Below are 42116 nucleotides of genomic sequence, written 5' to 3'. Positions count from 1 at the left end.
AAATACTTTATTGGTGATCCATCAACGTTTCTAAGCTGCCTGTGCGGCAGTGAACAATATTTAGGCGTTAAGTTAGCAACCGTTGAATTTCTAAGCTGCCTGTGCGGCAGTGAACGCTTAAAATACTTTATTGGTGATCCATCAACGTTTCTAAGCTGCCTGTGCGGCAGTGAACGTAGATTGATTGTTTCTGGTTCGCGCTCAACTTTTCTAAGCTGCCTGTGCGGCAGTGAACCCGCATCATACAACAACACGTCATGGGTTAATTTTCTAAGCTGCCTGTGCGGCAGTGAACTGAAGCGTAATTAGTATAAGTGATTGCTTATAAAAGCTAAACCACAAATCCTCGCTAAAAACCCTTTTTTAAACTGATATTTTAAGTTGTTGTTTTATATGGTTTGAATAAGTGCCAAATAAAAAAGGGTATTTGTGATTACACTCTAAACGAATTATACGCATTATGTATATAATTCGTTTTTTTATTGTTGGTGATTGCTATGTGCGCTAAGTCTTTCACACCGAGTGAGCTAAAAACGATTATTCATTCTAAACGTGCCAATCTTTATTATTTGCAGCATTGTCGCGTGTTAGTGAATGGTGGGCGGGTTGAATATGTCACCGACGAAGGTAAGCAATCTTTATATTGGAATATCCCCATAGCAAACACGACCGCCATAATGCTCGGAACAGGCACATCGATTACTCAAGCCGCAATGCGCGAATTAGCAAAAGCAGGGGTGCTGGTGGGTTTTTGCGGTGGTGGCGGGACACCCTTATTTTCAGCTAATGAAGTAGAGCCTGATGTTAGTTGGTTAACACCACAATCAGAATATCGACCAACAGAATATCTTCAATGGTGGGTCAGTTTTTGGTTTGATGACGCTAAACGCTTAGAAGCCGCGATACTTTTTCAACGGGTACGATTACAGCAAATAAAGAAAGTGTGGTTATCAGCAACCATGCAGCGTGATAATCATTTCATTATTGAAGAAGACAAACTGAACCATATTTTATCGGCGTTTGAAAATAAACTCAGTCATTGCCAGAACAGCACTGATTTATTGTTATTAGAAGCTGTCATGACCAAAGCTTTATATAAACTTGCGGTTAATACTGTGAAATATGGTGAATTTACCCGTTCGTCGCGGGGTAATAGTACCGATATTGCTAATCGCTTTTTAGATCATGGTAATTATTTAGCCTATGGCTTAGGGGCAACCGCGTGTTGGGTTATCGGATTACCTCATGGATTAGCTGTTCTACACGGTAAAACCCGTCGTGGCGGATTAGTGTTTGATGTTGCCGATTTAATTAAAGATGCGATAGTGCTACCGAATGCGTTTATTGCCGCAATGGCCGGGGATGATGAGCAAGAATTTCGGCAACGATGCCTAAATGGATTTAGAAAAGCCAATGCATTAGATGTGATGATCGATGCCATTAAAGACACAGCACAAGCGGTTGCAAAATTATAAATGAATATTCTTCTTATCTCTCAATGTAATAAAAAAGCCCTTGATGAAACCCGTAAAGTGCTGGATCAATTTGCAGAACGTAAAGGTGATCGCACATGGCAAACGCCGATTACCTTAGAAGGGTTAAAAACATTACGTCAGTTGTTAAAGCAAACCGCTAGGCGGAATACTGCGGTGGCTTGCCATTGGATTCGAGGCGCAAATAATACCGAACTAATGTGGATTGTCGGTAATAAACGTCGTTTTAATGAACAGGGTACAGTACCCACAAATACCACTGAGCGTAATATTCTGCGTTCGGAAGATGAAAATGGCTGGCAAAGTAACTATGCCGTTGCATTAATGGCATCGCTTGCGGGTTTATTTCATGATGTAGGTAAAGCTAACAGCTTATTTCAACATAAACTAACGGGCAAAGGGCGTATTGCTGAGCCATTACGGCATGAATGGCTATCGTTGTTGGTTTTTCAAGCATTTGCAAAGAATAAAACCGATGATCAATGGTTAACAGAATTAGCCGATTTATCACCGGAAAAAATTAGCAAGATTGTTAATGATGTGCAATATACCCCAGCGTTGTCACCGTTTATTGGCTTAACCGAATTAGCAAAAACGATTGGATGGTTAATTGTTTCTCATCATCGTTTACCGACTTATCAATTGTCAGGATATGATCCGGCTATTGCTGAATCATCTTATTGGTTAGAACAAAAACTGTGCCCAGAGTGGAATGCAAAAAATCATAAAAACCCTGAGTTAATCGCAAAAATAGCGGATAACTTTATTTTCCCTCATGGCATCCCACTGCAAAGTCAAACATGGCAAAACAAAGCCCAACAATTGGCGAAACGGGCATTAGCACATCCTAATTTACGTAATTTTGGGCGGTGTGAGAACGCATTTCCACTGCACATGGCACGATTATGTTTAATGCTTGCTGATCACTGTTATTCCTCAAGTCAGCCTGTTATTGCTTGGCAAGATCCTCTCTACAAAGCTTATGCAAATACCGATCGTAAAACGGGGAAATTAAAACAAAAATTAGATGAGCATAATATCGGAGTAGCGCAGTTAGCCTATCGATTAAGCTTAGGCTTACCAAAATTACGCTTGAGTTTACCTGCGATTACTCGGCATTCGTTATTTAAAAAACGTACTACAATCAATAAATTCCGCTGGCAAGATAAAGCCTATGATCTGGCGTGTTCTGTGCGTGATATTTCTGAGATTCACGGATTCTTTGGGGTCAATATGGCGTCAACGGGGTGTGGTAAAACCTTTGCCAATGCGCGAATTATGTATGGCTTAGCCAATCAACAACAAGGCTGTCGATTTAGCATTGCTTTGGGACTACGTACATTAACCCTACAAACAGGGGATGCACTAAAAGAACGTTTAAAACTGGATAGCGATGATTTAGCGGTATTAGTTGGATCGCAAGCGGTTAAAGATCTTCATGAAAGTAAGCTCACAACCCAGCAAGAAGCAAAAGAGCAACAAACAGGCAGTGAGTCGGAAACACTATTTTCAGAGCATATGTATGTCAGTTATGACGGTAGTCTTGATGATGGTCATCTTAGTCAGTGGCTCAAGCAAAAACCAACTATTCATAAATTGGTCAGTGCGCCGATTACGGTGAGTACCATTGATTATTTAATGCCAGCCACAGAAGGTACGCGTGGCGGACAGCAAATTGCACCTATGTTGCGATTATTTACAGGGGATCTGATTCTTGATGAGCCTGATGATTTTGGCTTAGAAGATTTACCCGCATTATGCCGTTTAGTGCATTGGGCTGGTATGTTAGGTTCACGGGTATTATTGTCATCAGCGACGTTAGCACCGTCATTAATTACTGCGTTATTTAAAGCCTATTCTCATGGTCGTCAGCAATATAACCATAGCCACGGCATTACCGAAACAACAGTACAATGTGGCTGGTTTGATGAATTTAATATGCAATCAGCTTGTATTGATGATGCTGATTTCAAACAACAACACACGCAGTTTATTACCCAACGCGCAAAAACGTTAAGCCGTAAATCATTACCCTTACGTCAAGCTGAGTTAATGCCTTTAGATGCGGAAAAATTAACGCAAACCGATGCGGTTAATTATCTATCAAGCCATATTCAGCAGGCGATTTACACCTTAGATGAACGCCATCGTCAAGTTGCACCAAACGGTAAAACTATCTCGATTGGCTTAGTGAGAATGGCAAATATTGAACCCTTAATTGCGGTGGGTGAGTCGTTATTATCAATGCCGACACCAGATAATACCTGTATTCATTATTGTTTTTATCATAGCCAACATCCAATGGCAGTCAGAGCGCATATAGAGCAACAGTTAGACGCGGTGTTAATGCGCGATCCTAATGATCCACAAGCGATATTAGAGTTACCTCAAATCAAAACGGCATTAGAACAACAGCCTCAACAACATCATATCTTTGTGGTGGTCGCCACTGCAGTGGCAGAAGTTGGGCGCGATCATGATTATGATTGGGCTGTGGTTGAACCCAGTTCAATGCGGTCGATTATTCAGCTGGCAGGGCGTATTCAGCGTCATCGTCAATGTGTGCCTAATTCGCCAAATATTATGATATTAAGCAAAAATATTAAAGCGTTATTAGGTGCAGATGTTGCTTATTATAAGCCAGGATTTGAACAGCCAAAAAATGACATAAATAAAGGCCATTTGCAGTTAAATCAGCATGATCTGACTCAGCTATTAATGGCTGATGATTATCAAGTTATCTCTGCTTATCCACGATTTATGGAACCGACAACATTAAAGCCACCATTTAGTTTAATTGAGTTAGAACACTACGCACTGATTTATACCTTATTTAAAGACAGCGCTAAAAAGGTCGAATATTGGTGGTTACAACCTTATTTACACTTATTCGGCGAATATCAGAGCCAAACACGGTTTAGACAATTTCGACCGCAAACAGAATACCATTTCTTTATCGATAATGAAGATCAAGCACTGAGCATTAAAGTGCGTGATGAATATAGCGGTGATTTTGTAAATAAAACCGAGCTGTTTCACCTTACGGCGATAGACAATATCGCGAATGGAAATCAAGCGTGGTTTGATTGTCAATACAGCGCAGTGTATGACAAGTTAAGTGACATCTTTGATAAAGACAGTGAGCAGATCAGTGAATTGTTTGGTGGTATTAATCTTAATGATTCGAATAAAACACCCCGATTTTATTACCATCCGTGGCTAGGTATTTTTGAGGGGAAGTTCTAGAAACTGTAAATATTATTTTAATAAATGCGTGATAAAACATATTGTAATAATATTTGACTTGATGCCTATGAGGTTAGGTTTATATTTGGCGTAAGAAATTCGGCTCTGGAGTGGTTATGCAAACCGAAATCAGCACATTAATTCAAGCGTATATTGAACAACGACGTCAAACGAAACTTGATGAAATTGAAAAGAAAAAGAACGTCAAAAATGGGGTGTCGGAAAGTGAATTAGCGATCTTGAACGAACAGATTCAAACAGCCTATCTAGATTTTAATGTACAAACATGGCTGACAAGTGCCGCAGTGAGAGCGAAACAAATTAGCTTGGCAACCCATGCGGTGAAGTTTACTCATGGTAGTGCGAAAGGCAGTAATATTTTAGTATTAGCTTCTAGCGCTGATGTGGCATACCTTGATTCTTCAGCAATAGTGGCACCTGCTGTGGATGCTGTGGGTAATGCTGCTGCATTAGATGTGGCAAAGTTACTTCAACTTGATGATGGTGATGCCACACTTGCTGTTTATTTGTCGCAAGGGGACGATCATGTTTTACGACCTCTAGCAAGCTGTGATGAACAATGCCAATTGTGGGCTGATGGGTTACGTCAAGCATTAGAAGTGAAAACACCCAGTAGTCATACCTTAGCCAAACAAATTTATTTCCCTATTGGTGATAATCAATATCATCTTATTAGCCCGTTATATTCATCAGCCTTAGCTCATGAGTTATTTCATCAGGTACAACATTCCCGTTTTAGTGACGAGATGAAAGCCGCTAGAGATGCGCGTAAGAAAAATCAACCGAGTGATATGGATGTGGTGCGTTACCCTGATTTAGCAGTCACTATTAGCGGTGGCTCAAAACCACAGAATATCTCGCAATTAAATTCAAAACGTTACGGTAAAACCTATTTATTCCCTTGCACTGCACCTGATTGGCAAAGCCAATACCAGCCTCCGATGTTTGGGGTTAATTGGTTTGATAGCCGCGAAGTTGGACGTAATACTTATTATCTAATTAAGTTATTGGCTGAGTTTTTAGTCAAAGTGAAACCATTAGATAGCAATATCCGCATTCGTCAACGCCGTGATCAATTAGCAGATCAAATCCTTGATAGTATTTTAACCTTGGCGGTTAGCCATCAAACCAATATGAGTGGCTGGAGCGAAACCAGTGAATTGTCTCAAGCGCAACAATGCTGGTTAGATCCACAAGCGGGTCATCTTTATAACGGTGATTGGCAAACTGAGGTTAGTCGTGATTTTGGTTTATGGCTCAATAATCGTTTAGAAAAGGCCAGTCAGCAGCAATTAATGTTAGGCAGTGAAGCATTGCAGCATTGGCAAGCATTATGTCATGACGCTATTCGTGAGGCAGGACGATGAGTTTATTTATTATTAAAAATATGCACATTGAAGGTGCAAATCCGATTGCAGGTTTCACTTATGGTTTTCCTGCTATTACTCAATTTTTAGGGTTTGTGCATGCTTTATCCCGCAAAATTGAGCCACAACATGGGATCAGCTTTGATGGTTGTGCAGTGATGTGCCACCAACATCAAGTGCATGCTTATCGAGGCAGTGATTGGGATGATTATGGTTTTGCATTAACCCGTAATCCGTTAGCGAAGGACGGTAAAACAGCGCCTATTGTTGAAGAAGGGAAAATGAACCTTTGTGTGTCGTTATTAATTGAATGCAAAGGTTTCAGTGGTGGTAACAGCGACCAAGAACAACTTATCAGTGACGCCATAAAAACGCTGGCATTAAGTCAACGTTGTGCTGGTGGACGTATTACCCATATTGAAGCGTGTCAATTTAAACCAATGCCGAATGAGGCCAGTGGTTGTCGTAAACTTTTACGACCATTGTTACCAGGGTTTATTTTATGTGATCGTAGCGATTATCTACAGCAACATAATGAAAGTAATGATCAAAATATAATCATGAATTGGCTCGATTTTAGTGCCTTGCGTTATCGTTATGAAACGCTTACTGAAAGTAATAACCCAGATGTAGAACAAGGGCAGTGGAAGCGTGTCAATAAGCCTCAAAGTGGTTATTTAGTACCACTGATGATCGGTTATAAACAAATCAGCGAGGTATTTGCTGCCGGAGAGGTGGCGAATGTTCGTGATAACACAACCCCATTTGCATTTACTGAAGCGGTTTACAGTGTCGGTGAGTGGATAGGCAGTCCGAGTCGGGTTGAATCTATTAATCAAATCTTATGGCGTTATCAATATAGTTCACCGTATTACTTATGCCGCGCCCAACAATCTATTCATTCTATTGAAAGTAATGAAGATGTCGACTTTTCTTATTAAATAGCCAAGGATGTATACAATGACAACGAAGTTAACCACACCATCAGTATTAGCTTTTGAAGGCAAATTGGCTTGCTCAGATGCCGTAATGGCAGCGGGTAATTGGAATGAAATAGCCACTAGCGCCAATTGGCAGCCTATCGTCGTTAATGAGAAATCAGTACGCGGTACGATCTCTAATCGTATGAAAGGGCCTAAAGCGAATGATCCGGCTAAATTAGATGCTGAAATTCAAAAGGCAAATTTACAAACGGTAGATAATGCTGCGTTACCGTTTGATTGCGATACGCTTAAATTAACCTTTACGTTGCGTGTGCTTGGCGATTTAAATGTGCCTTCTACGTGTAATAGCCCTGATTACCAAGCGGCATTAAGTCAATTGATTAAAGGCTATGTTACTGAGCATGGGTTTAAAGAATTAGCAACACGTTATGCTACTAATCTCGTTAATGGTCGTTTTTTATGGCGTAACCGCGTTGGGGCAGAAAATGTAATGGTGACAGTACAGCACCATGACCAACAGTGGACGTTTGACAGTTTAGATTACAGCCTACGTCAATTTACTGTTGCAAAAGGTGATTTAGCGGCATTATCAGCGGTGATTGAGCAAGGTTTATTAGGCGAAAAAGCAACCTTATTAACCGTGACTGCTTTTGTACAATTAGGTCATGGTCAAACAGTATTCCCATCTCAAGAATTAGTCATGAATACGGGCTCTGGTGATAAGAGTAAGTATCTGTATCAACTAAATGGTCAAGCGGCAATGCACTCTCAAAAAATTGGTAATGCATTACGCACCATTGATACATGGCATCCTGAAACAGAAGAAGTTGGACCGATTGCCGTTGAACCTTATGGCTCGGTCACTAATCGCGGTAAAGCGTACCGTCAGCCTAAAGAAAAAACAGATTTCTATAACTTATTAGATAACTGGTTATTAAAAGATAAAGCGCCTGAATTAGAGCAACAACATTATGTGATGGCGATGTTGGTGCGCGGCGGTGTATTTGGAGAATAGCGATTATGTTGTATTATATTGATATTCAAGTGCTGCCAGATTTAGAAACCTCTGCGCCCGTATTAATGAATAACTTATTTGCAAAATTACATCGCCAATTAGCCACGGCAGGTAATGGTGTTGTGGGGATCAGTTTTCCTGATTCGTATAAAACATTAGGTGATACGCTACGTTTACATGGTTCTCAAGCTGCACTTGAACAAATGATGGCGAATACTTGGCTGAAAGGGCTAAGAGATTACACGCATGTAACGACTATTACAGAAATTCCGAGTGACATCAAAGGCTATCAGACTGTCAAACGCGTGCAGACTAAAAGTGCCAATAATAAGCGTAAGCGTTCAATTGCTAAAGGTTGGATCAGTGCTGATGAAGCGATTCATGTGATTCCAGATACAGCCGAGCGTAAGTTAACGTTGCCTTATGTTCAAATTCAGAGCTTATCTAATCAGAATGTTATGCGAGTATTTATTGAACATAGCAAGGTAGTTAGTGATGCAACGGACGGTGTATTTAGTAGCTATGGATTAAGTGCCACCGCAACGATCCCTGTATTTTAAGTGCTGTTTTAATCGTAATAGCAATAATGGGTTAGATGAGTATTCATTTAACCCTTTTTTTTAGTCTTTATTAGTTTTATTTAAAATCAATAACTTACAAGTGTAAAATAAAAAAGGGGTAAAAGAGGTTTTTTGGGTTTTATTTAAACTAAACAATCGCTTATTATAGCTAAGCTTCAGTTCACTGCCGCACAGGCAGCTTAGAAATGCACGAAGTTAACTAACATCTTAGTCATAAAGTTCACTGCCGCACAGGCAGCTTAGAAAAATAGGCCCTGGCAAAACCGAGGATAATAGACGTTCACTGCCGCACAGGCAGCTTAGAAACCCTTAAATCAACGACTAATTGTGTGCCGTATTGTTCACTGCCGCACAGGCAGCTTAGAAATGCTCCATACTCCAATGCAGCGCGAGGGTCATAGTTCACTGCCGCACAGGCAGCTTAGAAATTCATGGCACTTTGGTATAACGCCATTATAAAGTTCACTGCCGCACAGGCAGCTTAGAAATATCCAAAGCAAATCCTTTTATTGGTCGCTCAGTTCACTGCCGCACAGGCAGCTTAGAAAAACACCACTAAACGGTTTACCAATGTCTAAACGTTCACTGCCGCACAGGCAGCTTAGAAAGAAACATCACTAGTCGCCTGAAGCAGATCACCGTTCACTGCCGCACAGGCAGCTTAGAAAAGGATACGTTATCTCTCTCGGTATGTGTTAATGTTCACTGCCGCACAGGCAGCTTAGAAAATTCATCCACGCTTTGAAATTTATATCTTGGCGTTCACTGCCGCACAGGCAGCTTAGAAATATGATATTCCCCCAACATCAAAAGCCGCTATGTTCACTGCCGCACAGGCAGCTTAGAAACTCAACAATCAAGTCATTATCATCGTTATTAGGTTCACTGCCGCACAGGCAGCTTAGAAAACACCAGATTCTAAGGCGGCCACTGATGCAGAGTTCACTGCCGCACAGGCAGCTTAGAAAAAAGCTGGTCTCGTCGATCAAGTAATTGCAACGTTCACTGCCGCACAGGCAGCTTAGAAAGTTAATGTGATCAACCTCAAGCCCATCAATAAGTTCACTGCCGCACAGGCAGCTTAGAAATGTTCAGGACATAGAATTTAACTTTGTTCTATGTTCACTGCCGCACAGGCAGCTTAGAAAAAGCTGGCGGAAATAATTTAGTGCAGACTGTCGTTCACTGCCGCACAGGCAGCTTAGAAAGTACCATCAGATACAACTAGAACACCCGGTAAGTTCACTGCCGCACAGGCAGCTTAGAAATGACTTTAATATTAGCAACACCCAAAATCCGGGTTCACTGCCGCACAGGCAGCTTAGAAAATGATAGAACTTGAGGCCCCGCGACCATCAAGGTTCACTGCCGCACAGGCAGCTTAGAAAGTGATAATGATCCGCATCGACAACAAGATCAGGTTCACTGCCGCACAGGCAGCTTAGAAAACAGATTACAAGCTGTTAATATGTGTTGTGCTGTTCACTGCCGCACAGGCAGCTTAGAAAATCACTTTGAGTCAGTGCAACACAGGAATCATGTTCACTGCCGCACAGGCAGCTTAGAAACAGCATTTTGGGACATCGTGCGATCTTGAGAGGTTCACTGCCGCACAGGCAGCTTAGAAAAGATATAGATACATAATATTTTTATGATCTATGTTCACTGCCGCACAGGCAGCTTAGAAATGATAATAGGTATTGATCTATCATCTATTGATGTTCACTGCCGCACAGGCAGCTTAGAAACGGAGCTTATTGATAGATCACTAACCGAAAGCGTTCACTGCCGCACAGGCAGCTTAGAAAGTTCCTATCACAATGGATATGCTTATGAATTCGTTCACTGCCGCACAGGCAGCTTAGAAACCCTGTCGCTTGTGAGCCAGCTATTACAGCTTGTTCACTGCCGCACAGGCAGCTTAATAACATTCAATGCGCTTGGCTTTGAGCTTGTAAATGTTAACTACCGTACTGGTAGACTATTAAATAGGAAGGGCACAACGATAATGATAGATTGAATAGGGATGTTTGAAGCGGTTAGATTTACATCAAAAGGTTAACCATAAAGTCCACCATTCGCTGGACTTTATGTTGTTAGTTACATGCTGTTTACTGATTATTCTCATGTTCAAATTCGATCCACGCTTTTTCTAATTCAATGAGACTGGCTGTGATTTTAGCTTTGTCTTGTTTTTGAATGATTAATTGTCGAACGTGCTCTTGCTGTATAAAAATATGCTGACGTTTATTGTCTACAAAGTAGTTTCTTAATCCTTTTGCCTGATCCATATACTGATGTCCAATATAAAACGGTGTATATTAAAATAGTACATTTATTATGGTTATTCTCAAGTGTTTGATAGGCTGAATGGATAGTTTATGGGTTTATTTGCTTATGGCGTATCAAGTTTGAAACAGGTTATGCCATTATATAAAGGGGAAGGGATGTGACAAATTATGCTAATTTTATAGATTGGGTCGGCTAGAGAAGAAATACCCGCCATTAAAGCTTAATAACGGGTATAGATATCGCTATCGAATAACGTTTTTGAAGTGCTTCTTACGTGTAAATAAGAAGTCTACATCTGGCGGGAAGTCTTTATTGTTTTTAGCATGTGTCATCATGTCAAAGACTTTAAATTCCGCTAAGACAGCAAAAGGGTAAGGGACAAATTCACCTTCGCCATTTGCTTGTAAAGTAGGATCGTAATACTTACCATCTTTAAAAATAATCGCTTGGTCAATGATTGTTGCTTCATTACAGCGATAACCTAAAACATAGCGATCACCACGACAGTAAATCACATTCATATAACTGTTATAGAATGTTTCATCTTCAGTGGTTGTACAGGTCGCTAATACCTCAGGATCCATTGCCTCTACCGTTACAATACGGACTTTCTCGGCAATAAAATTGCGTTCTTCTAGTTGTTGGTGAATAGCTTCAAGACTTAATTGAGTCACTTTTAATACCGCAGAAATCAATAAAAACGGCCGAATTATACGCCCGTTTGTTCTGAATGTCTTCGAAAAAACAGTATTGAGTACGGAATAATTGTGTGTTCTAGGGCGCGCAATCCTTTCTAATTTGAGAATAGATTGTAATTATTGATAACGAATTGATTATCAGTTGTATTTGTTGACAAAAAATTTACGAATGCAAAGAATGTAAATTTAATGCAAATGGTAATGGTTATCACTTATATTCCTGTTTGCGGTCTGGCTGCAGTGGCACAGATGCCAAGCAATCAAATCACCTTAAAGGTGGGTAGGTTCAGATACTGAGTATCTTCAAAAGCTAGCTGTTGTTAGTTTCTCAAGATGCAGTAATGAAGAACACCCATCTACATTGGTTTTATTCTCAAAGATACGGTAATTGGAGATAACGGAATATGTTTTCTAAAAGTCAGCTAACACTATTGATTGGTGCAGTATTATCAGCGCCGATTGCTCATGCAGAAATCACAGATACCGATGAGCATATGGTGGTCACCGGGCGTGATTATGGCTATAAGGCTGACACGAATTCGACTGCAATGCGAATGGAGATGACTCAGCTAGAAACTCCAGGACAAGTTGCCGTTATCGATGAGAAGTTAATTGATGAGCAACGTGCAAGTACCTTAGGTGAAGTTTTACAGAATGACGCAAGTATTTCAGCGGGTGGCACCAGTCGTAACCGTGAGCGTTTTTCTTTACGTGGTTTTGAACTCGGCAGTAGTAGTGGTTTCTTACGTGATGGCCACCAGCATTGGTCGCATTACCGCCAACCGGTTGAGTTATTAGAGCGTGTTGAAGTGATGAAAGGCCCTGCAGGTTTGCTTTATGGGCAATCAGCACCCGGTGGCTTGGTTAACATGGTATCTAAAAAGCCCACTTACGACACGCAAATGAATTTCAGCCAAGATGTGGGTTCCAATAATCATACCCGTAGTGTGTTAGATGTCAGTGGTTCGCTAAATGCTGATCAAACATTACGTGGACGCGTGGTATTAGCGAAAGAAGACTACGACTCATGGCGTAAGTTCAGTGATGGTTCAACGCCATCAACAGATCGCTTTGTTGGCGGTATGTTCCTTGATTATGATGTTAACGATAACGTGACGGTGTCACTGCATTATGATCGTACTCAAGATAAGGGCAGTGTGGATTCAGGCGCTTATATTGTCGATGGTAAGCCAGTTATGGGCCGTGATCATGTGTGGGACGCACAATGGTCTGAAATTGATAATGATGTACAGAATGTTGGCTTTGATGTTAAAGCGCAATTGAATGATACATGGGCATTGAATACTGGTTTTAATTACCAAGATTTTGTTCGTAACGATAAAGAAAGTTACCCTAGTTTTAGTAATTTTGAAGAAAATGGCACCATTAAACAAGGTGGTAGTGATCGCCATGATGAATGGGCATTTAAAACCGCTTACACCGATTTTGTGGGTGAGTTTGATACGCTAGGCATGCAACATCAGCTATTAGTTGGTGCGAACTGGTTAGGTTATAGCTACGACCGTTTCCAGCGTTCATTTGATTCAGTCGATGTTAAGCCAGGTCAAACAACACCTACACCAGTATATTCAAATAAAGACCCAAAAGTGTCTAATTCTTCATATGATGCATGGGGTTTCTATGCGCAAGATATGATCACCTTGAATGATAACTGGCAAGTGCTGGCTGGCATCCGTTTTGATCGCCAAGTGAAGAGTGGCATTGCTGAAGAAGCAGTATCACCTAAATTAGCGGCAATTTATCACCCTGCAGAGAATGGCTCTATTTACTTAGCTTATTCTGAAAGTTTTGAGCCTCAAGGTGTGGTGTCTTCTGATTACACCAATGCGGGAGATAACCTTGATCCGTTACGTGGTAAGCAATATGAGCTTGGCACCAAGTGGGAATTATTAAATAAACGTTTATTTGCAACAGCGGCAGTATTTAATATTACGCAAGAAAATTCAAAGATTGCTGTTGGACCTGATAATAATCAAACACTAACTCAAGCGGGTGAACGGGTACATAATGGTGTCGAGTTTGCGTTACAAGGTAACATTACTGATAAACTAAGCATGAATGCTTCTGCTATGTACCTTGATGCGGAATACACTAAAGATCAGAATTATGAAGGTAATCGTCCTGTTGATGTGCCTGAGTTTGCAGCAAGTGTGTGGTCAACCTATAACGTAACACCTGCGACGGATGTAAACCTAGGCGTTATCTACGAAGGCTCACGTTTTGGTGATGCGGCGAATACCTTTAAGAAAGATGGTTATACCCGTGTTGATGTGGGTGTCGCTCATACTTATAAATATGACGATAAATTGGATATCATTGGTCGTGTAAATGTAGAGAATTTATTTGATACTGATTATATGGCGGGTGGCGGTTCAACCAGCAAAGACTATGTGGGCGCAACAGGTGTAACCCTGGGTGAAGGGCGTAACTTTATGGCAACCATTGAGTTTAAGTATTAATAAGTAAGTTGAATATTTAAGGGGGAGTCTTAACTTCCCCTTGTTGCGATCTGAATGTGGTGGTCTATAAACTGTTAATCATAATAGTTATTGTTTATAGTTCGCCAACTTTGCGGTGCTTTTTATTTTTAACACCACTTTTTTGTTTTTTGGTTATTACAGATAACGATTGATTGAATATTATGAATTTTATTAAAACGAGCCTGGCTATTGTTATTCTCAGTATTACTTCTGGAGCGCATGCTTCTAGTCTTGATAATGCACGTTCGATTGAAAATAGTACTAATACTGCATCAGCAGTGAGTCAGAATAAAATAGACAAAAGTGCAGATTCAGTCTTAGCAATGAAAGCCAGTATGGAACAGCTGCAAGAAGAAGTGAAAAACTTAACGGTTTATCATGATCACCTTGCGCGATTGGTAAAAAATCAAGCGCAAGAAGTGACGTCTATTGATCAACAAATCACTGACATTAAGCAAACCCGTCAAGGTGTGGTGCCATTGATGTACCAAATGATTGATGGCTTGAAGACCATTGTTGAGCACGATAAGCCGATTAAACGTCAAGCGCGTTTGGTGCGAGTGGGTAAACTTGAAACCATGATGTCACAAGCCGATATTAGCGATGCTGAAAAATTCCGTCGTATTTTAGAAGCTTATCAAATTGAAATGGATTACGGCACCAAGCTTGCTGCTTATCAAGCAAAAATAACCCTTGCTGATAACAAAACCCTCGAAGTGAATGTGTTGCATTTAGGTCGCATTGCTTTGGTTGCCCGTAGTTTAAATGGTAGCCATTACTGGAGCTGGAATACAGCCGCGAAACAATGGCAGCCTGTTGACGCAAGTGAGGGGACAAATATCGATAAAGCATTTGCGATTGCTGATAACCAAGCTGCACCAAGTTTAATTACCTTACCTGTTTCAGGTGTATCAACTAGCGTAGAGAGTAAATAACATGAAATTAAAAACGTTAGTTGCCGCATTATGTATCGCAAGTTTGCCATTGACCGCAAATGCAGAATCTGTAGTAAAGCAAGCACAACAAGAGCATAGCCAACAGGCTCAGCATAATGTTCAACGTGAAGCGGGCTTTAATAGCACTCATCATAATATTAAAGCGCAATACAATGCGTTATTAGCTGAACGTAATAAATTAAAGGCTGCTACAGAAGTATTAAGTACAACTTTTAGTGCTAATGAACAACGTTTAGCGACGTTAGAACAACAATTACGGCTAGAAAGTGGCAGCTTAGGCGAGTTATTTGGTGTGGTACGTCAAACCGCCAAAGAAGTACAAGCTGAACAACAACATGCTGTAACCGCGATTGATAACAGCCAAGATAACGCCGTTGTGAATGAGATTGTTGCTGCGAAAGTCTTGCCATCAATGGTGCAATTGCAAGGTTTATGGCAAGCAATGACTGATCAGATCGTTGCGAGCGGACAAATTGCGAAAGTCACCGTGCCATACATTAACGGTGATGGTGAGCAAAGTGATATTCAGGCATTGCGTTTAGGCAGTATTGGCTTAGTGGGTGATAACGGCTATCTCAATTGGGATGGCAGCCAACACGTGGCAATGGCGTATTTACAGCAACCTGAACATGCACCGACATTGGCTGATTACGATCAACTAATATCAACAGGTAATGACATGCTGGTGGTCGATCCTTCACGTGGGGTGATGCTAGAGCAATTAGCACAGGCACCGACATTAATGGATCGTCTGCAAGCAGGTGGTGCGGTTGGCAAAATCATTCTATTACTACTGGCTATTGGTGCTGGTATTGCGATTTTCCGTGGTGTGAAATTAGCCATTATTCGTCAACAAATCAAAGCACAGCTAAAGCAACCTTCTAAGCCGGGCAATAATCCACTGGGTCATATTCTAGCGGTTTATAACAAAGAGCAAAGCCGCAGCGTTGAAGCGTTAGAATTGCGTTTATTAGAAACGATTGTTGATGAACAACAAGGGCTAGAAAAAGGCCTGTCAATGCTGAAACTGTTTGCTGCATTAGCGCCGATGTTAGGTTTGCTAGGTACAGTAACAGGTATGATTGAAACCTTCCAAGTGATCACTCAGTTTGGTAATGGCGATCCAAAAGTCATGGCGGGCGGTATCTCAATGGCATTGGTAACTACCGTTCTTGGCTTAGTGGCGGCAATGCCATTGCTATTGGCGCATAACATTTTAAGTTCGCAAGCTGAAAATATTCGTATGACCCTTGAAAAACAAGGTATTAGCTTAGTGGCGGAACAAGCCGAGAAAAATGACCAAAGCGGTATCAAAAATTCTGGCATGACAACTGAACAGGCCGCCTAATGGATAGCAGCGTATTACAAACGTGGTGGTTATCACTGTCGCATTTTATGGCACAAGGCGGTGTGATTTTATGGTGGTTAGCCGCTGTGGTTGCGGTGTTGTGGTTATTGGTGTTTGAACGGGTTATTTACCTTGTGTTTTACTTTCCACAACAACAGCAACAATGGATAACATTATGGGCAACACGTGCTGATCATCAATCTTGGTATGCTCATGCAATTCGAGATGGCTGGTTGAGTGATGCTAAAATAGCATTAAACAAAAACCTTAATTTTATTAAAGTGTTAGTCGCTATTTGTCCCATGTTAGGTTTACTTGGCACGGTTACGGGTATGATTTCAGTGTTTGATGTAATGGCAACCCAAGGCAGTAGCCAGCCTCGATTAATGGCGTCAGGAATTTCACTGGCGACATTACCAACTATGGCGGGCATGGTGGCAGCACTAGCGGGGATGTTTATTCATGCTCGATTGGCAAAAGCGTGTCAAATGCGTGAGTTAAAATTAGAAAAATCATTAAGGAGTCAGCAATGAGACTCAGTCGTCGCTCGTCAGTGCGTGAAGATGCACAAATAGATTTAACCTCGATGTTAGATATCGTTTTCATCATGTTGATTTTCTTTATTGTTACTAGTTCTTTTGTGCGTGAATCAGGGATTGAAGTGAATCGCCCGCAAGCAAGCCATGTGGTTAGCCAAAAAGATGCGGGTATTTTTGTCGCTATTACCGCAGCAAATGATATTTATATTGATAAGCGAGTTGTTGATGCCGAACGTGTGCAAGCAACACTTGAGCACATGTTAACAGAACAACCTGATGCCGCATTAGTGATTCAAGCTGATGAACATGCTTATAACGGTACGGTCGTTAAGGTGATGGATGCTGCAAAAGGTGCAGGGGTGAAGAATATTGCTTTGGCGGCGGAGAAAAACTAATGATGCGCATATTAATGGCGTTGCCATTGGCGCTCGCGGTGGCTTTAGGTCTGTTTACGCTGATGGCATGGATGGTCGATAACGGTAATCATCAACCTCAAGATAATGCACCGCCGTTAGCGTTTAATATGGTGATGGTTGAACACGAACAAGCGCCACAGCGTCGTCAGCGTGTTGCTCCACCACCGCCAGAAACGCCAACGCCACCACCTGAAGCGCAACCGTCGCAGTCACAAGCGGCAACATCAACGACGATGCCAATGGCGTCAATTCCTAGCTTAGGTTTAGATACGTCTATTCATGGTTTAGCGGTTAACGCGCCTAAATTTACTGATTTCAGTAGTGCAGCAGCAATAGGTGACGGATTAGGTAAATCTCAACAAGCGATGCCTCTTTATCGCGTTGAGCCGCGTTATCCATCTCGAGCTTTACGTCAAGGTAAAGAAGGGTATGTGGTGCTTAAATTCACCATTGATACTCAAGGTCGACCAATCGATATTGCTGTTATGGATGCCAAGCCTCGTCGTTTATTTGATAAGGAAGCCATTCGTGCATTACGTAAGTGGAAGTACCAACCACAAGTCGTTAATGGCACGGCTATGGCACAACAAGGGCAGACAGTACGTCTTGAATTTAGGTTGAATCAATAATGAAAAAGATTGCTTTTATTGTCGCGTTAACCTTATCGGCCTCACTGCCATTATCAAATGCTTATGCAAGTGGTGGTCAGTTATCACAAGCGACAGCCAACAAGGTACAACGCGCTAATGACTTACAATTAAATGATAAGCTTACTCAAGCCATTGGACTGTTAGTTGAAATGAACCCACGTTCTGCCTACGATAAAGCGTATGTGCAACGAATGCTGGGGGTGTTTTATTGGCAGCAAGGGAAACAGTCACAAGCTATTTCTTTGTTAACAAAAGCAGTAAACAGTGGTTTGTTGCATGATGATCAAGCATGGACGACTGAACGCATGTTGGCTGATGTTTTGTTATCAGAAGCTAAATATAGCCAGGCGCTACCGCATTATTATAAGTTGACTAAAAATATTCCTGCTAAGCAAAAAGGGGATGAATTGTGGCTTCGGATTGCTCAAGCGCATTACCAGCAAGCACAATGGCAGCAAGTTTTAACAGCGATGAAGCATTATGATGGTTATCGTCTTAAAGACGCAATGTCACCGTTATCGATTAAGCTTGGGGCACAGTTACAACTTAAACAGTGGCAAGGTGCTTCGGCAACATTGAATCGTTTAATCGCACTTGAACCAAATAAGTTAATTTGGTGGCAGCAATTAGCCAGTATTCAAATGCGAACAGGTAAAAATGCTGATGCATTAGCGACATTAAAGTTAGCAAAATACCAAGGGGTGGCACTGAGTCAGCAAGATCTTAAAGTATTAGCGCAATTATATGCTCAGCGTGGTATTCCAGAACGTGCAGCGGAACAAATAGCCGCATTGAAAGATGCCAATAGTGATAAGACGTTATTAATTGAACAAGCTAATTACTGGCAAATGGCACGTGAATGGAATAAAGCTATCGCATTGTGGGCAGTAGTAGCGAATAAAGATAACCATTATCGCTGGCAGTTATCACAATTGCTATTGCAAGAAGGACATTATCAACGAGCACTAACTGAGCTTAATCGTGTTAAACGTAAAGATAAACGCGCTGACGTTGAATTAGCAAAGGTACGTATTTATTACAAATTGAATAAATTCGATCAAGCCATTATTCATGCTAAGCAAGCAAATAACATTCAGGCATCGTCTGCCGCCAAAAGTTGGATTAAATATTTAGGCCAGATGCGAAAGATGGATGTAAGCGCTTAATAGCTAGTGCAATAAACTAATAAGGTATTATTTTATAAAAGCGAGTTATTAAGCTCGCTTTTTTTATATAGAACAGAAGCTTCTTTCTCATAAATAGCATTAACTCTTCAATAAATATACACGCAAAGCATAGTTATTTAGTGCTACTATTTATATAGGTATATAGGTATATAGGTATATAGGTATATAGGTATATAGGTATATAGTATACTTGTGCGCATAAAAATCGTCATCGGCTGACATTTCGTTGTGTTATTATTTTAGGTTAGATAAATGAAGCGTTCTTCTTCTATTTTTAATAAAGAATTAAATTATAATATATTGGTTTTTTTAATTGCTATATATTTTGGGATTGTCTTAAATATTCCACTATGGCAAAAGTTTTATGAAATACTATCAAAACTAGAAATCGTGAGTGTGGGTTTTATAATATCACTGCCTATCTTTCTTATTGCTGCGCTTAACATTATTTTTCAACTTTTAGCGTGGCCTTATATTGGGCGTTTATTGTTTAGTGTTCTTACCTTTATTTCAGCTATAATAGCTTATGCATCCTATCATTATGGGATTATTTTTGATTATGGAATGATGGAGAATATATTTGAAACCAATAGTGGTGAGGCACTTTCTTATCTAAGTTTATCTGGTTTTATAACTATTTTCATTCTTGGTATTATTCCTTGTTTATTTATTATAGCTATAAAGGTAAAGAAGCAATCTTTTATTAAAACATTTGTAATATATAAAATAATATCCATTGTTGCATCTATTATTGTTATTGTATTAATTGCTGCCTTCTTCTACAAAGACTATGCGTCTGTAGGGCGTAATAATAAATATCTTAATCGAGTAATTAACCCGTCATATGTTTATACTGGTATTAAATATATTGATCGAACTTATTTAACTAAACCTATCCCTTATCAACACATTGGCACTGATGCTAAGTTGGTAACGGCAACAACATCTAATGGTAAACCGACGTTGTTTGTGTTTGTTCTTGGTGAAACCGCACGCTCTCAAAATTATCAAGCAAATGGCTATGAGCGCCCAACGAATCGATATACTCAGCCTGATAATATGATTTCATTTAAAAATGTATCATCTTGTGGCACCGCTACAGCAGTCTCTGTTCCTTGTATGTTCTCTGCAATGAATCGCAGTAACTATAAAAAAGCGATTGCCTATAACCAAGATACATTTATTGACATTCTGCATCGCGCTGGCATTTCGATGTTGTGGAAAGAAAACGATGGCGGAGATAAAGGCGCAGGTGATCATATTCAAAAAATAACCTTGAACCATAGTGCTGAAGATCCGTTATGTGATGGTGAATCATGTCTTGATATGGCGTTATTGAATAATTTTGATCAAGACATCGCGAATATGAAGGGTAGCAAGTTTATTACGCTACATATTATGGGAAGTCATGGGCCAACGTATTATAAGCGTTACCCCAAAGACCGTGCATTTTTTAAACCTGATTGTCAGCGGGCTGATATTGAAAATTGTACTAAAGAACAAATAGTAAATAGTTATGACAATACAATTTTGTATACCGATTATATGATCAGTCAATTGATCCAAAAGTTAAAAGATTACAGTGATAAATATAATACAGCATTATTTTATATTTCAGATCATGGTGAATCACTAGGTGAGGGCGGTTTATATTTACATAGTACACCTTATAGTTTAGCGCCTAAATACCAAACAACAGTGCCAATGATGATGTGGTTCTCTAAAGGTTTTTCTCAAGATCGTGGGTTAAATCTCACTTGTCTTAAGAATCTGGCGACTAACGCGAAACAAGGAGATTATTCACAAGATAATGTCTTTAGTTCCATGTTAGGTATTATGAATGTGAAGACGTCTGTTTATAAACCGAAGCAAGATATTTTCCGTCAATGTCGTACTAATTAGACAGTTTATATGGATCAACGTTAAATATTACCCCTAATGATCTTTTATTAGGGGTTTATTTTTTTATAGCCTTTATTATCCTCGCACCTCGCACCTCGCACCTCGCACCTCGCACCTCGCACCTCGCACCTCGCACCTCTATTTCGTAACGCGTTTCTAACCAACGTAAACAATGTAAATTGAATGCCAATAAGAACGATTATCAATTAAATTATCATTATTCCAGTTACTCTTATGCATGATGTTAGTGATGGTGTTAAAAAATAAAGCCGTGCAACTATGGGCGCGACGTTTACATATTTATATTTCAATGGCACTACTGCTGGTGGTGTTATTTTTTGCTATCACAGGCATTACATTAAATCGACCGCATCTTTTTGTTAGCCAATCACCAAATGTGGTTGAGCAACAACTTGTAATTCCCAATAAGTTATTAGCGTCAGAAAAAGGGCCTTTTGCACCAAATCGTTCTGCATTAATAGCATATCTTGCCAAGCATGGTGAGGTTCGTGGAACACCGTCAGCTATAGATATTTTTACAGATATCGATGGTGATGAGTTAGTCGAAGGTGAAATTTCACTGGATTATAAAGGCCCTGGTTATAACGCCACGGTATTTATTGATATGACAACCGCACAAGCCACTATTGAAAGTACCCATTATGGTGTGATTGCAGTGCTTAATGATCTCCATAAAGGGCGTAATAGTGGTGAGGTTTGGCGCTGGTTTATTGATATTACTGCAGTATTAATGGTGTTGTTTGTTTTAACTGGCGTGTGCTTGTTGATCCCAAAAAAGAAAACTTTTCGTACTTCATTGAAATGGATGGGGTTGGGCTCTGTGGTGAGTTTACTGATTTATATTGTTGCTGTGCCATAAGCCAGTATTTGATTGTCGATTTTATTGAAGGTTCATTATGACCGTGTTTCACATCATCAAAAAACCATTATTGGTCGCGTTATTGTTAACACCATTGGCCAGTGCAATAGCTAAACCCGTACCGGAAGCAGCACAACTAGAAGTGAATTTTGCGCTACCGGCTATTGATACCACCATGTATGCCCGTCCTTATGTTGCGGTTTGGATCGAAGATCAACAGCGTAAACCCGTACGTACAGTGCAGTTATGGGTCGGTAAAGATGAGTGGTTAAAAGATTTACGCAGCTGGTGGCGAAAAGTCGGTCGTTATGATCGTGAGTTAGTTGATGCGGTAACGTCAGCCACCCGTCCTGCTGGTGAATATAAATTTGTCTGGGATGGTTTAAATGATAAAGGCCAACGTGTTGAACAAGGTAATTACATTTTCTACGTTGAAGTTGTGCGTGAACATGGTGGTCGCAACTATTTACGACAAAAAATTGAGCTAGGCGAAAACGCGTTTAGCCATGTTATTGCACCGACAGAAGAAACAGGTGCTATTCAACTTAATTATAAACTTTGAGTAATAGTAACGTTATGAAAAATAATAAAATAAAAGCGTTTTCTCTGGCATGTGCGGTGATTGCAGGCTTAACGGTATCAGCAACAGCAAATGCACACCCTCGTTGGATATTACCTTCACATTTTACCGTATCAAAAGAGGGGGGGGATTGGTTATCTTTTGATGTTACCGCTTCACATGGCACGTTTGTTTATGATAAGCCAGCAAGTACAGAAACAGCTGAAGTGATCATGCCTGATGGGCGTAATGAGCGTCCTAATTTTACTATTCGTGGTAAACGTCGTGCTATTTTTGATTTTTATTTTGAAGAGCAAGGCACACATAAAATTCAAGTAAATCAGACGCCAGTATATTTTACTCAATACAAAGCGGGTCGTCGTGACACTGTGAAATGGATCGCAGCTAACAAAGTTGAGCGTGATGCTGTATTACCACCAAAATCACGTGACGTTGTCACTCAAGTGGGTTACACCCGTGCTGAAACATACGTAACCGTAGGTAAGCCAAGCACTAAGGCAATGGAGATTACTGGCAAATATTTAGAGTTGCTTCCGATCACTCACCCAGCCGATATTATTGAGGGTGAGCCAGTGACATTCCAATTTTACTTTAATGGTAAACCACAAGCAGGCGTTGTAGCGGAAGTAACCCGTGAAGGAACGTTATACCGTAATCATCAACAACAGATTGATGTTATCAGTGATAAAGACGGTAAGGTGACTTTCACACCTGAAATTGCGGGTCGCTATATTATGAAAGCTAACTACCGCGGTGAAGTTGCTAATAACCCAATGGTAGATACTGCTAACGTTAACGTGCATATCACTTTTGAAGCATCGCTACACTAACTATTTATCAATGTGCTGTTTCTGATCTAGATACAGCACGTTACCTTTACCCACAATGTGTAACCTACACCCACTACATGGGCAGGTTTGAGGTTGTTATGAAAAAGCAGTTACCGATGATCACGTTATCAATCTTAACGTTAGGATTATTTTCAAGTGCCGCTCATGCACATTTTCCATTAATGAGTTGTTGGTTTGAAAGCGATAAAGTGGCATGTGAAACCGGCTACAGTGATGGCAGTAAAGCAGTTGATTACAACGTTAATATGTATGATTACGATGATAATTTGATTGCTAAAGTAAACACCGATAAACGTTCTATTGCTGAATTTTCTAAACCTGAAACTGATTTCTATTTAGTGTTTGATTCCGGGCATGAAAGTCCAGTAGAAGTCGATGTTGTTGAGATTAAAGAAAAATGATCCGTCAAGCCGTATCTTCAGATAATGGCAGTAAGGAAGGGAAATGGGTTGGCGGTATTATCGTTTCTATTCTGTTACTTGCCACGGTGTTGTTACCGTATCACCAAAATAAAACAAAAATACAACCATTGGATGCTCATCAAATTGCGGTCACTGAGTTAAGTTCAGAAGAACTCGCGATGGTAGCTGAGTTGCGTTTGGCACATGAAGAAATTCGGAATTTACATCAAGATAGCCGTGAATTTGAACATCAGAATCATTGGCCAAATATGGCTGAGTTATCTGAATTATGGTTAGCGCCATTTATTGAAGATAAAAGTTGGGAGCGTAAAGGCCGTCATCAGTGGCAGCATATTAATGACGCAATTTATCAAGGTTTGCGCCGTGACAATCAGGGGGCATCTTCCGTTATTCTTAATAGCAGTCGCCCTGAACCTGATATTTGGTTGGCTCTTTCTAAACAGACAACACCACTGTTCACTAACAATGATGGTGCTTTTGAACCGCAACAATTGATTGATCAAGGTTGGACACAGATTGTGTTTAATCACGACAGTAATAAACAAGCGTTAGCGCATTAACCTCTTTTGTTTTACTTATCGTGTATTGCTTGCGGTGTATTCATTTCTTAACATTGAAGTAAAAATATTATGAAAATAGTCATTAAAACAGCATTAACAGCTGTTGCATTATTCGCAAGCTTTTCGAGTATTGCCGCTGAAAAATTAACTATCGGTATCACATTGCAGCCTTATTATAGTTACGTTAAAGCGGTCGTTGGCGATAAGGCCGATATTCTTCCTCTAGTTGATGCAGGTTTTAATCCGCATAACTATTTACCACAACCTAATGATTTACGTCGTTTAAAACAAATGGATGTAATTGTTGTAAATGGTATTGGTCACGATGACTTTGCTCTGAAAGTGATTGATGCGGCTCAACGTGATGATTTAGTGGTTATTAAAGCTAACAATGATGTGCCATTATTACCCGCAATGGGGCAATCTGTTGGTGATGGTGCTGTAAACCCACATACGTTTGTTGGTTTATCTACCACTATTCAAAAAGTTTATACGCTGGCAAATAAGTTAGCTGAACTTGATCCTGAAAATGCACGTGAATACCGTAAAAATGCCCGTGATTATGCAAAAACGTTTCGATTAATGAAGCGAAAGGCGATGTTAACACTAGGTGATTTAGATACATCAGGAATGAAAGTTGCGACAACGCATAATGCTTACGGTTATTTATTACAAGAATTTGGTGTTGATGTCGCGGCAGTGATTGAACCAGCACATGGTGTTGAACCTAGTGCGAGTCAACTGCAAGAAACCATCGAAAAAATAAAGCAATCAGGTATTGATGTATTGTTTTATGAATTAAATATGCCTAATCGTTACGTCGACACCATAGAAAAAGCAACGGGAGTGAAGTTATACCGTTTTTCACATATGACGCACGGTGAATATGAAGCGAATAAAGTAGAAATTGAGATGCAGCAAAACTTAACCACATTAGTTGAAGCAATGCAATTTGCTGTTAGTAAGGATCAAGCATGAGTTTTGGTCCTCGCATTGAGATTGCAAACCTTGAGCTGCAATACGGTGAAAACCATATTTTATCTAACATCAACCATAGTTTTGAAGCAGGGCAATGCCATGTTGTGATGGGGCCTAATGGTGGTGGGAAAACATCGTTATTACGGTCAATTTTAGGTTTAACACCGTTCAAAGGCAACGTTGATATTTTATGGAATGATGCTGCCAATAATGGTAAACCCGGCTCCGTTGGTTATGTGCCGCAAAAAGCGATGTTTGAACAAAGTTTACCGTTAACAGTGATGGATTTTATTTTATTAAATTTAACCCGTTCTCCTTTGTTTTGGCGTAAACGTCAACAAGATAAGTTGTTTGCATTAAGCCAACTAGAACGTGTCGGTATGGCCAATCGTGCTGATCGACGCATGGGGCAATTATCTGGTGGTGAACAGCAACGGGTTTTGTTTGCTCAAGCGTTATTGGATGATCCTGATTTATTAGTGCTTGATGAACCGACAACGGGCATGGATGAGCAAGGAGTTCGTTATTTAGAATCATTAATTCATGAATTTGTTGCGCAAGGAAAAACTGTATTAGCGGTTCATCATGATGTAACCGCAGTTCGACGCCTTGATGCGCAAGTACATGTGGTTAATCGTATCGTTGTTGATTCTGGTCATCACTCTGAAGTGCTGGTTCCTGAAAAAATTGAACGGTTATTTAATCATTACAGTCATGCGCCGATTGTGGCAAATCAACACGAGGTTGCGTAATGGAGTTATTACGTCATTGGGCACAATTAGGTGTTGATGCGGGTTTTCTAAGTGACAGTTTTTCATATGCGTTCATGGTTAATGCGATCGTTGCTGCGCTGTTATTAGGGCCGTTATTAGGTGGCTTAGGGACATTAGTGATCGCTAAACGGTTGGCTTTTTTCTCTGAAGCGGTCGGTCATGCGGCATTAACAGGCATTGCGCTTGGGGTGTTGTTGGGCGAGCCACCTGAAAATCCGTTTATTGGGTTATTCAGTTTTTGCATGATTTTTGCGTTATTACTCCACTTTGTCCGTAATCGAACCAATGTACCTTATGACACGCTGGTTGGCGTGTTTTTAGCGTTGGCGTTAGCGGTTGGTGCGGCATTACTGATGTATGTGGCGCGAAAAATTAATATCCATATGTTAGAAAATGTATTGTTTGGTTCAATTCTAACCGTAACCGATCAAGATTTGTGGGTATTAGCAATAAGTTGTGGGTTGATTATATTGTTATTAATACCCACTTTTAATCGAATATTGCTAACTTGTATTAGCCCTGATATTGCCCGTGTTCGTGGTTATAAAACGAATTTCTATGACTATCTGTTTGTTATTATGATAACGCTTGTCACCATTGCATCCGTTAAAATTGTGGGCGCAGTATTAGTCGGTGCCTTGTTGCTTATTCCTGGTGCAACAGCACGTTTATTGACTAAAAATATGGGTAGCTTTGTTTTGTTGTCATCGTTATTAGCGACCATAAGTTGTGTGATTGGTACTATTTTACCGATGGAGCTTAAATTACCTATTCCATCAGGAGCGGCAATTATTATTGTTGCTGCTACGTTCTTTTTAATCGCCACCTGTTACCGCATTGTTCGTAAAGGGTAGTCGCTGTATTTTGTTTAAGGAATCATCATGAGTCATCTCCAGCTTCACCCAATACGTTCACTGATTCAATCGGTTTGTGCTGTTGCTATTATTGTGAGCGGCAGCAGTTATAGTCATTCAGCAAAAGCAGAGGATATTTTAACTGCAACGCCCGTCACTTATATGTTGGCATCTGAACTGACCCATGACACAGGTATAACGACAAAATATCTGCCTCCTAAACGTTACGGTGTGTCACGATTACCGAATTGGTTTGCTTCAAAAGGTGACATTGTAACGCAAGAGGCCAGTAAAAACGCACAAGCAGTCGTGACATTAGGCGCTGTTTGGCCGCAAGACCCACTTTATATCTATGCCCGCCAAGGCAATATTAATATTATTGAAATTGATGCATCACAGGCGATTTCACCACAAGGGCAAGGTATTGCTGCATTGCGTTTAGATGACGGTTTAGTATCAATGTATTCGTGGTTAAATCCGACCAACTTAAGTCGAATGGCTGCTATTGTAAGTGATGATTTACAGCGTTTATGGCCGAATAAAGCGCAACAAATTGAACAAAATCAACAGCTATTGATGAGGGATGTTCGTAAGTTGATTAATGCTCAACAACAAGTGCTAATGGATGCAGGAATTGATTCAGTGATATTACTGTCAACAGAACTTGAAGATTTTGCTTCAGGAAATCAGCTATTTGTTGTTGATAGGCTAACGACGCCAGAATTAGAATGGACAGAGAAAGATAAGCAAAAATTGAAAGCGTTATTAGCAGAAGATGATAGCTTATGGTTATTAAGCACGAAAAAATTAACGGAATCGCAACAAGCACTATTACCTAAAGGTGTGAATGTGATGGTGATTGATAGTGTTGATCGCTGGGGGCATGTAGGCATTAATCATGATGAGCCGCTTAAACGCTGGCAAATTAGATTGTAATGGTTATTCGTTTCTAATTGATGATGCATATTGTTGCCCAGTATATTACTGGGCTTTTTATTGGTTTAAATGTAGATCTAAACATTGCTTAAAACTTAAATAATAATGATAGCATGCCCAACATTATGAGTAGGCTGCCTGAAATTAAGTCGTTATATTTACCCACGATGTTGCCAATAGTACTGTGACCAATATGATTACCCGCATAAGTGAGCATCATGCCGGTAATAAAAGTAAGTGTAACGACTAATGTAATATCTAAATGCGTAATACTGCCTAAAATACCAACACCGATATTATTGATAGATAATAATAAGCCTAACATTACCGCGCCTTTAAAGTTGAGCACAGTATGTTGTTTTTGCTGTTGTTGTTTTTTTAGAAGATCGCTGCCAATAAACCATCCCCCCATTAGAATAAAGATCACTGAACCAAGCTCATGCGATACATAATTAGGAATAAGTTGAGTTACTAATTTTCCGCCTAACATTGAAATAAAAGTAATGAGTGCGGTTATAAATGCAATAATAGCATTGGCTGTTAATGGGATTTTTTCATTCTTTACACCATAACTAAGGCCAATAACGAAATTATCGAGATTTGATGAAAGGGAAAATATCAAAGCGAGTAAAAAAGACACGATAGTTCATCTCGTAAAAATGTTTTTATAAACTGAAATGAAGCTTAACGCGATGTATTTGTGTGAATAGTAATTTTTCAGATATGAGCGAGTATTGCATTTATTAGAAATGAAAACTTTATTAGGTGTAAAATAAGCAGTCAAATAAACTGACTGCTTATTTTCTTTATATTATTTAATATTAATTACCATTATGAGCATGAGGAGAAGAATATTTCCATAATGGATTCCAGTATTGATTTAATAACTCATTAACAAAATCACCTTCCATGAGGTTGTTAAACTCAGATAGATTGCCAGGGTATAGGTTATCAGAACCAATGATGCAGACTTCGTCATCGACGATCATAATCTTTGCATGGTTACCTGGAGCACAGTCAACACGATCATAAAAGAATCCACTTGCATTGATCGTTGCATAAAATGGGTGACCAATAATACCATGGTGGGGTGGCTCTTCTGATAATGGTGGCTGTTTTAATGTCGCGGTACGACCTTCAGGTGGTAATTGGGGCCATTTGTATGTTTTACCTTCAATGAAGCCACCTTCTGGCACCTTATCTGTAAATGTGAATGGTGCAACAAAAAGTCGAGTTAGTGCATTTGCTCGTTTACCATCACTGTCATCTAATAACTTATCTGTCACGACATCATGTGTCATATAGTACTTAAGTAGACCAAAGGTTCTAATTGCCCCTGAACCAAAAGAATATTGGTCACCTGCAGCACCAGCCCCTGCATCAAGTGCAGAAACAACAACTTGTACTTGTAAGTTTTCGTTTTTAAGTAATGCTTCAATAATCCATTGAGCGACAGAGTGATCTTTCCAATTTTTTTTCCATGCGCTGATGATATCTTGTTGCGACATCCGAACAATTTTTTTCGCATTTAATATCAGACATTTTTTCATCAGTTCAGATCCGATCTTAAAGTCAGTACTACGATTTAAGCCTGTCCAGTACTTGCCAACGGTAAGAATGCGGCTTGCACTTTTGTATTTATCAAGACTTTCATAACTATTGTATATAATGCGATCTTCAAAAACTGGTGCTTTAAGATCAGATACTGAACGTAAATCAAAGTCTTTAATTGCAAATACGGGAGGTAAAAGCTCCAATTGTGGTTGCTTAGGATCAACACCGGGTTGAATGCCACTCTCATGTATTTCTAATAGCTGCTCTTGTTTATCTTTCATATAATCAAGAACATAATTAAGTTCTAATGGATCGTTGGGAAAATTAGGATCTGAGTCTTTAATTACCCAACTCATTGATTCAATATCAAATGTTTCTTTAGTGAGTAAATCTGTTGTACCTGTCCACATATTGTTTAAGTAAAGCTGTGCACCGTATGTGGCATCACCATGAACAACGGCAGATACATCATGAACTGGCGGGTAACTTCTGAACAAATCCATATTAAGGTTATGGCCGCCAGCTAGCGATTCAACACCGTCTACTGCGATAATTTTAGAGTGGTTCCATGTCATTTTTGTGCCATAACTTGATACAAGTTCAGCCGGTAAAAATTTAGTTTGTAGTGATTGTTGTGATCCTGCTGCTCGTTCATAAAAACGACCAACAATGAATTCTGGCATCACTTCCCAATTGGCTGAACGCTCTTCAACGAGTCGTTTTAAAGCATCTTGAAAATCAATAAGATTGCCTGGTTTATAAACTGGATATAATGGTGTTTGTCCAAATAGGAAGCGAAATTGTGTCGGCTCTGTACGACCCATTTTAGTTGATAGAGCTGTATCAATAGCACCTAAGATTGGTTTTCCCCAGTCAGGATCTGGACTATTTAGCGATGAAAGATCACAGCGGTAGCGAGCTTTTTGAATGACTTCAACGACCGCTCGTTCAAATTCAGCTTGGCGTTCGTATGCACGAGGCATGATTTCAGGGCCAAAAGGCATACCCCATACATTGGGTGTATCAAGTAGCCGAACATAGTTATTTTCACTATCGTGGTAGAAGAGATCATTTTTAACTAGTTCGTTTTTTACATCATCAATTTTGCTCATATTCTTTCTCGTTTATTCACGTTATTTTTATACATGGTTATATGGGTTGAATGGTTATCTGATGGCTTATAAAAACGTCCAGTCGACCCAACCTTTACCTGCACGCTCAGAGGTAACGGGATAAGTGAGTTTGTAAGGAGGATTACCTACAACATCTTCCATGTAGTAAGTATTTAGCGGGTTATAACCACTTATTGATGATATGCGACGGACATAAGGGCGATTAGGTAAACTACTATTACGTAAAGGACCCCCTCCCATCTGATCAAATTCACGGTGGAACATATGAATATGCTTTCTTAGAGTAAGAACATCGTCTTCAATAGCACAAGGAATTTTGAAGTTACTTCCCCATTGTGTTAAATAGCCACGAGCCATTTTGTAAATTAATTCAGGAACAGGAGCAACATTATTGCTATCTTTACTTGGATCATATGCGCCATTTGCTGTTGTATTTCCAGCAACGGTGCTGTGTCGACCACGGCAGGCATACAGTTCATAACCTTGAGGTTGTGGTGTTTTATCATCAGGGTCTAGTGGGTTTTTTTGCTGTGCCTCATCGGCTAATACACTCCAACCGTCTTGTCTTTTTGCCCAGTTTTTCCATGATTGGTGGTGTAATTTGATGTCATTACTTTCACCGCGCATACGGCTATTAGGGCGAGGGACAACAGCTTGGTATAAGTGATCACTAGTATTGAGATTGTCACACATGTCCCATGCATAAACCCCAACATAGTTAACAACATTCGGCGGTAGCTGAGTTAATAAGCCATACCATGCACCGGGACCGGGAACCGGCTCAATAGCAAAAATATTAACAGGGGTGTTACGTGTTTTTTCATCGCCATAAGCATACAGGAACCATGCTGCAATAATGGCTTCACAAGACCCACGGCTATGACCAATAAAGTTAAATGTATCTGCTTTACTTGCAGCAGCAATATTTGCACCGTGTAAAGCAAGCGCTGGCATTGAATCACCTTTTGCCGCTTCAACTAGCGAATACTGGTCACCACTAATGTAGCTTTGAATATAGGAAAGTAATGAATCAGGAGCATTCAAAGGACCTTTAATAAGTAAAGGTTCACTTGTGTTTGAGGCTTCCCAGTCATTTTGACCACAACCACGAACACTTTTACCAAAGCCATCGAGTTCTTTCATAATTCTTACAGGAATATAACCTGTTGACGGTAGGTATATATCTTTATTACTTCCATCACGAGATATTTCGCCTTCATCGCGAGTACAACTGGTCCCACAAAAAGAAACAGTAATAGTGTTGGATTTTTCTGACATAGCAAAGCGAGGTAATGCTGATACAGGGGAACTTAAAAATAATCCTGCGGTACCTAATAAACCAGATTTAATGAACTTTCTTCTTTTTAATAGCATATTATTTTATTAAATTCTTATTGTAAGTGATGAAAACGTTTTTTGTTGGAATATTTAATACTTAATTAAATTAAGTATTAATGAAGCATTAGTGAATATTTTTATAATTAAAGTGGAGAGGCTGCTAATGGTAATCGGGAGATATATAAACACAAAATAGATAATACCTATTAGTGAGATAGGTATTTCCTATCTTAATGGGTTGTTTTATGAGGTGTGTATTATTTTATAAAAAAACATACAATAATTAATTATATATGATTATTAAATTGTATTTATTTGAATCTCTTATAAATCAAGTGTTTATGTTTTTTATTTTATTGAGTGTTAAAAAACAACAGACCATGATCCTTTATTACTTATATACAATAATATATAGATTCATTTTTATACCTTAATTCGAATCTATTGTTAAATATTCCTTAATATATATAATGAATTTATATTACATGTCAAAATCTAATATATTCTATAGGTTTTGATTTATATTTATTACATTTATAAATATCGCTAGTATTTATAGTGTTGACCAAGAGCTGTTTATTTTGTTTACATGAATAGAAATTAATAAGGTAATGAATTAGCACTACACACTGAGTTTGTGTTTTCATCGTCTGTAGTGCTAGAAAAATACTGATAAAGTCGCAATATAAATAATGCATGCTTTTAAAGGGGCAATACAATCATATTAACTTCCCAATAAATGAATGCCTTTCAGTCTTTACTGAATACTTCATTAATCATTAGTTGCTATTTGATTATAGCCCCAACGTTTTGCTCGCATCAATGCACTTTCAGCTTTGATGTAGTCATAGCTAAAATCTTGATATTCAATGTTAGTAATACCGATACTTACTGTGATCTTGATTTGATGTCCAGTCGTTAGTTCTAATATCCACTGACTAATTTCATCACGAATTTTGATGGCAAATTGTTCCGCTGCTTGAATATCAGCATCTGGAATAATGATACAAAACTCTTGGCTGCTTAAACGAGCAATATGCATATTATCCCCACAGGTTTCACGTAGGAATTTAGCCATCATCATGAGTGTTTTATCACCAGCATCAAGTCCAAATCGGTCATTTACTTCTCTAAACTTATCAATGTTTATTAATAGCATTGAAATATCGCGACGATAACGTTTACAACGCGATGATTCGTTTTGATATAGAGGTAAAAGCCCTTCACGGTTTAGTAAACCTGTGAGGAAATCATTAGTCGTGGTTTTTTTTACTTGTAAAATAGCATCATAACGATGGCGTGATAGTAAAAACGCCATCACAAAAATAATTGAATATGCACATAGATTTTGAAGTGCTGATGAAATCTGCATATGTTTGCTCGTTATTTCAGACACGCTTAATATGATATACAGCACTCCAAAAATGGCACTATACCAAGCAGCGGTTCTAATTTGTAAAGCAAAAAAACTTAATAGGGGAATTGTTAACCCGATAGTATTACTGATATGGCGAGCACCAGTAAAATAAAACCCCGCTGAACAAATAAGCGTAGTAGCGATTAAAAAGATCCAAAAAAGAATAGTAGCAGAAAAGATGGTTCTATTTAATGCAGCTAAGGTGTAACACAGTGTCATGCCGAGTATACCGACAACAGTAAAATAATGTGCTTGCTGTGAGACAAAATAAGTAAAAGCGATAATGGCACAGATAGCACCAGCAAAAGGGAATAATAAAGAAAGTTGTTTTTTTAATGTTTTCTCACTCAATTCAATATATGCAAAATTTGTTGCTTGTAGTTGCGTACTTTTAATCAATGTAACCATGATATGAAAAAAACCTTTATAACAACATTTGGACAAATACAATAGGTTGTATATTTTTTGGGAAGCATATCAGTATTGTGATTGATGTCTAATTATTTTTAAATATTAATGTAAAATAATATTTAAAAAAGAGATCTTATTATCACAATGAATATCGAGATTTGGGTGGGCTTATCATAAGTTGTTGATAGGTAGGCATAAAGTTGATCGTGCAAATGTGTTTTTATAGGGCTACAAACTTTTTAACTTGAATGATTAAAAATGAGATCTATAACCATGAATTATTATTCTATTTTGGTATAAATAAAGAGTATCTAATAATGAATAGGAGCGATAATGTTTTCAGAATATAGAAGCTTAATTACATCACTAAAAGGTCATGATGCATATTTTGATCGTCTATTTAAAAAGCATAATGAATTAGATGATAAAATTAATGCAATGATTTCCGCTAATGGTTTTGATGAAACTCTTATTGAACAATTAAAAAAAGAAAAGCTATTATTAAAAGATGAAATTTTCATTTATTTGCAACAAAAAGCATAATAGAAAAAGAGAAGCGTTTCGCTTCTCTTTTTTTGATAGCAACTATGTTGTGGTATTTATAGCTATAACGATGATAAGAAATAATCAATCAAATCCGCTGTTATTTTAGGGTGCTCGTTAGTAATACCGTGTCCAGTTTTAGGTAATACAATGATAGGTGCTTGAATATATTTGCTTAATTTTATACCACTATTAAGTGGGAATATCTTATCATTTTGTCCCCATATTATTAGCGTTTGAGGTGATTTTTTAGGATCATATTGTTGGATTCGATCTCTGTCATTAGGCAATGTTTTAATTAATTGTGTTCGTTGTGGCTTCCATTGTGAAAAATAATCAAGGTAGATTTGATTTGCAATAAAATCAGGGATTCGCTTTTTCTCAATAAATACGTTGTCGTAAAGACGTTTAACATCATCACCACTATTGGGTACAAATAACTCTTCTGGTGAGTCAATACCTGCACGTTTAACTAAATCATCTAAATCGCCATCACTAAATAGCGGGCCTGGGCTGGCGATGATCACTGCTTTATTGATACGCTCTGGTGTCAACATCATGTCATAGGTGATAAAACCACCATAAGAAATACCCGCGACATCAATTTTTTGTAGTTGTAATTTATCAACAAGTTGCCAAATAGCATTAGTCTGAGTTGATAGTTGCGCAGCATTATCGCTGTACGATTCACCAAACCAGAGTAAATCAGGGGCAATAACGCGGTATTTTTTACTTAGCTGTAGCATTTCAGCCTTCCATGTTGCAGCCGCAGTGCCACCAAAACCATGCAATAATAGTAATGGCTGTCCTTGACCACCTTCCCAATAGGTTAATTCTCCACCTTCTTTGAGTACCATTTTGTACTTACTGAAACCTTCTTTTTCTAAAGATGACTGATCGTGCTTTGTTTTCCAATGAACTACCTCACAGCCGGTGGTCATGAGAAGTAGTGTCCATAAAAGGATAAAATAAGGTATAAATCGTTTCATAGGTTACTCGAATGATTGAAAAGCCGATTAATTATACGCTGTTTTATTGTCGTTGGGTAAGAACATTTGCAGATAAGGGTAAAAATAAAAATGTGAGATTAGTATTTGTTTTTTGAGTTAGCATTATGTCAAAATTCAATTTTATGTTAATCAGTATGTTGTTAAAGAAAACAATCGATGCACTATCTTACGCTATAATAAATACTTATAAAAAATGGCATTATTACCATGTGAAATATGTATTAATATTTAAATCGAAACTACGTATTAACGACTAGGAGACACTATGCGTGTATTAGTTACTGGTGGTATGGGCTACATTGGTAGTCATACTTGTGTACAAATGATTGAAGCGGGTATGATCCCAATTATTGTTGATAATTTGTATAACAGTAAAGAAACCGTATTAAAGCGCATTAATAGCTTAACTGGCGTAACACCTGCATTTTATAAAGGTGATATTCGTGACCGTAAATTTTTAGACAGTGTTTTTGCTGAAAATGAAATCGATGCTGTCATTCACTTTGCGGGACTAAAAGCCGTAGGCGAGTCAGTAGAAAAGCCACTAGCGTATTACGACAATAATGTTAGTGGTACATTAGTGCTTGTTGAAGCAATGCGTACCGCTGGTGTTAATGCGATTATCTTTAGCTCATCGGCAACAGTTTATGGCGATCCTGCATCTGTGCCAATCACTGAAGATTTTCCAACAAGTGCAACTAACCCATATGGTCGTAGTAAGCTAATGGTAGAGGAATGTCTTGCTGATATTCAACATGCATACCCTGAAATGAGTGTGACACTACTGCGTTACTTTAATCCAGTAGGTTCACATAAATCAGGTACTATGGGTGAAGATCCACAAGGTATTCCTAATAACTTGATGCCATTTATTTCTCAAGTAGCTGTTGGTCGTCGTGAGTTCTTGTCTGTTTTTGGTGACGACTACCCAACAGTTGATGGTACAGGTGTGCGTGACTACATTCACGTAGTGGATCTTGCAGATGGTCATCTTGCTGCATTAACACATAAAGGCGGTGAAGCAGGCTTACACATTTACAATCTAGGTACTGGTAACGGTAACAGTGTATTGCAAATGGCGAAAGCGTTTGAAAAGGCTTCTGGTGTAGAAGTTCCTTACAAGATTGCACCTCGTCGTGCTGGTGATATTGCAGAATGTTGGGCTGATCCTGCGAAAGCAAAAGCAGAATTACATTGGGAAGCAAAACTAACACTTGATGATATGACGCAAGATACATGGCGTTGGCAGTCAACAAATCCAGATGGTTACCCTGACGCAGAGTAATTTTAAATTGGATTAAATAAAAAGGCGCTAATTTAGCGCCTTTTTTTATGAGGAAAGAATAGACATTAATAATGTTTATTAGTAATAGTACAGGGTTTTGTTACAAAGAAGATAATCAAACTAGCAATAGCACCAGCTAGCATGTCTTTTTGCGTATCCCAAATATCACCTTGTGATCCTAGAAACTCAATACCCGCCTCACCACCAGAAGTGACGGCATACCACCATTCAATAATTTCATAAGCAGCAGCTGTTGCCATAATGGAAAACAAACCCAAAAGTGCAGCAATAATTGGTTTGCAATGGCCTTTACGTACTAAAAACTCGCGACTGGAAATGCATATAAACTAATTGAAAAGTATGCAAAGCGAACAAACTGATTATGGTTTGAATCCAATAGGTGATTAACCCAGTCAAAAGGGACATTTGCAAACGTGTAATGAGCGCAAATATTATGTAATACCAGCCATACTGCGCGGAAAGTAGTATTAAGGCCAAGTGCAATAAAAAAGATGATATAGCATAGCGCTAACTATTTGGGGGATTTGTTTTCAATTATTTCAATTTCTTATAATCAAAACAGATCTAAAGGGTAACGTTTTTGGTGTAGGTATAGTAATAAATATTATCAATATGTTAACGCTTGTGAGATGACTTATTTTAGGTTTTTTAAAATTGGTTTGTGTTATAATTTCCAGCTAATGTTTTCACAATATTGTGATATTCATCATATTTGACAGTACACACTCATAATTTGAGTTGTTTTTACCGGAGCATCATTTTGCATTTTAAAGATCTTGGCTTAGACCCACGCCTATTAAAGAAACTGAATCATTTGGCGTTTGATCGAGCAACCGAAATTCAACAAACGGCAGTCCCTGTTGCTATTGCTGGCAAGGATATTTTAGCGTCGTCGAAAACGGGTTCCGGTAAAACTCTGGCATTTTTATTACCTGCAATGCAACGTATGTATCGTAGTAAGCCATTCACTCGTCGTGATCCTCGTGTATTGATTCTGACACCGACACGTGAACTAGCAAAACAAATTTTTGCACAGTTACGAACGCTTAATGCGGGTACATCTTATGATGGCACATTAATTGTTGGTGGTGAAAACTTCAACGACCAAGTAAAAGCATTACGTAATGATCCGATGTTTGTTGTTGCAACACCGGGTCGTTTTGCAGATCACCTTGAGCACCGAAGTACACACCTTGATGGCTTAGAAATGCTGATTCTTGATGAAGCTGATCGTATGCTTGATCTCGGCTTTGAGCCACAACTTCGTCGTATTAACGAAGCCGCTAATCACCGCCGCCGACAAACATTGATGTTCTCAGCCACGATGGATCATGTTGATGTTCTTGATATGGCTTCTGAAATGTTAGATAACCCTAAGCGCATTTCAATTGGTCACTCAGCAGAAGAGCACACAGATATTACTCAACGCTTTATTTTGTGTGATCACTTAGATCATAAACAAGCATTGCTTGATAAAGTGTTAGAAGTTGAAGATTACAATCAAGTTATTATTTTTACTGCAACGCGCGCTGATACAGATCGTTTAACGGCAGAACTGAACGAACGTAAACTAAAAGCCGTTGCACTAAGTGGTAATTTAAACCAAACGCAACGCAATAGCATTATGAGCCAGTTTGAGCGTAATTGTCATAAGATTCTTGTGACAACAGATATTGCCTCTCGTGGTCTAGATATTGATAGCGTATCGCTTGTTATTAACTTTGATATGCCAAAACATGCGGAAGAATATGTTCACCGTGTGGGCCGTACTGGTCGTGCCGGTAACAAAGGTGATGCTGTTTCATTAGTTGGCCCTAAAGACTGGAAGAGCTTTAAAGCGGTGGAAGCATTCTTGAAACAAAAGATTGAGTTCACAACAATCGAAGGCTTAGTTGGTAAGTTTAAAGGTCTTAAACCGGCACCGAAGAAGAAGATTGTTAAGAAAACGACAACGAATAAAACGGGTACTGCTAAACAAACGCAAGCACCTAAAGCGAAGAGAAGAGTTGATAAGCGTTTTTACGAAAACCAAGCTGTGGGTAATGATATCTTTATCCCTAAGAAAAAACGCAATACTGATGTAAGTCAAGATAACTAATTGGTTTTAATAGATAAAAATTAGAATAATTAAATGCCGTTCATTTTTAAGTGAACGGCATTTTTATTTGGCTTCAAATTTTATAGCTGCATATGCTTTTTTCTAACATCCCATTGTTTCAGGTATTCGAGGCGTTTACCTATTAATGATGCAGTTACTCGACGACTTAAGCGGTTACTTTCTTCTGATTCTATAAAGATAGGATTTGTATCACCAAAGCCTTTGATAGTAATGCGCGAAGGTGCGATTTCATGGCTAATAAGCATATTTCTAACTGCATTTGAACGACGTAAAGACAATGCTTGGTTATAATCTCTATGACCTACTGGACTCGCATACCCATTAATAATGACTTTTGTTGAAGGATAATCCTTCATAAACTCCGCCATAAAGTTGATTTCATTAGAAAATATGGGCGTTATTTCAATAGAGTCATTGGCAAATAAAATATGTAAATTATAATTTTTTGTATTTATAATTTTTGCACCACAACCATTATTATTAATAACATCTAATGTTTGTGTTTGTTGACAATGATCACGAGTATTGATAACACCATCTTGATCTTTGTCCATCAGGTCTAGTTGATGTATCTTGGTAGGGTATGAATCAATCGTTGAGCTACAACCACTGACCAATAATCCTGTAGCTAAAAGTATAATATATTTCATTTTTATTCTTATAGTACTGATTTATTCCATTGAGGATCAGCGTTGACACGTGATGCCTTAAGTAAGCTAGATGTTGAATTTAAGATGCGATATTTAGCTTCTATCTCGCCGTATTGAGCCTGAACATAGTTACGTTTAGATTCATATACTTCGTTTTCGGTGTTTAATACATCAAGTAGGCTACGTTGCCCAATAAGGTATTGTTTTTTATAAGCGTTCAATGTCTTTGTTGAAGCGAGTACATGATCTTGCAAAAATGATTTTTGTTGTGAATACAAAGTATAAGCGTCCCATGATAATTGAGCGCCACTGCTTAATTCACGTAATGAATTCTCATAAATATCTTTCGTTTTTTCAAGATCATAAGCTGCTTGGCGAGAGCGAGCTGTATCGCTTCCACCTGAAAATAAGTTATAACTTACTTTAAGTGCAACCTGGCTTTCATCTATTCGACTATTTGAGTTAGAGTTTTCAGATCCCCAAGTTTGACCAGCTTGTAATGTTATTTTGGGTAAAAAATTTCCTTTAGTTAACTTATACTTATATTTTGCTGCTTCAATATCATGTAATGCTAATTGAATAGTCGGGTTATTTTCTTTTGCCGTGTCTAGCATTACTTTCAGGCTACGCGGCATGATCTCTTGATCTACTTCAGGCATGACTAGATCAACAGGGCGATGGCCTGTAATACGAATAAATTGTGATTGTTTATCATTTAAGTTTGATTTAGCAGCTAAAACACTTGCATCAGAACGAGCAAGTCGAGATTGGGCTTGTGTTAAATCTGTTGATGAATCTATACCTGCGTTTACGCGTTTTTTTATATTGTCATATATAGTATTTAAATGCTGATTATTTTCATTTGCCAGATATACATTCTCTTGAGCCTGAAGAACATCAAGATAAACTTTAGAAACTTTTAGAGCTATATCATTAACTGTTGAATACAGACCATATCGACTAGCTTCAGCTTCTTCTTCAACTCGATCTATATCATTTAGGGTTAAGTTACCATCCCAAATTAGTTGTTCGATAGTTAGTGATGCCTGGTTTGAATTGTATTGATCTGGTTGAACTCGATTTTTAATAATACCTGTTTGTGCATTCACATTTATAGACGGTAAATAGTTTCCTTTTCTAATACCTATTTCTTCACTTTTGACTTTAAAATTATGAAAAGATTCTTTTATATTTGGATTGGTTTCTAGCGTTTGTAATAATGCTTCTTCATAGGATTGAGCATAGATAACTGGTGATGTAATTAGTCCTGCGATTAATAGAGCGGTTGAGTCTAACTTTAATTTCATTTTTATTATTTCTTGAATTTATTTGCCTATATAGTGACGGAATATTTTGTCCGTTCAATTCAATTGAATTGCCACCACGATGAAAATATTTCATCGATAATTGATAGCTATTATTTTTCAATGTCTTATGGGGTTGGGTGTATTCTTGTGGTGTATATTTTTGGTAAGTTTGATGTTTTTTTTTGATAATTAGAGTGTAGAGTATAAAAATTGGCCATTTTATAAGTTGGTAAATTTGACAGGTTTGAATAATATGTTAAATTCCAAAACAAATAAATAAACACTACCATTTCAGGTGGGGAAATATAATGAAAGTAATCGATTTAATCGATGATGTTTTTATTAAAGACATTAGCGGTAAAGGCTTTGTTGTTGGTGATAATAATGAGCTGATCCCTCTTGATAAAGGAATGAAATTAAAAGCTGGGCAATTAATCTTACTAAATGATAATTCTATAGTTAGTATTAATAATACTAATGGGACGTCTGAAGAATTAACTAATAGTGATCATGTTTTAATTAAGAATGTCGATGATTTAAGTAATGCCGACCAAATAAAATCATCATTTCATACTTATTTTATTAATGATAAAGAAGCGGGTCATGACGGTGTTAATTATAAAAATGACATGGTTGATGATGGGTTTTATAAAAATGAGAAGATTGAACACTCTTTATCGGATGAAAAATATATAAGTTCATCAATAGCAGATTATAGCATTGTTAATTATGATAATGATGAAATGCTTGCTAGTGCAGGTCATGATACTAATTATCAGCCCGAAGATGAAAAACAAACTAATTTTTATGGTAATGAGCAATTCAATGGCAGTTTTATATCTACTGTTGCAGCGACGATTGCGATCGACAATATTACCTCTGATGACATTATTAATGCTGCTGAAGCCAAAACAGATATCCCTGTTCACGGTACGGTAGGTGATGATGTAAAAGTTGGCGATACGGTAACAGTTACTGTTGGCTCACAAACGTACACCACCACAGTGCAAACGGGTAATACGTGGACAGTGAATGTTCCGGGTAAAGTACTGGTTGATAATGGCGGACATGAAGTTCATGCCACAGTTACTGCTACGGATGATGCTGGTAATAGTATCGTTGCAAATGCTGAGCACCCGTATACAGTAGCCGGAGCAATTAATGCTACAGTGGTGATTGATAATATTACCTCTGATGACATTATTAATGCTGCTGAAGCTAAAACAGATATTCCTGTTCATGGTACAGTTGGAGCAGATGTAAAAGCTGGCGATACAGTAACAGTTACTGTTGGCTCACAAACGTACACCACCACAGTGCAAACGGGTAATACGTGGA

Annotated in this window: 36 protein-coding genes, 1 pseudogene and 2 CRISPR repeat arrays; of the genes and pseudogenes, 27 read left to right on the top strand and 10 right to left on the bottom strand. The window is 38.7% G+C overall.

Annotated elements, in window-relative coordinates; all coding sequences use genetic code 11:
* Positions 1 to 27: 27 nt before the first annotated feature.
* Positions 28 to 295: a CRISPR direct-repeat array (repeat unit 28 nt; unit sequence TTTCTAAGCTGCCTGTGCGGCAGTGAAC).
* A 202-nt stretch (positions 296 to 497) separates the two neighbouring features.
* The 6 genes from cas1f (at position 498) to cas6f (ending at position 8646) form a co-directional block, all read left to right on the top strand.
* Positions 498 to 1475 carry a type I-F CRISPR-associated endonuclease Cas1f gene (cas1f, locus tag Q0V26_RS12545; protein ID WP_101769135.1) on the top strand — a complete coding sequence of 326 codons (978 nt, stop codon included), beginning with the start codon at positions 498 to 500 and terminating at the stop codon, positions 1473 to 1475.
* Positions 1476 to 4739 carry a type I-F CRISPR-associated helicase Cas3f gene (gene cas3f / locus Q0V26_RS12540; protein WP_297481974.1) on the top strand — a complete coding sequence of 1088 codons (3264 nt, stop codon included), beginning with the start codon at positions 1476 to 1478 and terminating at the stop codon, positions 4737 to 4739.
* Between the two features lie 116 nt (positions 4740 to 4855).
* Entirely contained in the window at positions 4856 to 6127 is a 1272-nt protein-coding gene (gene csy1 / locus Q0V26_RS12535; RefSeq protein ID WP_297481973.1) for a type I-F CRISPR-associated protein Csy1, read from the top strand.
* Complete coding sequence (gene csy2, locus Q0V26_RS12530) at positions 6124 to 7068, top strand: type I-F CRISPR-associated protein Csy2 (protein WP_297481972.1); 945 nt, start codon at positions 6124 to 6126, stop codon at positions 7066 to 7068. Before csy1 ends, csy2 begins: the two co-directional genes overlap by 4 nt.
* A 19-nt stretch (positions 7069 to 7087) precedes the next feature.
* Positions 7088 to 8086 carry a type I-F CRISPR-associated protein Csy3 gene (gene csy3, locus Q0V26_RS12525; protein WP_297481971.1) on the top strand — a complete coding sequence of 333 codons (999 nt, stop codon included), beginning with the start codon at positions 7088 to 7090 and terminating at the stop codon, positions 8084 to 8086.
* A gap of 5 nt (positions 8087 to 8091) precedes the next feature.
* The gene (gene cas6f / locus Q0V26_RS12520; protein WP_297481970.1) at positions 8092 to 8646 is read left to right on the top strand and encodes a type I-F CRISPR-associated endoribonuclease Cas6/Csy4; all 555 of its coding nucleotides are present in this window, start codon (positions 8092 to 8094) and stop codon (positions 8644 to 8646) included.
* A 179-nt stretch (positions 8647 to 8825) separates the two neighbouring features.
* Positions 8826 to 10655: a CRISPR direct-repeat array (repeat unit 28 nt; unit sequence GTTCACTGCCGCACAGGCAGCTTAGAAA).
* A gap of 123 nt (positions 10656 to 10778) precedes the next feature.
* Here the strand turns inward: cas6f and Q0V26_RS12515 are convergent.
* Positions 10779 to 10958, bottom strand: coding sequence for a hypothetical protein (locus Q0V26_RS12515; RefSeq protein ID WP_297481969.1), 180 nt, complete (start codon positions 10956 to 10958; stop codon positions 10779 to 10781).
* Positions 10959 to 11201: 243 nt separating this feature from the next.
* Positions 11202 to 11633: a hypothetical protein gene (locus tag Q0V26_RS12510; RefSeq protein WP_297481968.1), complete on the bottom strand. Its 432-nt coding sequence runs from the start codon at positions 11631 to 11633 to the stop codon at positions 11202 to 11204.
* Positions 11634 to 12061: 428 nt separating this feature from the next.
* Here Q0V26_RS12510 and Q0V26_RS12505 point away from each other — a divergent pair, with 428 nt between their 5' ends.
* The 17 genes from Q0V26_RS12505 (at position 12062) to Q0V26_RS12425 (ending at position 27990) form a co-directional block, all read left to right on the top strand.
* On the top strand, positions 12062 to 14137 hold the full coding sequence (locus tag Q0V26_RS12505) for a TonB-dependent siderophore receptor (protein ID WP_297481967.1): 2076 nt from the start codon (positions 12062 to 12064) through the stop codon (positions 14135 to 14137).
* A gap of 182 nt (positions 14138 to 14319) precedes the next feature.
* The gene (locus Q0V26_RS12500; RefSeq protein WP_107275490.1) at positions 14320 to 15093 is read left to right on the top strand and encodes a DUF3450 domain-containing protein; all 774 of its coding nucleotides are present in this window, start codon (positions 14320 to 14322) and stop codon (positions 15091 to 15093) included.
* A gap of 1 nt (position 15094) precedes the next feature.
* A complete protein-coding gene (locus Q0V26_RS12495) occupies positions 15095 to 16462 on the top strand; it encodes a MotA/TolQ/ExbB proton channel family protein (RefSeq protein WP_297481966.1) in 1368 nt (455 codons plus the stop codon).
* The gene (locus tag Q0V26_RS12490) at positions 16462 to 16995 is read left to right on the top strand and encodes a MotA/TolQ/ExbB proton channel family protein (RefSeq protein ID WP_297481965.1); all 534 of its coding nucleotides are present in this window, start codon (positions 16462 to 16464) and stop codon (positions 16993 to 16995) included. The genes Q0V26_RS12495 and Q0V26_RS12490 overlap by 1 nt, the downstream gene beginning before the upstream one ends.
* A complete protein-coding gene (locus tag Q0V26_RS12485) occupies positions 16992 to 17396 on the top strand; it encodes a biopolymer transporter ExbD (protein ID WP_297481964.1) in 405 nt (134 codons plus the stop codon). Before Q0V26_RS12490 ends, Q0V26_RS12485 begins: the two co-directional genes overlap by 4 nt.
* A complete protein-coding gene (locus tag Q0V26_RS12480; RefSeq protein ID WP_297481963.1) occupies positions 17396 to 18046 on the top strand; it encodes an energy transducer TonB in 651 nt (216 codons plus the stop codon). The genes Q0V26_RS12485 and Q0V26_RS12480 overlap by 1 nt, the downstream gene beginning before the upstream one ends.
* Positions 18046 to 19233, top strand: a complete 1188-nt coding sequence (locus Q0V26_RS12475; protein ID WP_297481962.1) for a hypothetical protein — start codon at positions 18046 to 18048, stop codon at positions 19231 to 19233. The genes Q0V26_RS12480 and Q0V26_RS12475 overlap by 1 nt, the downstream gene beginning before the upstream one ends.
* Before the next feature lie 273 nt (positions 19234 to 19506).
* Complete coding sequence (locus tag Q0V26_RS12470) at positions 19507 to 21156, top strand: phosphoethanolamine--lipid A transferase (protein WP_297481961.1); 1650 nt, start codon at positions 19507 to 19509, stop codon at positions 21154 to 21156.
* Positions 21157 to 21406: 250 nt separating this feature from the next.
* Positions 21407 to 22036 (top strand): PepSY-associated TM helix domain-containing protein, encoded by a 630-nt coding sequence (locus Q0V26_RS12465; RefSeq protein WP_297481960.1) that lies wholly within the window; start codon positions 21407 to 21409, stop codon positions 22034 to 22036.
* 37 nt (positions 22037 to 22073) lie between these two features.
* Positions 22074 to 22598 carry a DUF2271 domain-containing protein gene (locus tag Q0V26_RS12460; protein WP_080155899.1) on the top strand — a complete coding sequence of 175 codons (525 nt, stop codon included), beginning with the start codon at positions 22074 to 22076 and terminating at the stop codon, positions 22596 to 22598.
* A 14-nt stretch (positions 22599 to 22612) separates the two neighbouring features.
* Complete coding sequence (locus Q0V26_RS12455; RefSeq protein WP_297481959.1) at positions 22613 to 23446, top strand: DUF4198 domain-containing protein; 834 nt, start codon at positions 22613 to 22615, stop codon at positions 23444 to 23446.
* 98 nt (positions 23447 to 23544) lie between these two features.
* Positions 23545 to 23868: a hypothetical protein gene (locus Q0V26_RS12450; RefSeq protein ID WP_080155901.1), complete on the top strand. Its 324-nt coding sequence runs from the start codon at positions 23545 to 23547 to the stop codon at positions 23866 to 23868.
* Positions 23865 to 24449 (top strand): hypothetical protein, encoded by a 585-nt coding sequence (locus tag Q0V26_RS12445; protein WP_080155902.1) that lies wholly within the window; start codon positions 23865 to 23867, stop codon positions 24447 to 24449. The genes Q0V26_RS12450 and Q0V26_RS12445 overlap by 4 nt, the downstream gene beginning before the upstream one ends.
* A 69-nt stretch (positions 24450 to 24518) precedes the next feature.
* Positions 24519 to 25427 carry a zinc ABC transporter substrate-binding protein gene (locus Q0V26_RS12440; RefSeq protein WP_297481958.1) on the top strand — a complete coding sequence of 303 codons (909 nt, stop codon included), beginning with the start codon at positions 24519 to 24521 and terminating at the stop codon, positions 25425 to 25427.
* Positions 25424 to 26179, top strand: coding sequence for a metal ABC transporter ATP-binding protein (locus tag Q0V26_RS12435; RefSeq protein ID WP_080155904.1), 756 nt, complete (start codon positions 25424 to 25426; stop codon positions 26177 to 26179). The genes Q0V26_RS12440 and Q0V26_RS12435 overlap by 4 nt, the downstream gene beginning before the upstream one ends.
* Positions 26179 to 27054, top strand: a complete 876-nt coding sequence (locus Q0V26_RS12430) for a metal ABC transporter permease (RefSeq protein WP_297481957.1) — start codon at positions 26179 to 26181, stop codon at positions 27052 to 27054. Before Q0V26_RS12435 ends, Q0V26_RS12430 begins: the two co-directional genes overlap by 1 nt.
* A 27-nt stretch (positions 27055 to 27081) precedes the next feature.
* Complete coding sequence (locus tag Q0V26_RS12425; RefSeq protein ID WP_297481956.1) at positions 27082 to 27990, top strand: ABC transporter substrate-binding protein; 909 nt, start codon at positions 27082 to 27084, stop codon at positions 27988 to 27990.
* Between the two features lie 88 nt (positions 27991 to 28078).
* Here the strand turns inward: Q0V26_RS12425 and Q0V26_RS12420 are convergent, their stop codons facing one another.
* From Q0V26_RS12420 to Q0V26_RS12405, 4 genes are all read right to left on the bottom strand, one after another.
* Complete coding sequence (locus Q0V26_RS12420) at positions 28079 to 28630, bottom strand: manganese efflux pump (RefSeq protein ID WP_297481955.1); 552 nt, start codon at positions 28628 to 28630, stop codon at positions 28079 to 28081.
* Between the two features lie 181 nt (positions 28631 to 28811).
* Positions 28812 to 30656, bottom strand: coding sequence for a phospholipase (locus Q0V26_RS12415; protein ID WP_297481954.1), 1845 nt, complete (start codon positions 30654 to 30656; stop codon positions 28812 to 28814).
* A gap of 66 nt (positions 30657 to 30722) precedes the next feature.
* Complete coding sequence (locus tag Q0V26_RS12410; RefSeq protein ID WP_297481953.1) at positions 30723 to 32051, bottom strand: Tat pathway signal protein; 1329 nt, start codon at positions 32049 to 32051, stop codon at positions 30723 to 30725.
* Positions 32052 to 32787: 736 nt separating this feature from the next.
* Complete coding sequence (locus Q0V26_RS12405) at positions 32788 to 33840, bottom strand: GGDEF domain-containing protein (protein WP_297481952.1); 1053 nt, start codon at positions 33838 to 33840, stop codon at positions 32788 to 32790.
* A 336-nt stretch (positions 33841 to 34176) separates the two neighbouring features.
* On the opposite strand from Q0V26_RS12405, the gene Q0V26_RS12400 reads away from it, so the two are divergent.
* Complete coding sequence (locus Q0V26_RS12400) at positions 34177 to 34386, top strand: DUF465 domain-containing protein (RefSeq protein ID WP_297481951.1); 210 nt, start codon at positions 34177 to 34179, stop codon at positions 34384 to 34386.
* A 62-nt stretch (positions 34387 to 34448) separates the two neighbouring features.
* Here Q0V26_RS12400 and Q0V26_RS12395 read toward each other — a convergent pair whose 3' ends face one another.
* A complete protein-coding gene (locus Q0V26_RS12395) occupies positions 34449 to 35327 on the bottom strand; it encodes an alpha/beta hydrolase (RefSeq protein ID WP_297481950.1) in 879 nt (292 codons plus the stop codon).
* A gap of 334 nt (positions 35328 to 35661) precedes the next feature.
* Between Q0V26_RS12395 and galE the strand changes: the two genes are divergently transcribed.
* Positions 35662 to 36681, top strand: coding sequence for a UDP-glucose 4-epimerase GalE (gene galE / locus Q0V26_RS12390; protein WP_297481949.1), 1020 nt, complete (start codon positions 35662 to 35664; stop codon positions 36679 to 36681).
* A 65-nt stretch (positions 36682 to 36746) separates the two neighbouring features.
* Here galE and Q0V26_RS12385 read toward each other — a convergent pair.
* Positions 36747 to 37153 (bottom strand): annotated as a pseudogene (locus Q0V26_RS12385) (DUF2238 domain-containing protein); the annotation flags it as partial.
* Positions 37154 to 37462: 309 nt separating this feature from the next.
* On the opposite strand from Q0V26_RS12385, the gene Q0V26_RS12380 reads away from it, so the two are divergent.
* The gene (locus Q0V26_RS12380; RefSeq protein WP_297481948.1) at positions 37463 to 38800 is read left to right on the top strand and encodes a DEAD/DEAH box helicase; all 1338 of its coding nucleotides are present in this window, start codon (positions 37463 to 37465) and stop codon (positions 38798 to 38800) included.
* An 80-nt stretch (positions 38801 to 38880) separates the two neighbouring features.
* Here Q0V26_RS12380 and Q0V26_RS12375 read toward each other — a convergent pair whose 3' ends face one another.
* A complete protein-coding gene (locus Q0V26_RS12375; protein ID WP_297481947.1) occupies positions 38881 to 39471 on the bottom strand; it encodes an OmpA family protein in 591 nt (196 codons plus the stop codon).
* Between the two features lie 8 nt (positions 39472 to 39479).
* Positions 39480 to 40778, bottom strand: coding sequence for a TolC family outer membrane protein (locus Q0V26_RS12370; protein WP_297481946.1), 1299 nt, complete (start codon positions 40776 to 40778; stop codon positions 39480 to 39482).
* 308 nt (positions 40779 to 41086) lie between these two features.
* Between Q0V26_RS12370 and Q0V26_RS12365 the strand changes: the two genes are divergently transcribed.
* A partial coding sequence (locus tag Q0V26_RS12365) for an Ig-like domain-containing protein (protein WP_297481945.1) occupies positions 41087 to 42116 on the top strand: 1030 nt, incomplete at its 3' end.

Origin of the sequence: uncultured Photobacterium sp. (assembly GCF_947039875.1) — a bacterium.
Taxonomy (GTDB): domain Bacteria; phylum Pseudomonadota; class Gammaproteobacteria; order Enterobacterales; family Vibrionaceae; genus Photobacterium.
Note: the sequence above shows the minus strand (reverse complement) of the source record. Positions and strands in the feature narration are given on the sequence as shown.

Bases quoted from the DNA above. Each gene is read 5' to 3' on its own strand.
- csy2 (WP_297481972.1), top strand. From the start codon at position 6,124: ATGAGTTTATTTATTATTAAAAATATGCACATTGAAGGTGCAAATCCG.
- Q0V26_RS12475 (WP_297481962.1), top strand. From the start codon at position 18,046: ATGAAAAAGATTGCTTTTATTGTCGCGTTAACCTTATCGGCCTCACTG.
- csy3 (WP_297481971.1), top strand. From the start codon at position 7,088: ATGACAACGAAGTTAACCACACCATCAGTATTAGCTTTTGAAGGCAAA.
- Q0V26_RS12480 (WP_297481963.1), top strand. From the start codon at position 17,396: ATGATGCGCATATTAATGGCGTTGCCATTGGCGCTCGCGGTGGCTTTA.
- Q0V26_RS12445 (WP_080155902.1), top strand. From the start codon at position 23,865: ATGATCCGTCAAGCCGTATCTTCAGATAATGGCAGTAAGGAAGGGAAA.
- Q0V26_RS12495 (WP_297481966.1), top strand. From the start codon at position 15,095: ATGAAATTAAAAACGTTAGTTGCCGCATTATGTATCGCAAGTTTGCCA.
- Q0V26_RS12485 (WP_297481964.1), top strand. From the start codon at position 16,992: ATGAGACTCAGTCGTCGCTCGTCAGTGCGTGAAGATGCACAAATAGAT.
- Q0V26_RS12440 (WP_297481958.1), top strand. From the start codon at position 24,519: ATGAAAATAGTCATTAAAACAGCATTAACAGCTGTTGCATTATTCGCA.
- Q0V26_RS12515 (WP_297481969.1), bottom strand. From the start codon at position 10,958: ATGGATCAGGCAAAAGGATTAAGAAACTACTTTGTAGACAATAAACGT.
- Q0V26_RS12395 (WP_297481950.1), bottom strand. From the start codon at position 35,327: ATGACCACCGGCTGTGAGGTAGTTCATTGGAAAACAAAGCACGATCAG.
- Q0V26_RS12470 (WP_297481961.1), top strand. From the start codon at position 19,507: ATGAAGCGTTCTTCTTCTATTTTTAATAAAGAATTAAATTATAATATA.
- Q0V26_RS12430 (WP_297481957.1), top strand. From the start codon at position 26,179: ATGGAGTTATTACGTCATTGGGCACAATTAGGTGTTGATGCGGGTTTT.
- Q0V26_RS12500 (WP_107275490.1), top strand. From the start codon at position 14,320: ATGAATTTTATTAAAACGAGCCTGGCTATTGTTATTCTCAGTATTACT.
- Q0V26_RS12450 (WP_080155901.1), top strand. From the start codon at position 23,545: ATGAAAAAGCAGTTACCGATGATCACGTTATCAATCTTAACGTTAGGA.
- Q0V26_RS12410 (WP_297481953.1), bottom strand. From the start codon at position 32,051: ATGCTATTAAAAAGAAGAAAGTTCATTAAATCTGGTTTATTAGGTACC.
- csy1 (WP_297481973.1), top strand. From the start codon at position 4,856: ATGCAAACCGAAATCAGCACATTAATTCAAGCGTATATTGAACAACGA.
- cas3f (WP_297481974.1), top strand. From the start codon at position 1,476: ATGAATATTCTTCTTATCTCTCAATGTAATAAAAAAGCCCTTGATGAA.
- cas6f (WP_297481970.1), top strand. From the start codon at position 8,092: ATGTTGTATTATATTGATATTCAAGTGCTGCCAGATTTAGAAACCTCT.
- Q0V26_RS12375 (WP_297481947.1), bottom strand. From the start codon at position 39,471: ATGAAATATATTATACTTTTAGCTACAGGATTATTGGTCAGTGGTTGT.
- Q0V26_RS12400 (WP_297481951.1), top strand. From the start codon at position 34,177: ATGTTTTCAGAATATAGAAGCTTAATTACATCACTAAAAGGTCATGAT.
- galE (WP_297481949.1), top strand. From the start codon at position 35,662: ATGCGTGTATTAGTTACTGGTGGTATGGGCTACATTGGTAGTCATACT.
- Q0V26_RS12465 (WP_297481960.1), top strand. From the start codon at position 21,407: ATGGTGTTAAAAAATAAAGCCGTGCAACTATGGGCGCGACGTTTACAT.
- Q0V26_RS12425 (WP_297481956.1), top strand. From the start codon at position 27,082: ATGAGTCATCTCCAGCTTCACCCAATACGTTCACTGATTCAATCGGTT.
- Q0V26_RS12435 (WP_080155904.1), top strand. From the start codon at position 25,424: ATGAGTTTTGGTCCTCGCATTGAGATTGCAAACCTTGAGCTGCAATAC.
- Q0V26_RS12505 (WP_297481967.1), top strand. From the start codon at position 12,062: ATGTTTTCTAAAAGTCAGCTAACACTATTGATTGGTGCAGTATTATCA.
- cas1f (WP_101769135.1), top strand. From the start codon at position 498: ATGTGCGCTAAGTCTTTCACACCGAGTGAGCTAAAAACGATTATTCAT.
- Q0V26_RS12405 (WP_297481952.1), bottom strand. From the start codon at position 33,840: ATGGTTACATTGATTAAAAGTACGCAACTACAAGCAACAAATTTTGCA.
- Q0V26_RS12370 (WP_297481946.1), bottom strand. From the start codon at position 40,778: ATGAAATTAAAGTTAGACTCAACCGCTCTATTAATCGCAGGACTAATT.
- Q0V26_RS12460 (WP_080155899.1), top strand. From the start codon at position 22,074: ATGACCGTGTTTCACATCATCAAAAAACCATTATTGGTCGCGTTATTG.
- Q0V26_RS12455 (WP_297481959.1), top strand. From the start codon at position 22,613: ATGAAAAATAATAAAATAAAAGCGTTTTCTCTGGCATGTGCGGTGATT.
- Q0V26_RS12490 (WP_297481965.1), top strand. From the start codon at position 16,462: ATGGATAGCAGCGTATTACAAACGTGGTGGTTATCACTGTCGCATTTT.
- Q0V26_RS12415 (WP_297481954.1), bottom strand. From the start codon at position 30,656: ATGAGCAAAATTGATGATGTAAAAAACGAACTAGTTAAAAATGATCTC.